Source organism: Klebsiella sp. JB_Kp031 (genome assembly GCF_040064295.1).
Taxonomy (GTDB): Bacteria; Pseudomonadota; Gammaproteobacteria; order Enterobacterales; family Enterobacteriaceae; genus Klebsiella; species Klebsiella quasipneumoniae.
In genome coordinates this window covers 56,574-113,121 of sequence record NZ_JBEAJW010000026.1, presented here as the reverse complement: position 1 = coordinate 113,121, position 56,548 = coordinate 56,574, and the positions used below count along the sequence as shown (strand labels likewise).

Below are 56,548 nucleotides of genomic sequence, written 5' to 3'. Positions count from 1 at the left end.
ACCGCGTTGCTAAATACAACCAGCTGATTCGTATCGAAGAAGCGCTGGGTGAGCAAGCGCCGTTCAATGGTCGTAAAGAGATCAAAGGCCAGGCTTAATCCTGTCCTGATGAAATAACCATGCCAGCCTTCGGGCTGGCATTTTTTTTATACCTGCGGCCATTATTTAAAGTCGACGGCCATTTGCTGAGGGATCGACAGCCCGCGGGTGGTTTCCACGCAGCGGTCGATGTAATCGGTAAAGCGCGGCGGTTTTGGCATCCCCATGCTCAGCAGCTTGTCGTTGCTAAAGCGCACGTTCAGCGTGGCGAACGCGCCATATAAGCGCATCGCTTTCAGCATCAGTCGCTCATTGCACGGCCCAAAAATTCCTTTCAGTTCGCGACGCATTTTGACCAGCGTTTCATAACTCACCTGGGCGTACTTATCTCCCACCGGCGCCTGCTCCAGCGCCAGGGCCATCGCCCGGTCGATGTCGGCAAACTTCACGCTGTTCTCCTCACCGGCAGAGATATGCACTACCTCGCCGTGGGCCAGCGGCTGGTTAAGCAGCATCAGCAGGGCGTCGGCGCAGTAGTCCACCGGGATAACATCGATTCGGTCCTCCATCGCGCACATAAATTTCTGCAGCATCAGTCCCATGCTGAATACCCAGAAAATACTGCTGGAAGGCCGGCAGCCGTGATGAGTATGGCCCACCACAATAGAAGGGCGGGCAATGACCAGCGGTAGCGTAGGGCAGTGCTGCTGCATCAGTTGCTCGATGGCCGATTTCGAGTGGGTATATTCCACCAGATGCTCGGCGCGCTGCCGAAACTCCGCGCTCTCGGCGACCAGCGAATCCGGCTCCGGTGAGCAGGACATTGCGGTGCCGACGTGGAGAAAACGCTGCAGACCCGCCACCTGCGCCATCCGTTGCGCCAGACGCAGCGTACCCGTAACGTTAACCTTCCAGATGAGCGGGTTGCTGCCAAACGAGGCGACAGCGGCGCAGTTGAGAACATGGGTGACTTGCTCAAGCCGCGGATCGTTAAGAAAATGCTCCGGAGAGGCGAGATCGCCCAGCAGGATCTGCTGCGGTCGCAGCATCGCCAGTTTCTCCTCGGCGATGTTGAACTTACGCATGTTTTCCTTGACCCGTTCCAGGCCTGCTTCGGGGCTGTTGGCACGCACCAGTAGCAGCAGATCTAATTGGCTATCCTGATGGAGTATTTTCTCTAACGCCGCGCCGCCCAGAAAACCGGTGACGCCGGTAATGAATAATGTGGTCATAAACGCTATCTCATTATGGTTGGTCTGCGGGATTCTAGGAGGGCCAAAGTAAACGACGATTAAATAAAAAATGGCGGGCAGCAGGACTTTATTAAGAGGGGCTTAAGCTTATTTTCGGCGGCGGATTGGATTCGACTCTCAGACCAGGTAAATAATTCACTCTTTCATGTATCAATTTGTACATGCATGTATTTAAACATGTTTTTATTTTTCCGCTGACGTTTTTTATGTTCTGGTATATAACACGAAAAACATCTTCTGTTACATCTTTCTTCGCTGCAGTACGCTCCGCTGTTTATTTAAATCCTTACCACACTAATGAAATAAACGAAAACAGATGCATACTTTTAATTAACAATGAATAACGTCCGGGGTGAGAAAGCGACCCCGTGAGGGAAAAACGATCGCAGCGCAGGACAAGACCTGGACAGTGAAATCTGCGATAATAAGCGTTTATCACCCTAAACAGAGATGACTATGCAGTACCCGATTAACGAGATGTTCCAGACCCTGCAAGGCGAGGGTTACTTCACCGGCGTGCCTGCCATTTTTATTCGTCTGCAGGGATGCCCGGTAGGATGCGCGTGGTGTGACACCAAGCATACCTGGGACAAACTGGCCGATCGGGAAGTGTCGTTGTTCAGCATCCTGGCGAAAACCAAAGAGAGCGATAAGTGGGGGCCGGCAAGCAGTGAAGATCTGCTGGCGATTATCGGTCGTCAGGGGTGGACTGCCCGCCACGTGGTCATTACCGGTGGTGAGCCCTGCATTCACGACTTAACGCCGTTAACCTCGCTTCTGGAACAAAACGGCTTTAGCTGTCAGATTGAAACCAGCGGCACCCATGAAGTGCTTTGCAGCCACAACACCTGGGTGACGGTTTCCCCGAAGGTCAACATGCGCGGCGGGTATGACGTGCTGTCTCAGGCCCTGCAGCGGGCGGATGAGATCAAGCATCCGGTAGGGCGCGTCCGCGACATCGAAGCGCTGGACGAACTGCTGGAAACGCTGAGCGATGACAAACCGCGGATCATCGCCCTGCAGCCGATCAGTCAGAAAGAAGACGCGACGCGCCTGTGTATCGACACCTGCATCGCCCGCAACTGGCGCCTGTCCATGCAGACGCACAAATATCTGAATATCGCCTGATAAAAAAGCCCGGTAGCATACTGACCGGGCTTTTTTTTCGCTTACTCGCCGCGATAGACGCAGCCGGCGGTGCAGGTCTCTTTCACCATCACCGCGCTCAGCAGCGGGACTCGCGGTTTCATCTCATCCCAGATCCATTTGGCCAGCACTTCGCTGGTAGGGTTTTCCAGACCGGGGATATCGTTCAGATAATAGTGGTCCAGGCGATCGTAGGTCGGCTTGAAGGCGGCCTTCAGCTCGGCGAAATCCATGATCCACCCGGTATGGGGATCGACTTCACCGGTTATCTCCAGACGCACCATAAAGGAGTGGCCATGCAGGCGACCGCATTTGTGTCCTTCCGGGACGTGCGGCAGGTGGTGGGCGGCTTCGAAGGTGAAATCTTTAAACAGCGTGGTGGACATCATTGACTCTCAACAGGACGAAAAAAACCGCCGTAGGGTACCGGAAAGTACATTTTTTCGCATTAACTAAAACGGCCTTGAACAGAAAATCGACACATTTATCTGGGTTAAGTCCATAAAGTTTCGATATTTCAGATGGTTATTTAATCGATTTTGTTGTTAATAACTACAACTAAAACCGGTTAGTCCATTTGGTTATTTATTATTTCCATCCCTTCTTTAATTGTTACTATGCCCGCCGTTAACCTTCTATTCTCTTCTGTTTTTGTCGCGCTGACAGGGTGCGAATAACAGCTTTGCTTACTGGAACAAACGACGCATGACGACACAGGCCCCACCTTCCAACTTGCTGCCGCTCAACCCGGAGCAACTGGCGCGCCTTCAGGCGGCCACCACTGACTTCACGCCCACTCAGCTCGCCTGGGTGTCTGGCTATTTCTGGGGCGTGCTGAATCAGCACTCTGGCGCAGCGGCAGCCGCTCCCGCCCCGGCCGCCGAGGTCCCGACGATCACGCTGATTTCCGCCTCGCAAACCGGCAACGCTCGCCGCGTCGCCGAAGCGCTGCGTGACGATCTGCTGGCGGCGAAGCTGAACGTGAAGCTGGTGAATGCAGGTGATTATAAATTCAAACAAATTGCTGCTGAAAAACTGCTGGTGGTCGTGACCTCCACCCAGGGGGAAGGTGAGCCGCCGGAAGAAGCGGTCGCATTGCATAAGTTTCTGTTCTCTAAAAAAGCGCCGAAGCTGGACGGAACCGCATTCGCCGTCTTTGGCCTCGGCGATACCTCTTATGAATTCTTCTGCCAGTCCGGCAAAGATTTCGACAGCAAGCTGGCCGAACTTGGCGCGGAACGCCTGCTCGATCGCGTCGACGCTGACGTTGAATATCAGGCTGCGGCCGCTGAATGGCGCGCGCGCGTCGTTGAGGTGCTGAAGGCTCGTGCGCCGGTCGCCGCGCCCGCTCAGCTGGCCGCCAGCGGCGCAGTGAACGACATTCATACCAGCCCATACACCAAAGAGGCTCCGCTAACGGCGACCCTGTCGGTCAACCAGAAAATCACCGGCCGCGATTCAGAAAAAGATGTACGCCATATCGAAATTGACCTCGGTGATTCCGGTCTGCGCTATCAGCCGGGTGACGCGCTGGGCGTCTGGTATCAAAACGATCCTCAGCTGGTGAAAGAGCTGGTGGAGCTGCTGTGGCTGAAAGGCGACGAGCCGGTAACCGTCGAGGGCAAAACCATGCCGCTGGCGGAAGCCCTGCAGTGGCATTTTGAGCTGACGGTCAACACCGCCGCTATCGTTGAGAACTACGCCACCCTGACCCGCAGCGAATCGCTGCTGCCGCTGGTGGGCGATAAAGCTCAGCTGCAGCAGTATGCCGCCGCGACGCCGATCGTCGATATGGTCCGTTTCTCACCCGCGCAGCTGGACGCTGAGGCGTTAATCGGTCTGCTGCGCCCGCTGACGCCGCGTCTGTACTCCATTGCCTCCTCGCAGGCGGAAGTGGAGAGCGAAGTGCATGTCACCGTGGGCGTGGTGCGCTATGACATTGAAGGCCGCGCCCGGGCTGGCGGCGCCTCCAGCTTCCTCGCCGACCGCGTGGAAGAGGATGGCGAAGTCCGCGTCTTCATCGAGCACAATGACAACTTCCGTCTGCCGGCTAACCCGGAGACGCCGGTGATCATGATTGGCCCGGGCACCGGTATTGCGCCGTTCCGCGCCTTCATGCAGCAGCGCGCAGCGGACGGGGCGCCAGGTAAGAACTGGCTGTTCTTCGGCAACCCGCACTTCACTGAAGATTTCCTCTATCAGGTGGAGTGGCAGAGCTATGTAAAAGAGGGGCTGCTGACCCGTATCGATCTGGCCTGGTCCCGCGATCAACAACAAAAAATCTATGTGCAGGACAAACTGCGTGAGCAGGGGGCCGAGCTGTGGCGCTGGATCAATGATGGCGCCCACATTTATGTCTGCGGCGACGCCAATCGTATGGCGAAAGACGTGGAACAGACTTTACTGGAAGTGATTGCCGAATACGGCGCGATGGACGCCGAAGCGGCGGACGAATTTTTAAGTGAGCTGCGCGTTGAGCGCCGTTATCAGCGAGATGTCTACTAATGAGCGAAAAACATCCGGGGCCTTTAGTGGTCGAAGGTAAACTGACCGATGCCGAGCGTATGAAGCTCGAGAGCAACTACCTGCGCGGCACCATTGCGGAAGATTTAAACGACGGTCTGACCGGCGGTTTTAAAGGCGATAACTTCCTGCTGATCCGTTTCCACGGTATGTACCAGCAGGACGATCGCGATATCCGCGCGGAACGCGCCGCTCAGAAGCTGGAGCCGCGCCATGCAATGCTCCTGCGCTGCCGTCTGCCGGGCGGGGTGATCACCACCACCCAGTGGAAGGCGATCGATAAGTTTGCCGCCGAGAACACCATTTACGGCAGTATTCGCCTGACCAACCGGCAGACTTTCCAGTTCCACGGCATTTTGAAAAAGAACGTCAAGCCGGTGCATCAGATGCTGCACTCGGTGGGGCTGGACGCGCTGGCCACCGCCAACGATATGAACCGTAACGTGCTGTGCACCTCCAACCCGTACGAGTCGCAGCTGCACGCCGAGGCCTACGAGTGGGCGAAAAAGATCTCCGAGCATCTGCTGCCGCGCACCCGCGCCTATGCCGAAATCTGGCTGGATCAGAAAAAGGTCGCCACCACTGACGAAGAGCCGATCCTCGGTCAGACCTATCTGCCGCGTAAGTTTAAAACCACGGTGGTGATCCCGCCGCAGAACGATATCGATCTGCACGCCAACGACATGAACTTCGTAGCGATCGCCGAAAACGGCAAGCTGGTGGGCTTTAACCTGTTGGTGGGCGGCGGTCTGTCTATCGAACACGGTAACAAAAAAACCTACGCCCGCACGGCGAGCGAATTCGGTTATCTGCCGCTGGAGCATACTCTGGCGGTGGCGGAAGCGGTCGTGACCACCCAGCGCGACTGGGGTAACCGTACCGACCGTAAGAATGCGAAAACCAAGTACACCCTTGAGCGCGTTGGCGTCGAAACCTTCAAGGCGGAAGTGGAGCGCCGGGCAGGTATTAAGTTTGAGCCGATCCGCCCGTACGAATTCACCGGCCGCGGCGACCGCATCGGCTGGGTGAAGGGGATTGATGATAAATGGCACCTGACGCTGTTTATTGAAAACGGCCGCATTCTGGATTATCCGGGGCGCCCGCTGAAAACCGGTCTGCTGGAGATTGCTAAGATCCATCAAGGTGAATTCCGCATCACCGCCAACCAGAACCTGATCGTCGCCAGCGTACCGGAAGATCAGAAGGCGCGGATCGAGAAGCTGGCGCGGGATCATGGCCTGATGAATGCCGTCACCCCGCAGCGCGAAAACTCGATGGCCTGCGTCTCCTTCCCGACCTGCCCGCTGGCGATGGCGGAAGCCGAGCGTTTCCTGCCGTCGTTTATCGACAAGGTGGAAGGGGTGATGAGCAAGCACGGCGTGAGCGATGAGCATATCGTCACCCGCGTCACCGGCTGCCCGAACGGCTGCGGTCGCGCGATGCTGGCGGAAGTGGGGCTGGTGGGGAAAGCGCCAGGTCGCTATAACCTGCACATCGGCGGTAACCGCAGCGGCACCCGCATCCCGCGGATGTACCGGGAGAACATTACCGAGTCGGAAATTCTCGACTCGCTAGACCAACTGGTAGGGCGCTGGGCGAAAGAGCGCGAAGCGGGTGAAGGCTTCGGCGACTTTACGGTGCGTGCGGGCATCATTCGCCCGGTGCTCGATCCAGCCCGCGATTTCTGGGAGTAACATCCTGGTGCCCGGTGGCGCGTAGCGATCCGGGCCTGTAAAACCCGTAGGCCGGGCAAACGCAGTGCCGCCCGGCAAAACAGGCAAACGAGGTTCTTATGTCCGTACTCGATCTAAACGCGCTTAATGCATTGCCGAAAGTGGAACGCATTCTGGCACTCGCGGAAACCAACGCCCAGCTGGAAAAGCTCGACGCCGAAGGGCGTGTGGCCTGGGCGCTGGAAAACCTGCCGGGAGACTATGTGCTGTCGTCAAGCTTTGGCATTCAGGCGGCGGTGAGTTTGCACCTGGTGAACCAGATCCGCCCGGACATTCCGGTGATCCTTACCGATACCGGTTACCTGTTCCCGGAAACCTACCAGTTTATTGATGAGCTGACGGACAAACTCAAGCTGAACCTGAAGGTCTACCGCGCGGCTGAAAGCGCGGCCTGGCAGGAGGCGCGCTACGGCAAGCTGTGGGAGCAGGGCGTTGAGGGCATTGAGAAATACAATGAGATCAACAAGGTTGAACCGATGAACCGGGCGCTGAAAGAGCTCAACGCGCAGACGTGGTTTGCCGGTCTGCGCCGCGAGCAGTCGGGCAGTCGGGCTACGCTTCCGGTGCTGGCGGTCCAGCGCGGGGTGTTCAAGGTGTTGCCGATTATCGACTGGGATAACCGGACGGTGTATCAGTACCTGCAAAAGCACGGGCTGAAATACCATCCGCTGTGGGATCAGGGCTATCTGTCGGTAGGCGATACCCACACCACCCGCAAATGGGAGCCGGGCATGGCAGAAGAAGAGACCCGGTTCTTCGGGCTTAAACGCGAGTGCGGATTGCACGAGGGTTAATAGCGCCTCCTGAGGGAAAGGTGTGCAAGAGAACACGCGGGTGATGCCGCGTGTTCATTTGCAGCCGTCAGCTTTTCTTCTCCACCTTCGCCAGCTCTTTCACCAGCGGCAGCATCACTTTCACGACATCGCGCCCGCGATGCTCGATCCGTCCCGGCAGCGCGTGGTCGATATACTGCTGATTATCCAGCTGCACGTCATGCCAGCTGATGCCCTGCGGGAAGCTGCGCGATTTGCTCCGCTGCTGATAGCCATCTTTCTTGCCTAATGACCAGTTGGTCGCTTCCACCGACAGCACCGGGATCCCCGCGTTGTCGAAGACGCTGGCGTCATTACAGCAGCTGGTGCCTTTCGGGTAAGCCGGATTGAGTCCCGGATTGGTGTAGGCGGCAATGCCTTTGCTGCGGGCGATAGCCAACGCGCGATCGCGGGTCAGCTTGCGTACCGAGGCCGGCGTGCGGCGGCCGCTGTTGAAGTAAAGCTTATCGCCTACCACCAGGTTATCGAGATTGATCACCAGCAGGGTATTTTTCTTTTCCGCCTCGCTCATCCGCTGCAGCAGGTTTTGCGCGCCGAGACGACCTTCCTCTTCGCCGCTGGTGGCGATAAAGCGAATGCCATAGCGGGTGGGGACGTTCTTTAAATGCTCCGCCAGCTCCAGCATCACCCCGAGCCCCATTGCGTTGTCGTCAATTCCCTGCAGCGTCAGGCCGCCGAGGTTGTTTTCGACGTCTTTATCGCTCTGCGGCGCGTAGGTATCAAGGTGGGCCATGATGATGATTTGCTGGCGAGACTGGCCTTCATGGGCGGCGATCACCGTACTGCCGGTGGCGTTATGCCAGTTTTTACGCTGGTTGCTGTCGGTATAGATGTAGCGGGTATTGAAGCTCCGCACGTCGCTCTGATAGCCCATCCGGGCGAACTGCTGGCGCAGATAGTCAGCTGAGAGCATTTCCGGGGGCGTTCCGGTCATACGTCCCGGGAAGACGGTGGCGATATGGCGAGCCTGACTACTGGCGGTGTCGCCCAGCGCGCAGAAGGCGGGGGCGGCGGCGAAAACAAAACCGGTGCCGAGCGCCAGCGGAAGCAGACGGCGGCACAACGCGGAAAACATAAGGGGTCCTTACACGAACGAGACAATTTGACGCGTACAGTATGAAACTGTGACCGCGGTTAAACAATTTCAATTGCTCTTAAATAGCGGAAAAATAGCGTGTTAAGCACTTTTTGATATTTGGATTTCCATCGCGTTATTCCTTTGTGTCACAACTCATTCCATTTCGTAATTTCATTTGCTCTAAGGCGCACCCTATAGTCGCAGTATCGCTGATTGTAAGAGAGTTGTTACCCCGTGGATTACTTGCCCCTTTTTGCCGAACTGAAACAAAGGCCCGTACTGGTGATCGGCGGCGGTGAGATTGCCGAGCGCAAGATCAAGTTCCTGCTGCGAGCCCAGGCGCAGGTGCAGGTGGTCGCCGGGACGTTGTCTCCGGCGCTGGCCGATCTGGCGGCGCGCCAGGCGCTTAGCTGGCGGGCGACGGAATTTAGCGACGCTCTGGTGGACGATGTCTTTCTGGTGATTGCCGCCACGGAGGACGAGGCGCTTAACCAGCGGGTGTTTGCGGCGGCTAACGCGCGCTACCGACTGGTCAACGTAGTGGATAACCAGGCGCTGTGCTCGTTTGTTTTCCCTTCTATCGTCGACCGTTCGCCGCTGCTGGTGGCGATCTCCTCCAGCGGGAAAGCGCCGGTGCTGTCGCGCATTCTGCGCGAAAAAATCGAAGCGCTGTTGCCGACGAACCTCGGGCGTCTGGCGGAATCGGCGAGCTACTGGCGCAACCATCTGAAAACCCGTCTGACGACCACCGAAGCGCGTCGCCGCTTTTGGGAGCGGGTCTTTACCGGTCGCTTCGCCAGCCTGATGGTGGCGGGCAACGCTGCGGAGGCGGAAAAGGCGCTGCAGGATGAGCTGGATAAGCCCGAACGCGAAACGGGTGAAATTATTCTGGTAGGGGCTGGACCGGGCGATGCCGGGCTGCTGACCCTGCGTGGCTTGCAGGCGATCCAGCAGGCGGACGTGGTTTTCCACGATCATCTGGTGACCCAGCCGGTTCTCGAGCTGGTGCGCCGCGATGCCGAGCTGGTTTGCGTCGGCAAACGCGCCGGCGAGCACTCGGTGCCGCAGCATGAAACCAATCAGCTGCTGGTGGAGGCGGCGAAGGCGGGGAAAACCGTCGTGCGCCTGAAGGGCGGCGATCCGTTTATTTTTGGCCGCGGCGCAGAAGAGCTGCAGGCTGCCGCCGAGGCGGGGATCCCGTTCCAGGTGGTGCCTGGCGTCACCGCAGCCGCCGGCGCGACGGCCTACGCCGGTATTCCGCTGACCCATCGCGATTATGCGCAAAGCGCCGTCTTTGTCACCGGCCACTATAAGCCGGACAGCGCCCCCTTCGACTGGTCGCTGCTGGCGAAGAGCCAACAAACGCTGGCGATTTACATGGGCACCATGAAGGCGGCGGAAATCAGCGCCCAGCTGATCGCCCACGGTCGCGACAGCGACACGCCGGTGGCGGTGATTTCCCGTGGCACCCGTGACGATCAGCAGACGATAACCGGCACATTGCAACAACTCGAACACCTGGCGAAAGACGCCCCGATGCCCGCCCTGCTGGTGGTCGGCGAAGTGGTGCAGCTGCATCAGCAGCTCGCCTGGTTTCAACATACATCATCCGCCGAGGGGTTTAATTCTTCGGTGGTCAATCTGGCTTAAGGAACGGTTATGGACCAAAAACGACTCACTCACCTGCGGCAACTGGAGGCGGAAAGCATCCATATTATTCGTGAGGTGGCCGCCGAATTTTCTAACCCGGTGATGATGTACTCCATCGGGAAAGATTCCAGCGTAATGCTGCATCTGGCGCGCAAAGCGTTTTATCCGGGAACCCTGCCGTTCCCGCTGCTGCACGTCGATACCGGCTGGAAATTCCGTGAGATGTATGAGTTCCGCGACCGTACCGCCAAAGCCTATGGCTGCGAGCTGCTGGTGCATAAAAACCCGGAAGGGGTGGCGATGGGCATTAACCCGTTCGTCCACGGCAGCGCCAAGCATACCGATATCATGAAAACCGAAGGGCTGAAGCAGGCGCTGAACAAATACGGCTTTGACGCCGCATTCGGCGGCGCGCGCCGTGATGAGGAGAAATCCCGCGCCAAAGAGCGCATCTACTCCTTCCGCGACCGCTTCCACCGCTGGGACCCGAAAAACCAGCGTCCGGAGCTGTGGCACAACTACAACGGCCAGATTAACAAAGGCGAAAGCATCCGCGTCTTCCCGCTCTCCAACTGGACCGAGCTGGATATCTGGCAGTACATCTATCTGGAAAACATCGAAATCGTGCCGCTGTATCTGGCCGCTGAGCGCCCGGTGCTGGAGCGCGACGGCATGCTGATGATGATCGATGACGACCGTATCGATCTGCAGCCGGGCGAAGTGATTGAAAAGCGGATGGTGCGTTTCCGTACCCTCGGCTGCTGGCCGCTGACCGGCGCAGTGGAGTCTGAAGCGCAAACGCTGCCGGAAATTATTGAAGAGATGCTGGTATCCACCACCAGCGAACGTCAGGGGCGCGTCATTGACCGCGACCAGGCCGGCTCGATGGAGCTGAAGAAACGTCAGGGGTATTTCTAAGGAGCCGCCATGAACACGACCATTGCCCAACAAATTGCTAATGAAGGCGGCGTAGAAGCTTATCTGCACGCGCAACAGCACAAGAGCCTGCTGCGTTTTCTGACCTGCGGCAGCGTCGATGACGGTAAAAGCACCCTGATTGGCCGTCTGCTGCACGATACCCGCCAGATCTATGAAGATCAGCTCTCTTCGCTGCATAACGACAGCAAGCGCCACGGCACCCAGGGCGAAAAACTGGACCTGGCGCTGCTGGTGGATGGCCTGCAGGCCGAGCGCGAGCAGGGCATCACCATCGACGTGGCCTATCGCTATTTCTCCACCGAGAAGCGCAAATTTATCATCGCTGACACCCCGGGGCACGAGCAGTACACCCGCAATATGGCCACCGGCGCGTCCACCTGCGATCTGGCGATCCTGCTGATCGACGCGCGCAAAGGCGTGCTGGATCAGACCCGCCGTCACAGCTTTATCTCCACCCTGCTGGGCATTAAACACCTGGTGGTGGCGGTCAACAAAATGGATCTCGTCGAGTTTAGCGAAGCGCGCTTCAACGAGATCCGTGAAGCTTACCTGACCTTTGCCGAGCAGCTGCCGGGCAACCTCGATATCCGCTTTGTACCGCTGTCGGCGCTGGAGGGCGATAACGTCGCCAGTCAGAGCGCGAACATGCCGTGGTACAGCGGCCCGACCCTGCTGGAAGTCCTCGAAACCGTGGAGATCCAACGGGTAGTAGAGAGCCAGCCGCTGCGCTTCCCGGTGCAGTATGTTAACCGTCCGAACCTCGATTTCCGCGGCTTCTCCGGTACGGTCGCCTCCGGCACCGTGCAGGTCGGCCAGCGCCTGAAGGTGCTGCCGTCGGGCGTCGAATCGAGCGTAGCGCGGATCGTCACCTTCGACGGCGATCTGCAGGAAGCCGCCGCCGGGGAAGCCATTACCATTGTGCTGAAAGATGAAATCGACATCAGCCGCGGCGACCTGCTGGTTGACGCGCAAGCCACGCTGCCGGCGGTGCAAAGCGCCAGCATCGACGTAGTATGGATGGCCGAGCAGGCGTTGACCCCGGGGCAGAGCTACGACATCAAAATCGCCGGTAAGAAGACCCGCGCCCGCGTGGACGCTATCCGTTACCAGGTGGATATTAACAACCTGACCCAGCGTGAAGTCGAGTCTCTGCCGCTGAACGGCATCGGGCTGGTGGAGCTGACCTTTGACGAACCTTTAGTGCTGGATCCGTATCAGCAAAACCCGGTGACCGGCGGGCTTATCTTTATCGATCGTCTGACCAACGTCACCGTCGGCGCCGGGATGGTCAACGAGCCGCACCTGCAGGCGTCGACGTCGGCATCGCAGTACAGCGCTTTCGAGCTGGAACTGAACCAGCTGATCCGCAAACACTTCCCGCACTGGGACGCCCGCGACCTGCTGGGAGGCAAATAATGGCCCAGCATGACGAAAACGTCGTCTGGCATGCCCACCCTGTGACCCAGCAGCAGCGGGAACAGCATCACGGCCATCGCGGCGTGGTGCTGTGGTTTACCGGCCTTTCGGGGTCGGGTAAATCCACCGTTGCCGGGGCGCTGGAGGAAGCCTTGCATGAGCGCGGCGTCAGCACCTATCTGCTGGACGGCGATAACGTGCGTCATGGCCTGTGCAGCGACCTGGGATTCAGCGATGAGGATCGCAAAGAGAACATTCGCCGCGTCGGTGAAGTGGCCAGGCTGATGGTCGATGCCGGGCTGGTTGTATTGACGGCATTTATATCTCCGCACCGCGCGGAGCGACAGATGGTGCGCGAGCGCCTGGGGGAGGGACGCTTTATCGAAGTGTTCGTCGATACCCCGCTGGCCATTTGCGAGGCGCGGGATCCGAAAGGATTGTATAAGAAGGCGCGGGCAGGGGAATTACGCAATTTTACCGGCATAGACTCGGTCTATGAGGCACCGGAAAAGGCGGAAATTCATCTGGATGGTGAACAATTGGTAACAAATTTGGTGCACCAACTATTAGACCTGCTGCAACAGAGCGATATTATCAGATCCTGAAACGGCAGCGGCATCGAGGGGTGCCGGTTGCCCGGTCTACAGGATTCGATATGCGCAATACCCAGAACCTCAGTATTATTCGTTCAGAACCGCCTCCGGCGACCGGCGACGAGACCACCTGGTCTTTGTCGGGCGCTGCCGTGGGCTTTATTTCATGGCTGCTGGCGCTGGGTATTCCCTTCCTTCTCTATGGCAGTAATACACTTTTCTTCCTCCTCTACACCTGGCCATTCTTCCTTGCGTTGATGCCAGTGGCGGTGGTGGTCGGTATTGCGCTGCACTCTCTGCTCAATGGCAAACTGCTCTATAGCGCCAGCGCGACCATCCTGACCGTCGGGCTGATGTTTGCGCTACTCTTCCTCTGGCTGTTGGGATAACCCGTTTCTGGTATGAATCAAGCATGGGTATCAGCGGCAAAAATATGGTACAGTCCCCGCGTTACGCGGCATCGTCCGCGCGCCCCGGTAGCGTACCCGGGCGAGTTTTGGGATGATGATGCCGTTTTTCAGGGGGCAGGATGGGTAAACTAACGCTGCTATTATTAGCTTTGCTGGTCTGGCTACAGTATTCGCTGTGGTTCGGTAAAAACGGCCTGCATGACTACACGCGGGTTAACGACGACGTCACCGCCCAGCAGGCGACTAACGCCAAATTAAAAGCACGCAACGATCAGCTGTTTGCCGAAATTGACGACCTCAACGGCGGTCAGGAAGCGATCGAGGAGCGTGCGCGCAATGAACTCAGCATGACCCGCCCGGGCGAAACCTTCTATCGTCTGGTACCGGATGCGTCTAAACGCAACCAGGCATCGGGGCAACAGCAGAACAATCGATAACCAGGCCCAGGATTACGACATGGCAGCCACTTTTCCGGGCATTTGCGCCGTGGTGCCGGCAGCCGGTTTTGGCCGCCGCATGCAAACGGAATGCCCGAAACAATATCTCTCAATCGGTAACAAAACGATTCTCGAACACGCGGTCGCCGCGCTGCTGGCGGATCCGCGCGTCCAGCGCGTGGTGATTGCCGTCAGCCCCGGCGATCGGCGCTTCAGCCAGCTGCCGCTGGCCCAGCACCCGCAAATTACCGTCGTGGATGGCGGCGCCGAGCGCGCCGATTCGGTACTCGCCGGCCTGCAGGCGTTACCGGAAGCGCAATGGGTGCTGGTGCATGACGCCGCGCGCCCCTGCCTGCATCAGGATGACCTCAGCCGCCTGCTGGCACTCTGTGAAACCAGCCGCGTCGGCGGGATCCTCGCGGCCCCGGTGCGCGACACCATGAAGCGCGCCGAGCCGGGCAAAACCGCCGTCGCCCATACCGTCGATCGTAATGACCTGTGGCACGCGCTCACCCCGCAATTTTTCCCTCGCGAGCTGCTGGTGGATTGCCTCACCCGGGCGCTGAACGAGGGGGCCACCATCACCGATGAAGCCTCGGCGCTGGAGTATTGCGGCTTCCATCCGCAGCTGGTCGCCGGACGCGCTGATAATATTAAAGTGACGCGCCCGGAAGATCTGGCGCTGGCGGAATTTTACCTCACCCGTTCCCGACACCAGGAGAAAGCTTAATGCGAATTGGACATGGTTTTGACGTACACGCTTTTGGCGGTGAAGGCCCAATCATCATTGGCGGGGTACGCATTCCTTATGAAAAAGGGCTGCTGGCCCACTCCGACGGCGACGTCGCGCTGCATGCGCTGACCGACGCGCTGCTGGGCGCTGCGGCGCTCGGCGATATTGGCAAGCTGTTCCCGGATACCGATCCGGCGTTTAAAGGCGCCGACAGCCGCGAACTGCTGCGCGAAGCGTGGCGCCGCATTCAGGCCAAAGGCTATACGCTCGGCAACGTCGACGTCACCATTATCGCCCAGGCACCGAAAATGCTGCCGCATATCCCGCAAATGCGTGTCTTTATCGCTGAAGATCTCGGCTGCCATATGGACGACGTCAACGTGAAAGCGACCACCACCGAGAAGCTGGGCTTCACCGGCCGCGGGGAAGGGATCGCCTGCGAAGCGGTCGCGCTGCTGCGTAAGGCCGACAAATGATCGCCTTTGACCAACTGACCTGGCTGCACGGCAAGCCGCAGAGCAGCGGGCTGCTGAAAGCCAATCCGGAAGATTTTCTGGTAGTGGAAGACCTGGGCTTTGCCCCGGACGGCGAAGGCGAGCACGTGCTGGTGCGGATCCTTAAAAACGGCTGCAATACGCGCTTTGTCGCCGACGCGCTGGCGAAATTCCTCAAAATCCATGCCCGTGAAGTGAGCTTCGCCGGGCAAAAAGATAAGCACGCCGTCACCGAGCAGTGGCTGTGCGCTCGGGTGCCTGGCAAAGAGATGCCGGATCTGAGCAAATTTCAGCTTGAGGGCTGCCAGGTACTGGAATATGCCCGCCATAAGCGTAAGCTGCGATTAGGCGCGCTGAAGGGCAACCAGTTTACCCTGATCCTGCGCGAGATTAGCGATCGCCAGGAAGTGGAGACGCGTCTGCAGGCCATCGCTGAACGGGGCGTGCCGAACTATTTCGGCGCTCAGCGCTTCGGCATTGGCGGCAGTAACCTGCAGGGCGCGCTGCGCTGGGCGGAGAGCGGTGCGCCGGTGCGCGATCGCAATAAGCGCAGTTTTTGGTTGTCGGCGGCCCGCAGCGCGTTGTTTAATCAGCAAGTCAGTATTAGATTAAAAAAAACGGAATTTAATCAGGTTGTTGATGGCGATGCGCTACAATTAGCGGGGCGTGGGAGCTGGTTTGTCGTCACACCGGAAGAACTCGAGGTTTCGCAGGCGCGGGTGCACAACCGCGAACTGATGATCACGGCTGCGCTACCGGGCAGCGGCGACTGGGGAAGCCAGCGCGACGCCCTGGCCGCCGAGCAGGCCGCCATCGCCGAGGAAACCTCGCTGCAGACACTGTTGGTGCGGGAGAAAGTCGAGGCGGCGCGCCGGGCGATGCTCCTCTATCCGCAGCAGTTGAGCTGGAACTGGTGGGATGATGTAACCGTTGAACTGCGTTTCTGGCTGCCGGCGGGCAGCTTCGCCACCAGCGTGGTCAGGGAGCTTATCAATACAACGGGTGACTATGCGAATATTGCTGAGTAACGATGACGGGATCCATGCGCCGGGGATACAGACCCTGGCGAAGGCCTTAAGGGAGTTTGCCGAGGTCCAGGTGGTTGCACCCGATCGTAACCGCAGCGGGGCTTCGAATTCGCTGACGCTGGAATCGTCATTGCGCACCTTTACCTATGAAAATGGCGATATCGCCGTCCAGATGGGGACGCCGACGGACTGCGTCTACCTTGGCGTGAACGCGCTGATGCGCCCGCGCCCGGACATCGTCGTTTCCGGCATCAACGCCGGACCCAACCTGGGCGATGACGTCATTTACTCCGGCACCGTGGCGGCGGCGATGGAAGGCCGCCATCTGGGGTTCCCCGCGCTGGCCGTGTCGCTCAATGGCTATCAACACTACGACACCGCCGCGGCGGTGACCTGTACTCTCCTGCGCGGACTCAGCCGTGAACCGCTGCGCACCGGGCGGATCCTCAACGTCAATGTCCCGGACCTGCCCCTTGACCAGATCAAAGGCATCCGCGTGACCCGCTGCGGCAACCGCCATCCTGCCGATCAGGTGATCCCGCAAAAGGATCCGCGCGGCAATACCCTGTACTGGATAGGCCCGCCGGGCGATAAGCGCGACGCCGGGCCGGGCACCGATTTTGCGGCAGTGGATGAAGGCTATGTTTCCGTTACGCCATTGCACGTCGATTTAACCGCCCATCAGGCGCATGAGGTGGTCACCGATTGGCTGGAACGTGTCGGGGTTGACAGGCAATGGTAAGTAAACGTGTTGAAAGTTTGTTGAATCAACTGCGCACGCAGGGCATCGTCGATGAACGTGTCCTCGAGGCGATCGCGCGCGTCCCGCGCGAAAAGTTTGTTGATGAAGCCTTTGAACATAAAGCGTGGGAAAACACCGCGCTGCCGATTGGCCAGGGGCAAACCATCTCCCAGCCGTACATGGTGGCGCGGATGACCGAGCTGCTGACGTTGACGCCGGAGTCGCGGGTGCTGGAGATCGGCACCGGTTCCGGTTACCAGACGGCCATCCTGGCGCATCTGGTGCATCACGTTTGCTCGGTAGAGCGAATTAAGAGTTTACAGTGGCAGGCGCGTCGTCGCCTGAAACAACTTGATTTACATAATGTTTCAACCCGTCATGGCGATGGGTGGCAAGGTTGGCAGGCGCGGGCGCCGTTTGATGCCATTATTGTGACGGCGGCGCCGCCGGAAATACCGACCGCGCTGCTGGCGCAGCTGGATGACGACGGCGTGCTGGTACTGCCGGTTGGCGAGGAGCATCAGTTTCTCAAACGGATCCGTCGCCGGGGCAACGAATTTATCATTGATACCGTCGAGGCCGTTCGCTTTGTTCCCCTGGTGAAAGGGGAGCTGGCCTGAGACCCGGATTATTCCAGGTTTTTTTTGCCTGACTTTAGGCGTAGGGTGGACACATTTTTCAGTGTCCTGGCCGGGCGTCGCCCGGTAAGCAAGATATTGGCAGTTAACATATTCCTGGGGGATAAATGAGCGCGGGAAGCACCAAATTTACCGTCAGCCGTATTGCGGCTCTTTCACTGGTTTCACTCTGGCTGGCCGGATGTACCAACACCAATAATCCGCCTGCGCCGGTCAGCTCTGCCGGCGGCGCCGCCTCTTCCAGCACCAACTCCGGCATGTTGATTACGCCGCCATCCTCCGGCGTCAAGTCTGCTCCTCAGGCGCAGCCGATCCAGCCGGTACAGACCCAGACCATTCAGCCGCAGCCAATGGCGCAGGAGCCGGTGCAGACGGTGAATGGCAAGATCGTTTACAACCGCAAATATGGCGATATTCCGAAAGGTAGCTATACCGGCGGCAGTACCTATACGGTCAAACGCGGCGACACGCTGTTCTATATCGCCTGGGTCACCGGCAACGATTTCCGTGACCTGGCGCAACGCAACAATGTCCCGGCCCCGTACGCCCTGAACGTCGGCCAGGTGCTGCAGGTCGGCAACGCTTCAGGCCAGCCGATCACCGGTGAAAATGCCGTTTCTCAGGCCAGCGCAAGGGCGAGCGGCGGTGCGACGGCCACCACAACTTCTGCACAAAAATCGACCGCGGTGGTTGCTTCACAACCGACTATTACGTATTCTGAATCCTCAGGTGAACAAAGTGCTACCAAGATGTTGCCTAATAATAAACCAGCGACCACGACCTCGACGGTCGTCGCGCCGGTGACGGCACCAACAACGGTGAGCACAACCCAGCCGACTGCAAGCAGTACGTCAACCAGTTCGCCGATCTCATCATGGCGCTGGCCGACTGATGGCAAAGTTATCGAGAACTTTAGTGGCGCGGAAGGCGGCAATAAAGGTATCGACATTGCAGGCAGTAAGGGACAGGCTATTGTCGCGACCGCCGATGGGCGCGTCGTCTATGCCGGTAACGCACTGCGCGGCTACGGTAATCTTATTATCATCAAACACAACGATGATTACCTGAGTGCCTACGCTCATAACGATACCATGCTGGTTCGGGAGCAACAGGAAGTCAAAGCGGGGCAGAAAATCGCTACCATGGGTAGCACCGGAACCAGCTCAACAAGATTACATTTTGAAATTCGTTACAAGGGGAAATCCGTCAACCCGCTGCAGTACTTACCGCAGCGATAATTTGGCAAAGTACGGATAAGCGAAGCATTAGCTAACAGGCGCCAGGGCGGTGTCTATGCGCCTCTCGCAGAGAGGAGTAGGGGAAATCGTCCTGGCGTCTTTTGTTGATGCGCCGTGGAAGGTGCTTTGCTCAGGGATCACGGGTAGGAGCCACCTTTATGAGTCAGAATACGCTGAAAGTTCATGATTTAAATGAAGACGCGGAATTTGATGAGAACGGAATTGAGGTTTTCGACGAGAAGGCCTTAGTAGAAGAGGAACCCAGTGATAGCGATCTGGCTGAGGAAGAGCTGCTGTCGCAAGGCGCAACGCAACGCGTGCTTGACGCCACTCAGCTTTATCTTGGAGAGATTGGTTATTCCCCACTGCTGACCGCGGAAGAGGAAGTCTATTTCGCGCGTCGCGCACTGCGTGGTGATGTCGCTTCACGCCGTCGCATGATTGAAAGCAACCTGCGTCTGGTGGTGAAGATTGCCCGTCGTTACAGCAATCGTGGTCTGGCGCTGCTGGATCTGATTGAAGAAGGTAACCTCGGCCTGATCCGCGCCGTTGAGAAGTTTGACCCGGAACGTGGGTTCCGTTTTTCGACCTATGCGACCTGGTGGATCCGCCAGACCATTGAACGGGCGATCATGAACCAAACCCGTACGATCCGTTTGCCGATCCACATTGTCAAAGAGCTGAACGTCTATCTGCGTACCGCGCGCGAGTTGTCCCATAAGCTGGACCACGAGCCGAGCGCGGAAGAGATTGCCGAACAGCTGGACAAACCGGTCGATGACGTCAGCCGTATGCTGCGTCTGAACGAGCGCATCACCTCGGTGGATACCCCGCTGGGTGGCGATTCAGAAAAAGCGCTGCTGGATATTCTGGCCGATGAGAAAGAGAACGGCCCGGAAGACACCACGCAGGACGATGATATGAAACAAAGCATCGTTAAATGGCTGTTCGAACTGAACGCCAAGCAGCGTGAGGTTCTGGCGCGTCGTTTCGGTCTGCTGGGTTATGAAGCCGCCACCCTGGAAGATGTGGGCCGTGAAATTGGCCTCACCCGCGAGCGTGTGCGTCAGATCCAGGTGGAAGGTCTGCGTCGTCTGCGGGAAATTCTGCAGGGGCAAGGACTGAATATCGAAGCGCTCTTCCGCGAATAAGATCTTTTCTCTCAAAAAGGCCCCCTCGAAAGTCGGGGCCTTTTTCTTTGCGCTAGCCGCGGCGGGTTTCCTGCAGATGGCGCCAGACAATTTTCCCTTCCGCTTGCTGAAAAATCGCCGTCGACCAGCGTACGTTCTCACTGCCATCCGCCAGCGTTTGGCGTTCACGGTATAGCACGGCGGCGCCGTCGTGCCACTCGCTGATGATTTTCGTCTGATCCACCACGATGTGTAATCCCGGACGGCTTGCGCCCGCCTGGTGGAAAAAACGGCTCACCGTCGGGTAGTCCATCTTCTCGCCGCTCAGAGGGATCATAGTGAATTCGGCGGCAAAACGGCTCATCAGCGCCTCAGCGCTCCCTTCCCCCTGGCTTAACCAGCGTTCGATAAGGACATGGGCGTCGAGGACTTCCTGCAGATACGGGTTCATGACTTCTCCAGAGTGGTGTGCAGGCGATGGATAATCGCCCGATTATTCAGCCGCAGGCAACACAGCAGCGGCAACAGGGTTATGGCGGCGGCGCAGCTAAACGCGCCTTGCCAGGCGTAGGCCGGCGGGAATATCCTCAGTAGCAGAGCGAGCAGCGCGCTGCCGGCAAAGAAGCTGAGCTGGCGGTTAAGGTTCCACAGCGCGCTGGCGTCAGGCATCTCTTCGCCAGGCGTATGCAGGAAAGCGCTGCTTTGCGCGGTGCTGCTGCATAAGCTGCCTCCGCCGCCCATCAGCGTAAAGGCCAGAATCAACAGCGCCAGCGGGCTGTGCGCATCGACCTGCAGCAGCAGCAGGATCCCTGCCGCCTGAAGCAGGCAGCCGACTATCACCAGAGGCCGCGGTCCGAAGCGGTTGAAATACCTGCCGGTAAAGGTGATGGCGACAAACGAGGCCAGCGACCAGGGCACCATCAGGGCGCCAATGGCCCCCGGCGCCATCCCGGTGACGCGTTGCAGGTAGAACATTCCCACGACGTTGACGCCAATAAACATTCCCGGTACGCAGAGATAAATAAGCATGGCGAAGCGCAGGAGAGGATCGGCCAGCAACGACAGCGGGAGCAAGCGGGCCGGCCGGACAGGGGCGGAGGTGTCGTTCAGCCATCGCGCCGCCAGCATAAAGGTAAGCAGGGCGACAGGCAGGCTGGCGAAAAAGACCCAGCGCCAGCTGAAGGCCTGGACTAGCAGACCGCCGATCGCCGGCGAGCAGGCGGGCGCCAGCAGGCCGACCAGCATCACCGCCGCCGATAGCTTCGCCCGCTCCTGCGGCTGAAACAGCGGCCAGGTCAGCGCCTGACCGAGGGGGATTAGCAGCCCGCCGCCCATCCCCTGCAACGTCCGCCAGAAAATCAGCGCACCCAGGCTGTGGGCCAGCCCTGATGCCAGCGCGCCGAGGCTGAACAGCCCCAGCGAGAGTAAAAACAGCCGTTTTGGTCCACAGCGCTGGCTGAGCCAGGCGCTGAACGGCACGACGATCGTCAGGCCAAGAATATAGGCATTGCTGACCCACGCCAGCTGCGAGACGGATACCGCCAGCGCGTGGCTGATAGCCGGGAAGGCGATGCTGGCGATAAACATATTGATTAAGTCGAGAAAAAAGCCGAACAGAAAAACGGTGGCAACGCGGTGGCGATAGGTCATGATTCACTCCCTCAGACAGGCGGCTACTGTAAACCCGGCGCCACGGGGGATAAACGGGGTGAATCGGGATATACTGTCTGAATATTTTTGACAATCATCCGGACGACGATGCTAAACCTTCAGCGCGTGACCATGTTTATCGCCGTGGTGGACGCCGGCAGCTTCACCCAGGCCGCCGCGGCGCTGGGGCAGACCAAAGCGGTGGTCAGCTTTAACGTAAGGCAACTGGAAAATGAGCTGGGGGTGACCCTGCTGCTGCGCTCGACGCGACGTCTGCGGCTCACTGACGCCGGGGCGCTGTTCTATCAGCGTGGGGTGGCGCTGCTGAAAGCGGCGGAAAATCTGCAGGATGAGGTTCGGGCCAGCCATAGCGGTTTAAGCGGAGAGCTGCGGATCACCACCACGCCGGAGTATGGCGCACAGGTTATCATCCCGGCGCTGGCGGCGTTTTCCCGTCATCATCCGGCGTTACGGGTGCGGCACGTCTCGTCCTCCCATCATGCGGATCTTATCTCCGAACGATTTGACGTGGCGATACGCCTCGGCACGTTGGCCGATTCCCGCTACCGGGCGACGCGGATTGCCAGTTTTGCGATCCTGCCCGTCGCCTCACCGGCCTGGCTGGCGAGCCATCCGCTGCAGACGCTGTCCGATCTGGCGCAAGCTGACTGGATTATTCACGAGCGTCTGCCGGCGCCGCTGCGCTGGCAGCTGCGAACGGATGAACAGGCAGAGGTGGATTTTACGATAGTCAACGCGCCACGGTTTTCAGCCGACAGCGCCACGGCGCTGATGAGCTTTGCTCTGGCCGGATGCGGCGTCGCTTTGCTGCCTGCCTGGCTGGTGGCCGGGAAACTGGCGCAGCGGGAGCTGGTGGCTGTCCTGCCGGAATACCATTTCCCGCCGCAGGGCGTTTATGCCCTTTTTCCCGATGCGCAGCATATGCCGACCCGGGTGCGGGCGTTTATCGACTTTCTGCGTGAGCAGCTCGACTAGGCGCTTGCTCAGGGAACCATCATCTTACGCACCAGCCGGGAGAACTGCTCGCGTTCATCATCGCTCAGGCGGCCGAGAAACTCGTCATCGACCTCATTGCCTTGCGGAATGGAACGGTTAAGCAGCGCCTCGCCTTCGTCGGTCAGAAAGACAAAACGGCGGCGTTTATCGGCCGGATCGTGCTCCCGGCGCACCAGGCCGCGCGCTTCCATCCGGCTGAGCATCTCCGCCAGCGTGGCCTTAGTACTGACCGCCGCTTCAATCAGCACCACCTGTTCGATCCCCGGCTGCTCGGCAACCGAGCGCATCACCGCATACTGAGGCTTAGTCAGGTCCGGTAACGCCTGCTGCCAGCGGGCGGTATGTTGTTGAAAAAGCTGGCGCAGCAGGTGGAATGCTTCGTTTCGTAACTCCATGAATACTCCGTAACAAAACTGTCACCTCTATGATAGCTGTTCGTACGCCTTTTTATACCTTTTCCCTGTTTGATTAAAAATGCGCACGTATACGAACGATCTTGTTATTTGAATCAGGAAGGGGTAATTTAAACATAAAGTTCGTGTACGAACAAAGTGAATGAGGTGTGGAATGAAACTGATTATTGGGATGACGGGGGCCACCGGGGCTCCGCTTGGGGTGGCATTGCTGCAGGCGCTGCGCGATATGCCGGAGGTGGAAACCCATCTGGTGATGTCGAAATGGGCCAAAACCACCATCGAGCTGGAAACGCCGTGGACGGCACGGGAAGTGGCCGCGCTGGCGGACTTTTCCCACAGCCCGGCCGACCAGGCCGCCACCATCTCATCAGGTTCATTTCGCACCGACGGCATGATCGTTATTCCCTGCAGTATGAAGACGCTGGCGGGCATTCGCGCGGGCTATGCCGAAGGGCTGGTGGGCCGCGCGGCGGACGTGGTGCTTAAAGAGGGGCGCAAGCTGGTGCTGGTCCCGCGGGAAATGCCGCTCAGCACGATCCATCTGGAGAACATGCTGGCGCTGTCCCGGATGGGCGTGGCGATGGTGCCGCCGATGCCGGCTTACTACAACCACCCGGAAACGGTTGACGATATCACCAACCATATTGTGACCCGGGTGTTGGATCAGTTTGGCCTCGACTACCACAAGGCGCGCCGCTGGAACGGCTTGCGTACGGCAGAACAATTTGCACAGGAGATCGAATAATGGCTTTTGATGATTTGCGCAGCTTTTTGCAGGCACTGGATGACCAGGGACAACTGCTGAAAATCAGTGAAGAGGTGAACGCTGAGCCAGACCTGGCGGCGGCGGCCAATGCCACCGGACGCATCGGCGACGGCGCCCCGGCGCTGTGGTTCGATAATATTCGCGGCTTTACCGACGCCCGGGTGACGATGAACACCATCGGCTCGTGGCAGAACCATGCCATCTCGCTGGGCCTGCCGCCCAACACGCCGGTGAAAAAGCAGATTGATGAATTCATCCGCCGTTGGGATAACTTCCCGGTGACGCCAGAGCGCCGCGCCAACCCGGCATGGGCGGAAAACACCGTGGATGGCGACGATATCAACCTGTTCGATATTCTGCCGCTGTTCCGCCTCAACGATGGCGATGGCGGGTTTTACCTCGACAAAGCCTGTGTCGTTTCGCGCGATCCGCTTGACCCTGACAACTTCGGTAAGCAAAACGTCGGTATCTACCGTATGGAAGTGAAAGGTAAGCGCAAGCTCGGCCTGCAGCCGGTGCCGATGCACGATATCGCCCTGCATCTGCATAAGGCGGAAGAGCGCGGGGAAGACCTGCCGATCGCCATTACCCTCGGTAACGACCCGATTATCACCCTGATGGGCGCCACGCCGCTGAAATACGATCAGTCAGAATATGAAATGGCCGGCGCGCTGCGCGAGAGCCCGTATCCCATCGCCACCGCGCCGCTGACCGGCTTTGACGTGCCCTGGGGTTCGGAAGTGATCCTCGAAGGGGTGATTGAAGGCCGCAAGCGTGAGATAGAGGGGCCGTTCGGTGAGTTTACCGGCCACTACTCCGGCGGTCGTAACATGACGGTAGTGCGCATCGACAAAGTCTCGTATCGCAGCAAACCGATTTTTGAATCGCTCTATCTCGGTATGCCATGGACCGAAATCGACTATCTGATGGGCCCGGCCACCTGCGTGCCGCTGTATCAGCAGCTGAAGGCAGAGTTTCCGGAAGTGCAGGCGGTCAACGCCATGTACACCCACGGTCTGCTGGCGATCATCTCCACCAAAAAACGCTACGGCGGCTTTGCCCGCGCGGTGGGACTGCGGGCGATGACCACTCCCCACGGCCTCGGCTATGTGAAGATGGTGATTATGGTTGATGAAGACGTCGACCCGTTCAACCTGCCGCAGGTGATGTGGGCGCTCTCCTCTAAGGTTAACCCGGCGGGAGACCTGGTGCAGTTGCCGAACATGTCGGTCCTTGAACTTGATCCAGGCTCCAGCCCGGCGGGCATCACCGACAAACTCATTATCGACGCCACCACCCCGGTTGCGCCGGACCTACGCGGCCACTACAGCCAGCCGGTGCAGGATCTGCCGGAAACCAAAGCCTGGGCTGAAAAACTGACCGCCATGCTGGCCAACCGTAAATAAGGAGAAGAAGATGATTTGTCCACGTTGCGCCGATGAAAAGATTGAAGTCATGGCAAAATCGCCGGTGAAAGGGGTCTGGACTGTGTATCAGTGCCAGCACTGCCTTTATACCTGGCGGGATACTGAGCCGCTGCGCCGCACCAGCCGCGAGCACTATCCGGAAGCGTTCCGGATGATGCAGAAAGATATTGATGAGGCGCCGCAGGTGCCGCACGTACCGCCGCTATTGCCGGAAGATAAGCGTTAATGAAAAGGGCCCGCTAAGGGCCTATTTCATTTGGGCTATTTTACCGGCCATATTAAAACTGGGCAGTGCGCAAACTGCCTGCGACAAATACGCCGACTGGGATAATCTCTCAGTCGGTTTTTTTATATTTCGCAGAATGATAAAAGTTATTTTATTCATTAAATCCAGAAATGGTGTAAAGGGATAATAGCGTGGGATGACTTTGCGAGCCTGCTTCCAGATTATTATAAAATCCGTCTGATTAATTCCTTGCAGATAAATTTCACGCCCTGACGAGTATAGAATAGCGGCGGGTGCTTGAGGCTGTCTGGCCTTGAGCAAGACCAGGACCCCAGACAGACGAAAGCCCCAGGAGATATTTCTATCAACTGAGGCTAGCGAATGAACATAGACAATTCAGATGTTAGTCTCTTCTTTGCAGGGAGGCAAGATATGCTGACAAAATATGCCCTTGTAGCAATCATCGTACTGTGTATTACGGTACTGGGATTTACGCTGTTGGTGCACAGCTCGCTATGCGAGCTGAGTATTAAAGAGCGTAGTATTGAGTTTAAAGCTGTTCTCGCTTACGAATCGAAGAAGTAGCATCCGCGCGGGGGCAACCCCGCGTATTGGTTGTCAGGACGCATCCTCTTGCACCCATTTTTAGTTTGTTAAAACGGCAGCGCGGAGCGGCGCTGCCGTTTTTGACCTTAATAGGGCGATTGGGGTGCTAGACCAGACTTTTCAGACGATAAATCCACTCCAGCGCCTGACGCGGGGTCAGGGAGTCCGGATCAAGATTCTCCAGCGCCTCAACCGCAGGCGAGGTCTCTTCCGGGGCGGCGAGCAGCGACATCTGCGTGCCGTCGACCTGGGTCGCCGCCGCGTTGGGCGAAATACTCTCCAGCTCGCGCAGTTTCTGCCGCGCGCGCTTGATCACCTCTTTCGGCACCCCGGCCAGCGCGGCGACCGCCAGGCCGTAGCTCTTGCTGGCCGCGCCATCCTGCACGCTGTGCATAAAGGCGATGGTGTCGCCATGCTCCAGCGCGTCGAGATGGACGTTGGCGACGCCTTCCATTTTCTCCGGCAGCTGAGTGAGCTCGAAGTAGTGGGTGGCGAACAGCGTCAGCGCCTTGATTTTGTTGGCGAGATTTTCCGCACAGGCCCATGCCAGCGACAGACCGTCGTAGGTGGACGTGCCGCGGCCAATCTCATCCATCAGCACCAGGCTGTGTTCGGTGGCGTTGTGCAGGATATTGGCGGTTTCAGTCATCTCCACCATAAAGGTCGAGCGGCCGCTGGCCAGGTCATCCGCCGCGCCGACGCGGGTAAAGATGCGATCGATGGGGCCTATCTCCACCTTCTGCGCCGGGACGTAGCTGCCGATATAGGCCAGCAGCGCAATTAGCGCGGTCTGGCGCATATAGGTACTTTTACCGCCCATGTTCGGCCCGGTGATGATCAGCATCCGCCGCTGCGGCGCCAGCTGCAGCGGGTTGGCGATAAACGGCTCTTTCAGCACCTGCTCGACCACCGGATGGCGGCCTTCGCTGATGCGAATGCCCGGCTTATCGCTAAAGGTCGGGCAGCAGTAGTTCAGGGTTTCCGCGCGTTCCGCCAGGTTGACCAGCACGTCCAGCTCGGCCAGCGCGCTGGCGCTCGCCTGCAGGTCGGCAAGGTGCGGCAGCAGCAGGTCGAACAGTTCGTCATAAAGCTGCTTTTCCAGCGCCAGCGCTTTGCCCTTGGAGGTCAGCACCTTATCTTCGTATTCCTTCAGCTCAGGAATAATATAGCGTTCGGCGTTTTTCAGCGTCTGGCGTCGCACGTAGTGGATCGGCGCGAGGTGGCTCTGGCCGCGGCTGATCTGGATGTAGTAGCCGTGGACGGCGTTGTAGCCGACCTTCAGGGTGTCGAGGCCCAGCCGCTCGCGCTCGCGGATCTCCAGCTTATCGAGATAATCGGTGGCGCCATCGGCCAGCGCCCGCCACTCGTCCAGCTCTGCGCTGTAGCCTGGAGCGATGACCCCGCCGTCGCGGACCAGCACCGGCGGGGCGTCGATCACCGCGCGCTCCAGCAGTTCGCGCAGTTCGCTAAACTCGCCCATTTTTTCGCGCAATTTTTGCACCGGCTGACTGTCAACGTCAGCCAGCTGCTCGCGCAGCAGGGGCAACTGCTGCAGGGCATGACGCATGCGGGCTAAATCGCGTGGACGGGCGGTACGCAGCGCCAGACGCGCCAGAATACGTTCCAGATCGCCGACCTGGCGCAGCACCGGCTGCAGCTCGGTATAGCGCTCCTGCAGCGCGCCGATGGTCTGCTGGCGCTCCATCAGCACGGCGGTATCGCGGACCGGCATATGCAGCCAGCGCTTGAGCATCCGGCTGCCCATCGGCGTCACCGTGCAGTCGAGCACCGAGGCCAGCGTGTTATCGGTGCCGCCGGCGAGATTCTGGGTGATCTCCAGATTACGGCGGGTGGCGGCATCCATAATGATGCTGTCCTGCTGGCGTTCCATGGTGATGGAGCGAATATGCGGTAGCGAGGTGCGCTGGGTGTCTTTGACATACTGCAGCAGGCAGCCGGCGGCGCACAGGCCGCGGGGAGCGTTTTCCACGCCGAAGCCAACCAGATCGCGGGTGCCGAACTGCAGGTTAAGCTGCTGGCGCGCGGTGTCGATTTCAAATTCCCACAGCGGGCGACGGCGCAGACCGCGGCGGCCTTCGATCAGCGACGATTCGGCAAAATCTTCCGCATACAGCAGCTCCGCCGGATTAGTGCGCTGCAGCTCTGCCGCCATGGTTTCGCGGTCGGCCGGTTCGCTCAGGCGGAAGCGGCCGGAGCTGATGTCCAGCGTCGCGTAGCCAAAGCCTTTGCTGTCCTGCCAGATGGCGGCCAGCAGGTTGTCCTGACGCTCCTGCAGCAGCGCTTCATCGCTGATGGTGCCCGGCGTGACGATACGCACCACTTTACGCTCGACCGGCCCTTTGGTGGTGGCCGGGTCGCCTATCTGCTCGCAAATAGCTACCGACTCGCCCTGATTAACCAGTTTCGCAAGATAGTTTTCCACCGCGTGGTGGGGGATGCCGGCCATGGGAATGGGTTCGCCCGCGGAGGCGCCGCGTTTGGTCAGCGAGATATCGAGCAGCTGCGACGCGCGTTTCGCATCGTCATAAAACAGCTCGTAAAAATCCCCCATCCGGTAAAACAGCAGAATGTCAGGATGTTGCGCCTTCAGCTTGAGATACTGCTGCATCATTGGCGTATGGTCTGAGAGATCCTTGTCGATAGACTCTTTCATATTGATTTTACTCATTTTTTAAGTCTTGCGATTACCCATGTGGCCCCATGTGAAACCGCTTTAAACCCATATAAATCGATAAATTTGTATACCAGAAGTATACCGGTTAGTATCGGGTATACACTCTGACTTGCTGATATACATTTATGAAAATGACACTTACTCAGTCGATTATAATCAATAAGTTATCTATCGACGTGAAACCAGATCTCGACCAGCAAGGGCGAGTAGTATACTTACCCAATCCTGAACGAAAGCCGTATATTATCACTGACAACCACAGGGATTCACCCGTAGGTTTCGGTGTCAAAATCAGTGCCACCAAAAAAACCTATATCATTCAACGACGGGTGGCATCAGCAGACAAGCGACCCTCGACGGGTGGCAAGGCACCGAAACAGGTTATCAGATCTACGATTGGTAATGTTTCAGATTTTGCCAACATTGATCAGGCACGCGATTCTGCTCGCAAATTCGTTGAAACTATGAAGTTGACCAGACGAAATCCGAATGCAGTAAAGCGAGAAGCAGAGGCTTCTGAGCTAACGATCAGTGAAGTTTTTGCGCAATACAGAAGTCATCTTATGGGCAGATCGAAACCGGCAAAGCCCAACACATTAAATGTGCTGAACAAAGCCGAAAACCGCCTGAAAGAGTGGGAAAATCTTAGAGTAAAAGATCTGACAGGCAACGAGATATTGCGCAAGTTTGATGAGATCGCTTCAAGAGCCAGAACTGCGGCAGAGCAGACTTTTCGCTGGGTGAATGTGGCGGTAAGACATGCGATTGAGATCGAAGCGGGAAATGCTCAGACACAACAACGACAACCGACACTAAGCTACAACCCTTTCTCAATTCTGACGATACAGAAAAAATTCAGAACCCGTTCACAGCTTGAAGAAAGCTATCGCGCAAAAGGTGTACGAAACCCACTGTCGCCAAAAGACACCTTGGGGCGATTTTTAACGGCATTGCACAACAAGAGAAGCTTCAACCGCCTGGGATGCGATTATCTTTTGCTGACTGTTCTGACAGGAGCCAGGAAAGAAGAAACAGCTTCATTGTGCTGGCGAGAAGCTCTGACAGAAGAAGAAGCCAGAACGACCAGCTATGTTGATCTTGAAAATAGGATAATTCGATTTTACGACACTAAAAACCGCAACGACCATGAACTTCCAATTTGTGATGCTACGAAGCGAATTCTTGAAGACCGAAGAGATTTAGTCAACGAGACTGAAAAGCGAGCAGATAAACGCAAATGGGTTTTTCCTGCCCGGTCGTCGCGAAGCAAAGTTGGGCACTATTCAGACAGCAAAAGCCTACGCGAGTATATCTGCCAGGAAGCAGGAATATCGAAGCTGGGGATGCACGACCTGCGAAGAACCTTTGGTCGTGTTGCAGAAGGGCTCACTTCATATTCTGTGGTGAAAAGGTTGCTCAACCATCGCAATACCACTGATCCTACTGAACGGTATGCAATGCCTGATAATGATCGAATTTATGAGGCACTTCAAAGTATTGAGCTCCATATGCTTATGACTGCACCAGAGTTGTATAATACACTTCTGGCTTCGGCGAAATATCAACCATTGCCAACAAATTAGGGGAACAGGGAATGAGTGCAATCGATACTTTAAGGGAGCATGCCGAAGTATGGCGGCTATTTGGTAGTATGCCAGATGATGCAACCCTGAGTGCTGAGGTTTCGGCTCTTTATCTTGGTGTAAGTGTCAAAACATTGGCTCGTTATCGCCAGACTGGTAATGGCCCTGCTTATATCCAATATCAGGCAGAAGACAGCAAAGCAAGGAATCAACGAGTAAATTATCTTTTAGGTGATTTAAGAACATGGCGTGATCGTCATAAGGTCAGCAGCACAATGGAGGCTGCACAGGTCCGTGGACTGGCTTTTACTTCGTTGGTTGACTTTATCGAACCGGAACCTTTCTGGACTATTGATAATAAAATTTATTCACATGTTCTTACTGTTTCTGACGAAATATTCAAGGAACTATTAAATACAAGCCGTGCAGAAGTTATCTGGATCTCTGTGGAAAAAGTTTTGTCTGAGGACTGGCATACTGCGAGAGAACGGCAGAGATGGAATGATCTGTTTGTTGGGGTTATGACAGGATTGGTAGATGCTTGTGTGGCTGAGCAGGAGAGGCATGTATTGTATGAAGAATTTTTGCAATCATAATTTAATTTCTATTTTTTTGTTATTTTGAATAAGTTTATTATTGGTTATGCTCAGTGTAATAATATTCAGTTAATTATGGATTACAAAGAGTAAATAATTTGAAAATTCAATATCGTAGCACATATATCTTTTAATCTTTTATCATTCCGGAGTTAACTATGAGTATTGACTCACGATTTGAAAAATTCATGCTTTCATTACCTTCAATAGAAAGCATAGATTCAATAGAATTGAGTGAGGAACTCAGAAAAGAGAAAAAGGCTGATTATTTGGGAATGGGAAGGAAGATCATTTTTGAACAAAAATGTATAACACAAGAGCAATCTCAAAAAATCGAACTTGAGTTAGAGCAATATGTCAATGACGAAAACTATCCTGTTTTCTATGGTGAAAGGGATTTCAATTTAGTCATAAAAGATCTTCCTAATAGTGAAGATATCAAAAACAGAGTATTTGTTCGAATTACAAAATTACTTGAGTCATATTTGAGTCAGGCATGTAAACAAATAGAATCATCTAAAAATATTTTTAATTTAGATAATTCAGTTGGTGTGCTTGTCATTTTAAATGAGAAAATAAAAATATTATCACCAGATTTAGTTGTTTACCGATTACAACAAAGAATGAAAGAAAAAAAAGATGGAGAGTATAGATTTAACTCTATTGACTATATAATATTTATATCTGAAACACATGAGATAAACGGTAATCCAGTTGTGATTATTTTAGAAGGTTCTAATGCGGCTAAGAACCCTGCAGAAATTAATGAATATTTGAATTATATTGCTAATGGGTGGTCTCAATTTAATGGTCGTAATACTATGAAAATTGACAATGCCAGAGATTTATTCATTAATTTAGAAGAGAAAGAAGAGCCTAAATCAAATAGTTTAACTCGCACTGATGAAAGAAAACTATGGTATCGTAAAAACCGATATATGAAAGATTGGTCAGATGATAAAGTTTTAAAGGCGGCGGTTGATCATATGAACAAAATAATGCCATTTATTTTGAAAAATGGACCAAAATTACCAGTGGATAAGTTAGGTGAGCTAATGTTGGCATTTGGTGATTTTATTGAAGAGTCCAACATGCGTGGCTTAGATCTAAAAGGACTTAATAACCTTTTCACGGATAAGTGATTTTTAAAGATATCAAATATAATATATTATAATTGTTGCCATTTTTTGTAACTAATTAAAAATGGCAACCTTTTTAGTATTGTTTTTATCATTCTAGATATATATATTTTAGTACTGTGAGATTTATTCACGATTGTTTTTTTCTAACACTATAAAAACTAAATGAGTTATCAAAGTCCTCTGTTTCTGCTTTGGATCTCTTGAATTTACCCATTTGCTCCTCATTAAATTTATGAGGAATCCCTTTTACACATAAATTAGAGTTCAAATAAACATGATCGTCTTCTGCATTTCGAATCAATATTTTCTTTTCGAATAATTCTTTGAATGCTCTTGAAACATTAGATTTTTGTAGTCCTAAATCTTTTGCTACCCTTGATTGAGAGAAATTAACAAGAATATTACCATAATCAATGATTGAAAAAAGATAAATAATTATCCGAAAAGAAGTTGGTGTTAGCTTCATTTTTGCCAGAGTGCCGATATTTGTTTTAAAGATCATGGAAAAATCATCCTTAAAGGAGGTTTTCCTTTTATTACTGGCTTTAATTCTAAGTTCTTCTAAATCGTCTAATGATACGTCTAATGCTTCTGCAATCGCGGATTTTTGTTCTCTGGTTAGAATAACATTTGTATTTATCATATTATCTCCTTTTGTTGTTTATCTGATAATATATATTGCATATTTTATTTAATTGTCAAATTTTTATTCACAAAAACACAAATTATTTTATCAATATTGATATATGGAGTATTAAAATAAATACTATGGGTGGTAGATTTAATGTTTCAGGTTATAAAATAAATAAATTTACTTCATGGAAGTCATTACCGCTCATCTGATGTAATATTATGATTTACTTAGTTTTATTTTGTTTGTCTTTCGCAAGATAAAAGATAAATAAAGAAATAAGAAACCATAGCATTACAATACTAATTGGATCTGCCATATTGTCTTGCTTGATTCAATATCGAATATATCCATTATGCTTATGTGTATAAATGTAATGAAGTCTGCGCAACTTCAGTGTTGCGCCATTGGACTTCGGTCATCATTATTTTTTTTTGGACTAAATGTAAATAATCACGCTATATACAGATATCTGGAGTTAAATGAATGAGCAAGGTTGTCGCAGAAGAGCTTAGATATCAGAATAACTGAAAATCATTGTATTACATGATTATAAAAACCGGCTTTCGCCGAAAACCTCTGGAAAATTATTTCTACTTCAGCGAGTGAGTGCTTTGTGCACTCAGCGGTGCTGCAAGAAAGTCCGTAGAGAAGTATAAACCAATATCTTCGTATCAGTATACGGGGCGTAAGCCAGTGCGAAGCACTTTGTCATAAATATCCGTCGAAGGTTTTTTATTAATTGGTTTTAAATTCGATTAAAGGAGCATCGTTTTTAACTTAAATATATTATTCTTTTGTTTTCCATAAGCGAGATAAAAATCATTTCTCATTAGTAATGACATAAAAATATTTTGTTTTAGATGTTGACTTTTTATGTTGGCATGATAGTACTTGATTATAAAACTAAAAAAGGATCAAGCTATGTGCAATAATATTACTCTTTCTCAGGAAGAAAAATTTATCAAGTTGATTGATAAATATATCACTCAGCATCGTGATCATACTATAAATGCTGTTTTTTACCGAAAGCTGTATGTGCTTTTCGTCGGATATCATCTTAAATATTATTACTCAAGTAAGCAATACTGCAACTCGTGTTTTCATGTGGATAATATTATGCAGATGTTCACAGGTGTAGTTTCTTCACTCAAGGCTAATGTGCTAACAAAGCTCAACAATAGTCATACAATGCTTCATTGCTTGAACGGGCTTGTGGATTACATTTCCGCTAACCTCATGGAGGTTGAACAACTCTATGCAGATTTACTGGCGCAATATGAAAGGAAAAGTATTTCTCATTCGTTGGATTTTATACCACCACCTATGGGTGGCAGAAAAAGACTGTGAGAATACGGGAATAAGAGTTATTCGGAACTTTCAGTTCAAATTAATTAGCGGGTAAGAAAAGCAGGAGTTGGTTATCCAAGCTCCTGCCTGAATGAAGAATTTGCTGAAATTTTACTTATTATGGGATTTATTTTATTGAATAAACAGAACCCTGTCTGCATAGATTTTTTTAAGTATACATATAAGAACAATACAGCTTACGAAAAACGTAATGACTGAGACTGGAGTGTTTCCGGTCAATGAAAATGCTAACCATGCGAGACCGAACGCCACGAATTGAAATAGAAATGCCACTATGACCGGGCTTTCGCCATAGACCACTTTTGCATGGCATCCAATGCATATTTTTACACCGTGGGGACTTTCCTTAAAGCAGAAGGGGCATCGAACTGTCTGGTTACTCATTGTGACTCCGTGGCCTAAATTAAGTTGATGTCTTTTTGACCATTCTCGATGAATAATTCTCTTTAGTAAAATTGCTTGTACCGATCGATGATTATCATGTGATAGATTTTAACTATCATAATCAAAATAATGATCTGTATAAACGATCAATAATTTATTGACTAAATTACATTTGTGAACTAAAGGTGGTGTGGCTTGTAGCTGTGAAATTTCCTAACTGATTGTTCTGAAAGCTGTTTGTCAAAAGACTCAAGGTTTTGTGCAAGTAAGTGAAGATGATAAATTTGTCTAAAGGGACGAGCGGTCGCATACAACAGAGAACTATCCAACTGTCTGAGCAGTTGTATGAGCTTGCTAAGAAATGGAAGCCACATCTGGAAGTGGGATTGGTGTTGTCTGGATATCTGATGGGCCGTAAAGCGTAGTTTTTGGTTCAACTGGATGGTTTGGGAAAGTTCATTCTCCCTTTCATTTCTGACTTGCTCGTCGAGTTGTAGTAGTTTATCGAGAATAGTTTCTCTGCTGGGATGTTGTGCTTCTGGCTGTTTACAAGGAGCTGGAGCAAATTTAGATCTTGTATTAAGTAGTTTTACATGTCCAGGCGAGTAATCAATAAGTGTCTGAATATTTGACCAGGCATACCTTTTCCCAAGCTGCGAAGCCTTGAAGGCAATTCCCTGAAATTCAAATGAAAAACCATTCATTTTGCCCGTCGAAGCAATGTTGGGCTGGCAGGTTACACCCACTTGTTCCAGTTGCTGAATGAACGATAACAAATCTGGGTGATTGGCTAACACATTATCGATGCAAGTTTGCAAAGCGGCTTTTGGGCAGGGAGTTGCCGTTCGTTCAGAGAGCATCTTTTCGTTGCGCGAAAGCTTCTTTATGCTCTGAGATCGTCGGTTTGAAGTAGTCGCTGTTTCTGTGAGACCATGTATTCTTTCAAGCTCACTGATAATTCGAGTGCTGGCAAGGTTCTCATTTTTTCCCAGATACAACTTTCCGTCAGTAATATCGATACGACTGGCAATAATGTAAATATGCTGTCCCGCCTCATCATTATGAAGAACATAGCAACGAAGATGTGTATCATTAAAACCCATACGGGACATATAGTCGTCGGCTACGGTTGCCCATTGTGCTTCTGACAATTTTTCTCCATCCGGTAAGCGAAGAGAGTTGTGCCATACCGGTTTTTTGATATCAGGTCGTAAAAGTTTTGTTTGTCCAAACTCGCGAATAAGGTCAACGATATGGTTGCCAGCCATATTGCCACCAATAACCCTGGGATCAGTTTTATGGTGTGAAGCGGGTTCAAGTGCATAGACAACTACTCCTGTAAATTGCTTACCTCTCTTGATTTTCTGCATACCTTTCATTTGTATTACTCCAAAAAGTTGAGGGAAGTAGAAGAGTGCGAAGTGTCTGCACCTGCCGTTTGATTACATGCATTTCTGTCAGGGTTGGATCGCTGTCTGGACTTTTACCATCGAGGTATGTCAGCAGGCGATTTAAATCTTGTGAAAGGCGACCAAGCTCTACCCATGCACTTTTATTAATCTCTGGTAATACCAAAGGAAGTTTATTCAGCGAAGCCATCCTGAGCCATTCTCCTTTTTTATAGGAACCTCTTTTTTCTTCCAGAATAGATAATTCATTTTCATTTAATCTGACACTTACACAGTATGATCTGATTTCATTCTCTGGTAACCGTTCAGTATGAAATTTCCCCCTTCTCGATGTTTTTGTTAAATCAGGCTGTTGTTTTTGAGGATTATAATGCATATAAATACCTAAATTTTAATCGTGTCATGAACCATATATAAAAGATAATAATAAAACGTCAAGTGTATAATCGTGAAAAAATAAACACCGGATAAAGGAGTGTCTTAAAATAGTTTAAGACTTACCCGGTTTAGATTTAGATATATAGTCTTGAGTCTGTTATTGATATTTCACATTGAATTCATATTTCTAATATACCTCTATTATCTATACTGTATCCTTTTGAACCGTTTAGGTAACCTGGATTTAGTTGTAATGATCTTTATTGTTTTTCTTATTGATTTAGTTTTTTTCATTGTTGCTTATTCCCCATTATGCTATTTTTCTATAAATATTGTTATTAAATTGATGTTCTTTTATTCCTAATACTTCGTCATAGATTCGTGAAAAGGTAAACCATGATATTTCTTTTTGTTCTCGCTTTTTATCCAAATAAATAACATTGCAACCACGGAAGGAGAATGATTTCCAGAAAACAACTGAGTTAATATTTTTAAGAAACAGTATGAAATCTTTGATCGTTTCTTTCTTGGTCATGCCATAAGAGAAGTGTGCGTAAATTGAGAATATAGTTAGAATGTTTCTCTCTGTAATCATATGACGAGAGAAATAGGTAAGATAGAAATCATGGTCATAAGTGTAGCTTTTGCAGAAGCTTGAAAAATGTGGGTTGTACAATCTATAAAGATCTACATTTTTGTGCGTTTTAGAAAGATAACTTGTGAAGGTTGAGTAGTTTTGTTTTTTCATTTTTATTCTCCTTTATTGTTTTTGTTAAAGAGAATATATATTAAGAAATAAATAAAATTCAAATTTATTTTGTCATGATGAAAACATATAAGAGTTTTTATTCTATTTTTAAAGAAATAATGCATTGTTTAATAACATGAAATTTTATTTTATCAAAAAGTGCTATTTAATATTTGAATGCCAATTATTGGGTGGTGTTTATATTTTTCATGTAATATATAACTTTTAATTATCACTGAGGCCAAGAAGGAAACATTCGGCGTGAAATCTTTTTTTTATATGGTTGGGGAGAGGGGGAAGTTCCTTCCCCCTAAACTCATTAGAGGTAACTTTCGTCCTCTTCATAACGACAGTCAACGTAATATTTCCCATCTTCACGCTGGGACCATCTCTTGATCAAGCCTGCTTGCTGTAGGGCAGAAAGGAATCTGTCTGAGTTTAAGTTTTTACTTGGATTCAATGTCGCACTTTTTTGATTGAATATTTTTGAAAACTCTCTTTCGGTAAGCTCGTTAGTCAAATGTGCAATCTCAGTTCTTTCTCTAAAACCTAATTTTAATAGTCTGACAATCTGGTCTATTGTAAAGCTATCATCCGTAGACAAAGCAATTAAATCGATTAAGGTTTCATGAGGCATTGTTAACTCATTCAGGAAAGATTCATCATAGCTTTCATGATAGCTATATAATAGAGAAGCTTTTTCCTTAACTGTGAATTGCTGTGAGGAATTAATTGCAGTTAGCATTTTCTCAAGTAAGGTGTTGTCACTATCTTCACACAGGTAATAATCCGTCTTAGCAAAAAATATTTCTTTAAATTTTGAGAACCAAAGAACGAAAGTATTAATTGTTTCTGTTTCTAATGATTTTACTTCAGTATTGGAAATGAAACATTGTGCAGCCAGTTTAAAAGATTCATCATTTAACTCTACTTTGTTATTTTTTATCAAACGAGAGAAGTTGGCTATACTTAATCGGTCGTCCCAGTAATGGACATTGATATAGATTGGAGCCAACACAGCTGCGTAAGTTATGTCTTTAAGTTGATCATTACAAATAACTTTCATGTAAAGGCAGTTATAACTATCACCGTCGGTCAAATTTAGTTCTTGTTGGCTCAAGGTCTGTGCGTGAGTCTCAAGATACTCAGTTAGAACTTTAAGATCGCAGTCTTCACAGATATAATCTATTAAGACTTCCCATTCAGGAGAAACATGCTCGTAGCTAAAGAAAAGATCATGATAGGAAATTTTATTGCCATCAATATCAAGACGTTCTGGGAATACGTCTAAGTTTGTTACCGTAAACTGCATTTTTTTCAAGATCTCGACTTTAAGTCTATTGCTTAAATCTGAATGAGTGAGTACCACAATAATAGCCTCAGTGTTCTCTTTTGAATATATGAAAATATCTTGAACAAATTTATCAATGTTATCATTTACATATGATTTTAAACTGGATAATTGATATCTTTCAATTATTGACCACGGTAATTCATCTACCTGTTCACAAGTTATATTTTCATGCTGTAGTAACCCAGCTACGACCACTCTATAATTGATTCTATCTAAGCTATACATTTGGTTGTCAGCAATAAAGAGTAATGCTTGATTTTCAGATGGAGTTACTGGCATGGAAATATCTTTATAGACAACACCAAGTTGTTTGATATTGTTAAGGAATGATGGAAGATCATCGTCTTCGACGAAAGCGATTAAATTAAATCCTTGCTTTACAATATATTGTTGGTAATTTTTCTGATCGATAGAAATACTTGGAGAAACTAAGGCTATCATTTTAGTAGTAATAGACGTAATGATATCGTTATTGTCCTGCTCTTCAAGCACTGTAAGCATTTTATCCAAATAGCGATTTTCACCTAAAGCAAAGGCTACTAACCGGTTAAAATAACTGGGGTCGTAAAATCGTGATTCTAATATATTAAATATGGAGATAATATCTGTTGAGGATTCACGGAAAATCATTGCAATCATTTCTGATAAGGTCTTATTGTTACTGCTATTAACATTATCAAATAAATACGATACTATTTGATAGTGGATGGCACCATTGCGATATTGATAATGTTGTTCAATTAGTTCAGTTAAAACATCTCCAGGGTTATCCAGCGAGAAATTTCGATTTACTTCTTCACAACTCATATATCGACCGACTGCTTTTATATAGTCATTGTCATTAACAGAGATACTTCCTTGATGAAATATTGACCGAAACATCATGTAATCCTGCATAATGTAGCCATTGGTCAGTAAATAATAAAGAACTTCGAACCCGCCAAAACGAAATCCATCACGGATTGATTCTATTTGTTCAGCATCAATGATTGAACGGTCGTCACATTTTTCAATATAGTTTTCGGCAATCGTTTTGAATTTTTCCCAACCAATTAACTTTATTAATTCCGATAAAGTAATTGCATTTCGGGTACGAATATTTTCTTTGATTTCCTCAAGGCTTTTGATGGCAATCTGATATTCATTATTTTTATCTTCTGCAACTACGTTAACTCTTTGGTTATATTCATCCATTATATGAGTCGTGTCTATTTCTACAAAATATGGCTCTCTATTATTATTATAACCTATGAAGGATTGTGCTGAGTTATTAAAAAAACTTACAAACTCACTTTCATTTTGGTAAAAGCTCTCAGGGGAGTATTTGTCGTAATTTAAGCTATAGTGCCTGTTCTTTTTGGCAAAGGATATCAACGACCATAATTGAGGTGATATGAATCTACTAATAATCTGTTTACGGAGGTCAGCATCTGAATTTACAGATTCTTTTTTTAATAATGCTACTTTGATATTTAGTTCTTGAAGTTTGCTGTCCAAAGAATTGAAATAACTTTCATGTAATTTACGTAGACGGTAATCATTAATAAAGTTATAAAGAACACCTGTTTTTTTATCTGTTAAATTATAATCTTGGGCATAGGTATTTTTATAAAATATTAAAGAGAAAATCTTTGCATGATTCTTGTTATCATCAACAACTTTTCTGAATAGATTGAATTCATTAACTATATTTTGCAGGGAACGCATATCACTAATATAAAGTGACATCTGTTTAAGAAGGGCTTTCTCATTTGATGGGAAATCAATTAATTTATTATTTAAATGAGTGTAGGCATTTCGAGTATCCATGACTGGTATCACAGGTAAGATGAAATCAAAAAATTTAGTTCTTATGTCTACTCCAAGAAAAATATCATCCCGGCAAGCATAAACAAATCTCACAGGTGAATTATATAGGTTATTATTTACTATCTGATTAATTTCTCTTAGTTTTATAAATACCTCTGTATTACCTAATCGGTCCAAATCTTCAAACACAACAATTTTATATTGAGATTGAGAAAAAAAGTAAACTATTTCGTCCAAGCAATTATTTAGCAGAGAGGATGGTTCTTGAGTGGACATATCGGCACTTGCTTGGAGAAATGCGATTTTGCTTAACTTTATCTTTTTATCGAAGATCCCTGCTTTAGATGCAACTCGTACTATAAAAAATAATGATATTATACTTAAAATAATGCTGATTATTAACCTTTCCGGATAAGCATTTATGATTGTGTTAAGTACTCCATTTTCAAGTGAAAATAATGAAAGGATCTTTCTTGGGAATACGACGGTAGTCAATAATATTAGTGGAGCTACAACTGATAACACTGTAAAAAAAAGAGATGTTACATGTTTCTTATTTCTATTCTGAATTCGATCTATACGTGAGTCTGGTAACTTATCTTTATTTTCTTTATACAAAATCTGTTGGAGTATACTCATTTCAATTTCAGAGTTATCCAGCAGATTTTTATCGCTTTTACCTGATAGCGAAAAATCAGCCAGCGAAACAGTAATGAAGTCCTTTTTAAGTCGACTTTGCAGATAAGATAATATTACAGTACTTTTTCCTGCGCCATAAGGGCCTGTGATAGCGATGTTTTTTACATCTTGTTTTGTAAATGCAAAATCCAGTGCATCGAAGTAGGGTTTAACACTGTCATCGGTAATTATTTTTGGAGTTAATGTATCATAACCTACTTGCTGATCAGTGTGTGCATCAATTACTTTTTTTGATAAGCAATGTCTTTTGATTTTTTCCAGCAGAGCCATGTCCATTCCTTAAGTTTCTGCAAAAAGAGGGCTCACGAGCCTAAGTAACTATAAAATAGCACCTAATTATACTTTATTTCCACAGATTTAAAGGAAAATGAATGCAACACAACGGGATCTTGTCAGTCAGCCTTAAGTTAGGATTGTGTAAATTTTTGTATGCACTGAGAGATTAGCTTGCACTCCTGTTCTTGATTATTAATTTTTAAAATTGGCAAAAATCAGTAAGGTTTGAAGCCAAGCAAGTCGAAGCAATGGCACACATGTGGACTCGCTTTTCTTTTCCAACCAAAGGGCGGAAAAGCAAGGTCAACCCGAAGAAGCATACGCAGTAGCTTCGTAGGGTTAGCCCTTGCTTATCTTATAATTGGCATTAGTCATTAAAGAACAATAAGATCTTCGCTTGCACAAGCGAAGCTATAATATAGATCTGGCGATTAATTATTATAAAAATATTTAACCAAAACCTATTGACATAAATAAAAAATAAGTTATTTATTAAGTATGCCATAAATAAAAGAGTTTTTATGCCATACGTCTCCTGCACCATGTGCAGTTAATATACTACTTGCCCCATATATGGGGATATTGGAAAGGTTACTTTGTTTTTGAAGTAGCCTTTCGTCCTTCAAGGCTCACCATCGCTTTTTGCTCCTACCGAAGCCAACCGAATTGAAGAACCTTTTCTATCTGAAACGACTTCGAACACCCGGTTAAGGTCCAAAAATTGTATCCCATACGTAGACCAAAGAAAAATATACTATAATTACTGTATATTTTTCATTATCTTAGGTTTGATACTCAGATACTGCTGCATCATCGGCGTGTGGGCGTCGAGATTGTCAATTGTGCTCATGGGGTGTTATCCAGATCCCTGATTTGAAATGGCTGCGATTTTGTTGTTTTCGTCGTTATCACATGGATGAGACATGATAACGGAGATGGGCAGGCGAGGGAAACTGACGAACGCGCGCGGCGCGATCCGGATTCCGGTTGCGCCGCGCGGGGGTTACGGCGCCAGATAGACCTGGGGGGCCGCGTTGTCCGGATGCTGGCCGAGGCGGACATCCGCCCCGTACCAGCGATGGATAACTGGCTGCTGGATCACCTCCTGCGGCGTGCCCTGGGCGACCAGATGGCCCTGGTGAAGCAGCAGGATGCGGTCGGCCCACAGGGCGGCGAGGTTAAGGTCATGCAGCACCACGCACACGTGCAGTTGCCCGCCGGCGGTGAGCCGTTTGAGCAAGCGCAGCAGATACTGTTGATAGTAAAGGTCCAGCGCCGAGGTGGGTTCATCAAGAAACAGCCAGCCCTGCGGCGCGCCGTCGCGCCACAGCTGCGCCAGACAGCGGGCGAGCTGTACCCGCTGCTGCTCGCCACCGGAGAGGCCGGGATAGCGGCGGCCGGCAAGGTCATCGCAGCCGGTGACGGCCATTACCGCCGCCAGCACCGCCGGGTCCGCGGTCGGACCCCACGGCGAGCGCCCCATGGCGATGACCGTTTCCACCGTCCAGTCAGCCTGCAGGGCCGTGCGCTGCAGCATGACCGCCCGCCAGCGCGCCAGCGCCTCGGGTGACCATTCCTCCAGCGGCGTGCCCGCCAGATGGCGAGTGCCGCTATCCGGAGTCAGGTACCCGGTAAGCAGCCGCAGCAGGGTGGATTTGCCTGCGCCGTTCGGCCCGATAAGCGCCGTCATCTCGCCGCCGCGCAGCGCGACGGAGACGTTGTCGATAATCTGCCGCTGGCCGAGGCGAAGCGCCAGCCCCTGCGCGCAGTATTCATTAGCCATGTTTGAGATTCTCCCGACGAAAGACCAGCCACAGAAACCAGGGGGCGCCCAGCAGGCTGGTGAGCAGACCGACCGGCATCTCCGCTGGCGCCGCTACGGTGCGGGCCAGGGTATCGGCCAGCAGAAGCAGGATGGCGCCGGCCAGCAGCGAGCCGGGGATCAGCCCGCGATGGTCCGGTCCCAGCCACAGGCGCATCAGATGCGGCACCACCAGGCCAATAAAGCCGATGACTCCGCTGATGGCCACCGCCGCGGCCACCAGCACCGCGCTGCACAGCAGCAGCCAGCGCTGCAGCGCCCGCACGTTGACCCCGAGATAGTGCGCCTCTTCATCGCCGAGCTGCAGCAGATTCAGGCGGGAGGCCATCCACCACACCGCCAGCGCCGCCGGGATGATCAGGGTCGTAGCCACCAGCAGGGTCGGCCACTCGGCCTGGCCCAGGCTGCCCATGCCCCACAGCGACAGCTGGCGCAGCTGGGCGTCGTTGCTCAGCCAGGCCAGCACGCCGACCAGCGCCCCGCACAGCGCGTTGATGGCGATCCCTACCAGCAGCAGGCGCGACAGCGAACCCTCCTCCGCCCGGCTGAGGATAAAAATCACCACCATCACTGCCAGGCTACCAATAAACGCCGCCAGCATCGGCATATACAGGGCGATCAGCCCCGATGCGGAAAGCGGGAGCACCAGCCAGCAGGCCACCGCCAGCGCGGCGCCGCTGCTGATGCCCAGCAGGCCCGGGTCGGCAAGCGGGTTGCGAAACAACCCCTGCATCACGCAGCCGGAGAGGGCCAGCGCCGCGCCCACCAGCAGGGCCAGCAGCACCCGCGGCAGACGGATGGTCAGCCAGATGTGGCGCAGCATCTCATCCCCGGCGGGCAGCATGCTGGCCAGCGGCAAACGCATCGCGCCAAGGGTGGTGGCGAACAGCGTCAGCGAAACCAGCAGTAGCGTCATCATCAGCAAACGGCGGGTGAGTGCAGGGCGCATCAGGGCAGTTGCTCCGCTTTTTCACGCAGCGCGATAATTGCCTGCGGGGTGCGCGGCCCAAAGCCGAGCAGGGCCATGTCGTCGATCGTCAGCAGCTGTTTATGGCGACCCGCCGGGGTCTGCGCCAGGCCGGGCAGGCTCCACAGCCCGGCTTCGCCGCCCATCCCTTTGAGACCATCGGCGGAGATCACCACCAGATCCGCCTGGCTGGCGGCCACTCCCTCCTGCGACATCGCCCGATAGTGGTCGAAGCCCTGCATCGCGTTCTGCAGACCGGCGGCGCGAATGGCTCCATCGGCCGCGGTGTGTTGCCCGGCCACCAGGGTATTCATTCCGCCGTGGCTGAGAATAAACAGCACCCGCCTGGCAATCGGCTGCGTTGGAATGGCGGCGATCTGCTGCTGAAGCTGCTGGCGCAGCGCGTCGCCTGCCGGGGTTTTGCCTAATGCTTCGGCAATGACGGCCACTTTTTTATCGATCGCGGCCAGGTTTTCGCCGCCAGGCACGTTAACCACCTTCACGCCGCTCGCCTGCACCTTTTGTAAGACCAGCGAGGGCTGCGCCTGGGCGCTCGCTAACACCAGCTGCGGACGTAATGCGAGGATCCCCTCAGCGTTCAGCTGCCGCAGGTAGCCGACATCCGGCAGTTTTTGCGCCGCCGGGGGCCAGCTGCTGGTGCTGTCCCGGGCGACCAGGCTCTGTTGCGCGCCAAGGGCATAGACGATCTCAGTGACATCTCCGCCGAGGGTGACGAGCCGCTCCACAGCGGCGTGGCTCAGCAGCGGGAAGGCGATGAGAAGCAGTAACCAGCGCATCATGCGGGCAGTCCTTCGCGGGTCAGACGATCCACCTGCTGGCGCCATTGCCCCTGCTCGGGGTGGCCCTCGCTGCGCTGGCCATAGAGCTGGGCAATCTGGGTGCCGTCTTTGGCGAACAGCTCGACGCTGGTGACGTGTCCGTCTGAGGTCGGCTTACGGGTCACCCACACTTCATCGATGCTCTCTTCGCGCAGATGGAGGGTAAAGGTGGGATTGAAGATATTCAGCCAGCCGCGCATCGGCGCCAGCTTTTCCAGGGCACCGGTGAAAATCTGCACGCAGCCGCGATTGCCGACGAAGATCATGATTTCATTGCCCTCCTGGCGCACCGTCTCCAGTAACGCTGGCAGCGCATGGCGATCAACGCGGCAGGCGAGGTCGTCGCTCACCAGACGGAAGGCCTGCTGGCGGGAAAGCTGATATTTACGCAGCAGACCGAAGAACTGGTGTACGTCGGTCATCGCGCGCCAGTCGTTCTCCAGCGCGGCTCCATCGGCGCTCTCGGCATATTTCACCGGCTCCAGTGGGCGCAGGGTCAGCGGTGCCGGGGCCGCCACCCGATACTCCGCGATCAGGGTGTCCCAGGCCGCCATGTCGGTCTGCGTGGTCGCATAGACTTTCAGCAGGGCGTCACCGTGGTGGTCGAAAAACTGAATGCTCTGGCGACCGTTATCGTTCAGATGGAAGGCGCTGGCCCACTGGCTGAGGAACAGACGCAGGTCGAGCGCGCGCGGGTTGAGCACCAGCCCGGCGTGGCCGCTGAGGTGCTGGTGCGTGAACTGGCCGACCTGCTCATGCACGGCATACTCGTTGCGGCAGATGCATTTGGTTTCACCGACGCGCTCCAGGGCGGCAATCAGCGCCCGGGCGTCATCGCTCAGGCGCACGGCATCATGGCCGAGGCGGGCGGCGGTCAGTTCGGCTTCGCTGATCCCCATTTCCGCGGCGATATCGCGGGCATATTTCGCGGCGCTGGCCGCTTTGGTGGCCTGGTAGCGCTGCCACAAATCGGGGTGGGCATTGGGCATAATTATATCCTTCTCGATGATCAATATCCCCGGCCGGTGGGCCGGGGCAGGTGAGTGGTTATTCGGGCAATCAGAAGTCGACGTTGACTCCGAGCTGCCAGGTGCGGCCCGGCATCACCGCCAGCGCTTTATCGTTGGCGTCCTGGTTGGTGCCGGTCTCGATATTGCGGCTGCTCAGGTAATCCCAGTATTTACGATCGGTGAGGTTGTAGACCCCGCCATTGAGGCGCACGTTTTTCGCTACCTGCCAGTACGCGGTCCAGTCCAGCATGCCGTAGCCCGGCACGCGCATATAGTCGCTGCTGGCATCGGTGATGGCGGATCCGCTGTTGCTGTAGCTTTCGCGATTGGTGGCGGTCGCCTGTTTCCCTTTGACGAAGGTCGCCGTCAGGGCGGTGCCGTAGCGTTTCGCCGGATCGTCCCACGCCACGCCGACGATGGCTTTCATCGGCGCCACGCTGTCGAGGTCGACGTATTTATCGCCGCTGTAGCTGGATTTCGATTTCCCTTCGCTATAGCCGAGGGCGAGGGTGGCGCTCAGGCCGTCCACCTGCTCATACCAGGTGCCAAAGTTAAATTTAGTGCTGATTTCACCGCCGTAGATATAGGCTTTATCGCGGTTTTCCGCCTGATAAATGGTGTAGATATTCGACGGCACGTTGGTGAACTGGCCCGGATTATTCGCCCGGGTATAGCGGGTATAGGCGATAAAGTTCTTATAGCTGTTGTAGAACAGCGCCGTGCGCAGAGTGATGCCTTCGGTAACTTCCCCCTTCAGTCCCCACTCAAGATTATCGCTGGTTTCCGTCTTCAGATCGGTATTGCCGATCAGGGCATACTGCTGGCTGCCGGCGTAGCTGGAGCCAAGGTTCCAGGAGCCATACAGCTGGCTGGCGTTGGGGAACTGCGCCCCGCGCTGGTACTGCAGGTAGGTCATCAGACGCGGGGTGAGGTCGTACTGGAAGGTCAACGACGGCAGAACCTGGGTATCGCTGTTTTTACCATACAGCCTGGCCACTGACGATTCGGTCAGCGCGCTGCTGTTGGCGGCGAGGTCGGACAGATTTTCCGGCTTCGTCGATTGATGCACCACACGCACGCCGGGAATAATGGCGAAATTGTGGCTATCGAGATCGAAGTTGATCTTATCCTGAACAAAACCGCCGAGGGTGTAGCTGCGGCTATCCGCCTCCGGCTGCATGATCTCGCTGTAAACGCTGGGGATTGGCGACTGGCTGAACGGCCGCTGGGTTTTGCTGGTGCTGGCGTTAAAGCCGGCGCTCAGATCGTGGCGGCCCAGGGTTTTCGCCAGTGCGGTCTGCAGGCCCCAGGTGTCGGTGTCGTAGTTGGAGTTCACCGTCTGCATTCTGCGGGTGACGCTGTCCGGCATATACGTCCAGTCATGGGCTTCGGTATGCTGGTAATAGATTTTACTGGAGACGCTGTCGAGGTAGTCATTCATCGGCGTCCAGTCATCCTTCAGGCTCAGGCCCCAGCGCCGGGTCTGGCTGGTCTGGTTGGCGGTGCCGATGGTGCTGTTGCCGCTGGAGTCCCAGGTATCGTAGTGGGTGTGGTTGGTTTTATGGTAATAGTCGAAGGTGCTGGTTAGCTTGTGCTCGTCGTTGGGCTGCCAGATCCCGGAGGCCAGAAAGGCATCGGAGTGCCAGTTCGCCGGGTAGGCATCGACGGTGCCGCTGTTATTTTCGGTTTCCTGACCATCGCGGCGGCTGTAGACCAAAATGCCGCGCAGGAACTCATCGCCGCCGGCGACGGTCACCCCGTTGTGCCAGCTGCGAGCCGCGGAGTCGTAGCCGCTGCGATAGCCGAAGGCGCTGGTTTTGCCCGGGCGCAGGTAATCATCCGCCGATTTCGGGCGGAAGGAGACATTCCCCCCGATGGCGCTGTTGGCCGTTTCCGTCGAGGTGGCGCCGGACTGGATATCCACGCTGCCGTACATATAGGGGTCGATATAATCGCGGCCGATGCCGAAGGTGTTGAGCCCGGCGCGACCGACGTAGCCGCGGCCGGTGGCGTTGGGCTGGGCGATACCGTCCACGTCGATGCCGACGCGGTTGCTCTCCATACCGCGAATGTTGTAGCCGGTGTAGCCCCCGTGGTCGAAGCCGCTTTTGCCGTTGCCGGAGCCGCCGCTGGCCCCGGTGGCGCTGATGAGCGGCTCATAGCGCATGATTGAGCCGAAATCGTTAGCGCCTTTATCCTCCAGCTCCCGGGCGCTGATGCTGTGCTCGTTACCGGCTTTTTGCGCCGGCGCGGGAGCGGTGACGGTCATTTGTTCCGAGGTGTCATCCACCGCCTCGCCGCCGATGGCGGAAGTGCCTGCTGCGACGGCAGAAGTTTGATAAATTGCTGCAAGCAAAGAGGTCACCAGCAGGCGTTTTTTACACCCTGCTGCTGACGGAGTCGATTTGTACATAGTCGCCACGCCTTGATCGTTATTAGTATCGGCTCACGCGTTACTTCCAGAGTTGCAGGTTGCTCCGTCTTTTCCGTTGCGGATAGGGTCTAACTCCATTTGTTGATTGCGAATGGTAATGATAGGTATTATCGTTTGCAACAAAATATTGATGTATTCCTCATTTAAACTGCACATTGTTTACACTGTGCCCTTTCAGCCTGAGCGAGATGACGATGAATTCAAAAGCGGCTATCACCATCACCTATTGTTCCCAGTGCAACTGGATGCTGCGCGCCAGCTGGATGGCGCAGGAGTTGTTACACACCTTCAGCACCGATATCGCCTCGGTGACGCTGGTGCCGGGCACCGGCGGGATCTTCACTATCGATATCGACGGCCAGCAGATCTGGGAGCGCAAGCAGGATGGCGGCTTTCCGGATGCGGCAGAGCTGAAACGCCGGGTGCGCGATGTCTGCTTCCCGGAAAAAGCATTGGGGCATGTTGATAAACCCGCTAACCCGACCTGATCGTTAGGAAAGCGGCTGCGTGGCCGGCCTAAAAGGTGTATTATTGATGCATCTTTTTGTGGGGAGGGAAATTGACGGTGGGCAAACGCATCGAACGTGAAAAGCAGACGATCGGTCGGATGATTGGGCTTTATCAGCGCCGCTGTCCGGAGGCCCGCGACGACGCCGAACACTATCAGGCGCTGAACGCCTACGCCGATAAGCGCCTTGATAAGTGCGTGTTTGGCGACAATAAACCGGCCTGCAAGCAGTGTCCGGTGCATTGCTACCAGCCGGCGAAGCGCGAAGAGATGAAGCAGATTATGCGCTGGGCCGGGCCGCGAATGCTCTGGCGTCACCCGATCCTGACCCTTCGCCATCTGCTGGATGACAGGCGGCCGGTGCCGCCGCTGCCGGAAAAATACCGACCGAAAAAATAGCGGCCTTCCCCGGCCTGCGCGGCGCGCAGCCGGCGGACAACTCGCGTTTTTTGTAGCCCCGGTAAGGCGTTAGCCGCCGCCGGGGATGGTTGCTGAAGTTTTCTGTTTCCGGCTATCCCGGATCGTGCTTGCCACAAAGGCGACCACAAACAGCGCGGTGAACAGCACCACGATAGTCGGCGCCGGCGCGCTATCGAGATAAAACGCCAGCCACACCCCTCCCGCCGAGCAGCAGACCGCCACTGCCACCGCCAGCAGCAGGGCGTGGATAAAGCGCCGTACCAGCAGGAGCGCGATCGCCCCGGGGGCAATCAGCAGCGAAATCGACAGAATAATCCCTACCGACTGCAGCGTCGCGACGATGGTCAGGGCGATCATGCACAGCAGGCCGTAGTGCAGCAGCCCGCCGCGCAGGCCGCTGGCTTTGGCCTGCGTCGGATCGAAGGCGTGCAGCAAAAAATCCCGCCATTTCAGCCCGATAATCAGCGCTATCACCAGCGCGATAGCCGCCGTTTGTCCAATATCGCTGAGGGAGATCCCCAGCATGTCGCCGAACAGAATATGGTCGAGATGGACGTCGGACTGGATCGCTACGTACAGCACCAGCCCGGCGCCAAACATGCCGGAGAAGACAATTCCCATAATGGTATCGCGTTTGAGGCGGCTGTTATCGTCAAGAAAACCGGTCGTTACGGCGCACAGCAGCCCGGCGATAAACGCGCCGATGGCAAAGGGGATGCCGATAATGTAGGCCAGCACCACGCCGGGAAAGACCGCGTGGCTCATGGCGTCGCCCATCAGCGCCCAGCCTTTAAGCACCAGAAAGACCGACAGCAGCGCGCAGGGCACGGCGACGACCATCGATACCGTTATCGCGTTGACCATAAATGGAAACTGAAACGGAGCCAGGAACAGATTCAGCATGCGGCCTCCCTGGCGCGGCGGCGGTTGGCCAGCAGGCCATGCTTCGGCGCAAAGATAAAGGTGATGAGGAACAGCAGCGTTTGCGCCACCACGATAATGCCGCCGGTGGCGCCGTCGAGATAGTAGCTGAGCCAGGCGCCGAAGAAGCTGGTCAGGCTGCCGATGGCGACGGCGATGGCCAGCAGGCGCGGGAAGCGGTCGGTTAACAGCCAGGCGGTGGCCCCGGGAGTGACCACCAGGCAGATGACCAGAAAGGCGCCGACGGTCTGCAGCGCCGCTACGGTGCAGGCCGCCAGCAGGGTAAAGAACAGCAGCTTCAGGCCGCGGGTGTTCAGACCAATCGAGCGGGCGTGGTTTTCATCGAAGAAGGTCACCATCAGATCTTTCCACTTCAGCAGCAGGATCGCCATCGAGATAAAGCCGATCGCCGCCAGCTGGATAATATCCTCCGGGGCGATGGCCAGAATATTGCCGAGGATAATGGTCTGGATATTCACCGACGTCGGGTTCAGCGACACCATAAACAGCCCGATACCGAAGAAGGAGGAGAAGATCAGGCCGATAATCGCATCCTCTTTCAGCCGCGATCGCTGCTGCAAAAACAGCATACTGCCCGCCGCCAGGCCGCCGGAGAGAAACGCGCCGAGGGCAAACGGCAGGCCGAGCATATAGGCCCCGGCGACGCCGGGCACAATCGAGTGGGAAAGGGCGTCGCCAATCAGCGACCAGCCTTTGAGCATCAGGTAGCAGGAGAGAAAGGCGCAAACGCCGCCCACCAGCGCCGATACCCACATCGCATTGAGCATATAGTGATAGCCAAACGGCTCCAGCAGCCAGCTCATCGTGGTCCTCCCGCCGCGCGCCGGCTGATAAACGGCCGCTCGTCATCGGTGATAATCTGCGCTTCCGCGCCGGTGAGGGCGACGTGGCGCAGCACGCCGCTGAAAGCCCGCTCCAGATTCTCGGCGGTGAAGGTGGTTTCTGTCGGGCCGCTGGCCAGCACGGTGCCTTTTACCATCACCGTATAATCGCAAAACTCACTTACGGACCCGAGGTTATGGGTGGAGACCAGCATGGTGCAGCCCTCATCGCGTAGCTCGCGCAGCAGGCTGATGATCCGCGCTTCGGTCTGCACATCGACGCCGGTAAAAGGCTCATCCAGCAGGATCACCTGACCCTGCTGAGCGATGGCGCGGGCGAGGAAGACGCGCTTTTTCTGCCCACCGGAGAGCTCGCCAATTTGCCGATGGCGGTACTCGCTCATGCCCACGCGGGCCAGCGCGGCATCGACGATTTCGCGATCGCGCGGCTTTGCCCGCCGCAGCCAGCCCATATGGCCGTAGCGGCCCATCATCACCACATCCTCTACCAGCACCGGGAAGGACCAGTCCACCTCTTCCGACTGCGGGACATAGGCGACCAGATTCTGGCGCAGCGCGCGATTGACCGGCTGGCCGAGTATGGCGATCTCGCCGTGACCGATGCGCACAAAGCCCATCAGCGCTTTAAACAGCGTGGATTTACCCGAGCCGTTAACCCCCACCAGCGCGGCAATGGCGCCGCGTGGTACGCTGAACGAGGCGTCGCGCAGGGCGGTGTGGCCGTTGCGCCAGGTAACGGTGAGCTGGTCGACATACAGACCCGCTTGCGCTGTATTCATGGCTGTTTCCTCATCCCGTCCTGGATACCGTTGACGATGGTTTCGGTGGTGACGCGCAGCAGGTCGAGCCAGGTCGGCACCGGGCCGTCGGCGGCGCTCAGCGAATCGACATACAGCACGCCGCCGTAGTGGGCGCCGGCTTCGCGCGCCACCTGACGCGCCGGTTTATCGGAGATGGTGCTTTCGCTGAAAATGGTCGGGATCTGTTCTTTCTTCATGGTGTCGATAACCTTGCGCACCTGTTGCGGGGTACCCTGCTGGTCGGCGTTAATCGGCCACAGATACAGTTCGCGCAGGCCATAGTCGCGGGCCAGATAGGAGAAGGCTCCCTCGCTGGTGACCAGCCAGCGCTTATCCTCCGGCAGCTGCGCCAGTCTGGCCTGTAGTGGCGCCATCGTCTGGCGGATCTTCTCTTTGTAGGCCTCGGCGTTGCGGCGATAGGTGTCGGCGTGAGGCGGATCGTATTTCACCAGCGCGTCGCGAATATTATCGACATAGATCAGGGCGTTATCTGCCGACATCCAGGCATGGGGATTGGGCTTCCCGCTATAGGGGCCCGCGCTGATGCCCATCGGCTGGATCCCCTCGCTGACCACCACCTCCGGGACGCCCTGCAAGTGCTGATAAAAGCGGGCAAACCACCGTTCGAGATTGAGACCATTGCTGAGGATCAGCTGCGCCCCCTGCGCGCGTTTGATATCGCCGGGGGTGGGCTGGTAGTCGTGGATCTCCGCGCCCGGTTTGGTGATGGAGCTGACGACGGCGGCATCGCCGGCCACGTTCTGCGCCATATCGGCGATAACCGTGAAGGTGGTGATAACCCTGAATTTCTCCTGCGCCGAGGCCGGCGCCGCGGCCAGCAGGGCCAGCGCGCTGGCCAGCAGCAATGATTTCAGCGGTGTCAGATGCAGCATAGGATCCCTCGCAATGGTGTGGTTAATTTCTCAGCGTTTATAGCAATTGCTATGTTATATAGCACAAGCTATTTATAAATGAAAATAATTCTTATTTGCGTGCGGGGATAATAATGAGCCGGGAAACGAAAGCGCGAGAAAGGGGAGGCAAGGTTGGCCCGGCGCGAACCGGGCGGAGATCAAGAGATATCGGCGACCGACTGGCGCGGGATCAGGCGGCCGGCCAGCGAGCGGCCCTCGGCGGTGAACGTTGGCCGGTCGTCTATCAGGCTGCGAATACGCTGAATACAGTTATCCAGCAGCGCCTCCAGTGGCCATGAGATGCAGGTCAGCGGCGGATAGAGCAGCGAGGCGAGGGGGGAATCCTCAAGGCTCAGCAGGGAGACCTCCTGCGGGACGGCGATGGTGAATTCGCGCAGCAGGCGCATTGCTTCAGCCGCGTAGCGGTCGCGTTTAACGATAATGACTGAGTATTTACTGAAGCTGTTAATTAAGGTCAGCAGCGCCTGCTCGACATCATCGTTGGCCGTCAGCACCAGCTGGCGGTTAAAAGGAATGGAGTAGTTCTGCAGGACGTTGCGGTAGCCTTCCAGCATCTGGCGGCTGGCATCGTCGCTATCGCTGTCCACCAGCAGGGCGATGTTGCGGTGTCCCTTGCCAATCACATAGCGGCAGGCGCTTTCGGTGGCGAAGGCGAAGTCATAGCCCTGGCTGTTGCTTCCAGCGACGCCGAAGCGGTCAAAGGCGATAACGTTGCGCGGTGCGTCGGCGGCAACGGCGCCCAGCACCACCACCGCCACGCACTGGCGCTGCAGATCGTCGATCGCCGCCGCCTGCTCTACCGGGTCGCTGACGTACTGGACCAGCAGGCTTTTATTCAGCCCTTTCAGCGCCTGCGAGAGGAGCGGCAACAGACGCGCGCCGTGGCTCTCGTCCTGCGCGGAAATCACCAGGCCAACGTGGCTGGATGTCTGACTGGCGAGGTTTTGCGCGGCAAAGCTCGGGCGATAGTTGAGTTCTTCAACGGCCCGCAGCACAGCTTCCCGGCTCTCTTCGCGCACGCCCCGGGTGCCGGTCAGCACGCGGGAAACCGTCGCTCTTGAGACATTCGCTAATCTTGAAACATCATCAATCGTTGGCATGGCTTTTTCTGTCTGGACATTTTCGCCTAGCTTAACATACCTGCTGAAAAAAGTGTCTACCGAGGCCCGTCCGCGGCGCCGGGCAACCGGGGCAGCCAGGCCGCGCCGCGCACGCCGCTGGCGTCGCCGAAGCGGGCCGGTTTGATCTGCGTGCGGCAGCTGTCGGAGAAGATCCACGGCACGATGGCGGCAGGCAGATCGCGATAGATCTGGCTGACGTTGGACAAACCGCCGCCCAGCACAATCACCTGCGGGTCGAGAATGTTGATCACTGACGCCAGGCTGCGGGCAAAGGCGTCGATAAAATGACGCCAGTGGGCCAGCGCGCGCGGATCGCCGTTTTGCGCTGCGGCGACAATGGCTTCCGCACGCGCTTGTTCCCCGTAGCGGCGGGCGAAGCCGGTGCCGGAAACAAAGCTTTCGATGCAGTTCGTTTTGCCGCAGTAGCAGGGCTGCGGCGGGCCATCGCGCTCAGGAGTATAGCCCGGCAGCGGATTATGTCCCCACTCTCCGGCGATAGCGTTGGGGCCGCTGAGCAGCTGTTGATGAACGGCGATCCCGCCGCCGCAGCCGGTACCGATAATCACCCCGAAGACGGTGGTGGCGCCGGCGCCGGCGCCATCGACCGCCTCGGAAAGGGTGAAGCAGTCGGCATCGTTTGCCATCCACACGGGTTGGCCAAGCTGCTGCATGATATCCCGGCGCAGATCGTGGCCGTTGAGCACCAGGCAGTTGCAGTTTTTAATGCGTCCGCTTTGCGGATCGATAGCCCCGGGAAGGCCGATCCCCAGAGTGAACGGCTGCGGGCTGACCGCGCGCATATCGGCAATCAGGGTCAGCAGTTGACGCATAAAGGCGTCATAGCTCTCTTTGTGAGTTGGCCGACGCAGGCGCTGGACGCATTCGCCTGAGGGATCCAGCAGTACGGCCTCCATTTTGGTGCCGCCAATATCTATTCCAAGATATAACATAGTGACCTCGGGGAATCAGACCCGGCCAGCACGTCTGGCCGGGCAAGGCGCTAGGCGTGAAGCGGTTGCGCGCGGTAAATCGCAATCAGTTCGGCAATCAGCTCTTTCGCCAGAATGGAGGTCATCAGGTGATCCTGAGCATGGACCATCACCAGCGTCATTTTGGTTTTTCCCTCGCCTTCGTCAGCTTCGATAAGCTGGGTCTGCACAAGGTGAGCTTCGCGGGAATAGTGCGCCGCTTCCTGCATTTTGGCGTCGGCGGTGGCGAAATCACCCGCTTTAGCGGCGTGCAGCGCTTCGTAGCACAGGCTACGGGACTGGCCGGCGTTGATGATGATCCCCATCACCTGTTCTTCTAATTCCATGATTATCCTCTGAATCGTTAGCGTTAAGCGGTTTGCGCCGCGTTGTCAGCCTGGTCGACGGCGTTTTCACGCTCCTGGGCCAGCAGCTGTTTTTCGTAAGCTTTGAGAAATGGCAGGTACATCACCATGGCGGTGGCCATACAAATAAGGCACAGGATCACCGGGCTAAAGCTCCAGTTCGCCGCCCACGAGGCGCCGATAGGGGCCGGCGTCGTCCACGGCGTCATCGACACTACGCGGCTGACCAGGTCCAGCTTCAGCGCAAAGTACGCCAGGGTCGCGTTGACCATCGGCACCAGCACGAACGGCAGGAAGAACAGCGGGTTCATGATGATCGGCGCGCCGAACAGAATCGGTTCGTTGATGTTAAATACGCCCGGCACCACGCCCATCCGGCCAATCGTCCGCAGATGCACGGCCTTGCTGCGCAGCAGCATCAGCGCCAGCGGCAGGGTTGAGCCGACGCCGCCGATCAGCAGATAGTGATCCCAGAAGCCCTGGACATAGATGTGCGGGATAGCGGTGCCAGCGGCCATCGCCGCCTGATTGACCGACAGGTTGGCCATCCAGAACGGGTTCATGATCCCGGTGACGATCAGCGCGCCGTGGATCCCGGCGAACCACAGTACCTGACAGACCAGCACTGACAGCAGGATCGCCGGCAGCGTATCGGAAGCTGCGACCAGCGGTTTCACCAGCGACATGATCGCTTCCGGAATGATCATCCCCAGCTGGGCCTCGATAAACAGGTTCAACGGATGTAGCGTCAGGATGATCGCCAGCACCGGGATCAGGATCTCGAACGAGCGCGCTACCCCGGCAGGCACTTCCGGCGGCAGGCGAATGGTGATGTTATGCCGCTTGAGGAAGGCGTACAGCTCGGTGGAATAGATAGCCACCAGAATGGCGGTAAAGATCCCCTGGCCGGAGAAGTAGGCGGTAGAGATCTGGCCATCTTTCAGCGGCGCGGCGACCAGCAGAAACGACATCAGCGACAGCATCCCGGCGGTCAATGAGTCCAGGTGATGGTGCTTGGCGAGGCTGGCGGCGATCCCGACGGCAATGAACAGGGTCATCACCCCCATGCTGAAGTTGAACGGCAGCATCAGCGCATCGCGATGATCGAGCGAAAATTGCAGCCAGGCGCGGGCAAAGCCCCACGTCGTATCCGGAGAAAACGGCGGAAAGATAAATACCAGCAAAAACGAGCCTACGATCATAAAGGGCAGGGCGGTAATAAAACCGTCGCGGATCGAGGTGACGTATTTTTGCTGGCCGATCGCCCCCGCCATAGGCGTGATCTGCCGTTCGATCACATCGATCAGTTTAGCGTACAGAGAGCTCATGTTCTTTCCTT

Annotated in this window: 57 protein-coding genes (2 of these 57 only partly in view); 29 read left to right on the top strand and 28 right to left on the bottom strand. The window is 53.9% G+C overall.

Annotation, left to right across the window (positions count from 1 at the left end; genetic code table 11):
- Window positions 1-98, top strand: the 3' portion of a protein-coding gene (gene eno, locus ABLV64_RS11520) for a phosphopyruvate hydratase (RefSeq protein WP_002915213.1). It extends 1,201 nt beyond the left edge of the window; the window shows 98 of its 1,299 coding nt (coding positions 1,202-1,299); the start codon falls outside the window, past its left edge; its stop codon occupies window positions 96-98.
- Between the two features lie 63 nt (window positions 99-161).
- On the opposite strand, the gene ABLV64_RS11515 is transcribed toward eno, so the two are convergent.
- Window positions 162-1,271 carry an SDR family oxidoreductase gene (locus ABLV64_RS11515; RefSeq protein WP_004205581.1) on the bottom strand — a complete coding sequence of 370 codons (1,110 nt, stop codon included), beginning with the start codon at window positions 1,269-1,271 and terminating at the stop codon, window positions 162-164.
- Between the two features lie 477 nt (window positions 1,272-1,748).
- Here ABLV64_RS11515 and queE point away from each other — a divergent pair, with 477 nt between their 5' ends.
- Entirely contained in the window at window positions 1,749-2,420 is a 672-nt protein-coding gene (queE, locus tag ABLV64_RS11510; RefSeq protein ID WP_004205582.1) for a 7-carboxy-7-deazaguanine synthase QueE, read from the top strand.
- A gap of 41 nt (window positions 2,421-2,461) precedes the next feature.
- Here queE and queD read toward each other — a convergent pair whose 3' ends face one another.
- Window positions 2,462-2,827 (bottom strand): 6-carboxytetrahydropterin synthase QueD, encoded by a 366-nt coding sequence (queD, locus tag ABLV64_RS11505; RefSeq protein ID WP_004174641.1) that lies wholly within the window; start codon window positions 2,825-2,827, stop codon window positions 2,462-2,464.
- A gap of 316 nt (window positions 2,828-3,143) precedes the next feature.
- Between queD and cysJ the strand changes: the two genes are divergently transcribed.
- The 3 genes from cysJ (at window position 3,144) to cysH (ending at window position 7,488) form a co-directional block, all read left to right on the top strand.
- On the top strand, window positions 3,144-4,943 hold the full coding sequence (gene cysJ, locus ABLV64_RS11500; protein ID WP_032456527.1) for an NADPH-dependent assimilatory sulfite reductase flavoprotein subunit: 1,800 nt from the start codon (window positions 3,144-3,146) through the stop codon (window positions 4,941-4,943).
- Entirely contained in the window at window positions 4,943-6,655 is a 1,713-nt protein-coding gene (gene cysI / locus ABLV64_RS11495) for an assimilatory sulfite reductase (NADPH) hemoprotein subunit (protein WP_004205585.1), read from the top strand. The genes cysJ and cysI overlap by 1 nt, the downstream gene beginning before the upstream one ends.
- Before the next feature lie 98 nt (window positions 6,656-6,753).
- Window positions 6,754-7,488, top strand: coding sequence for a phosphoadenosine phosphosulfate reductase (cysH, locus tag ABLV64_RS11490; protein ID WP_004205586.1), 735 nt, complete (start codon window positions 6,754-6,756; stop codon window positions 7,486-7,488).
- Between the two features lie 67 nt (window positions 7,489-7,555).
- Here cysH and ABLV64_RS11485 read toward each other — a convergent pair whose 3' ends face one another.
- Window positions 7,556-8,602, bottom strand: a complete 1,047-nt coding sequence (locus ABLV64_RS11485; protein ID WP_017899183.1) for an aminopeptidase — start codon at window positions 8,600-8,602, stop codon at window positions 7,556-7,558.
- A gap of 246 nt (window positions 8,603-8,848) precedes the next feature.
- Here ABLV64_RS11485 and cysG point away from each other — a divergent pair, with 246 nt between their 5' ends.
- From cysG to ABLV64_RS11430, 11 genes are all read left to right on the top strand, one after another.
- Window positions 8,849-10,255: a siroheme synthase CysG gene (cysG, locus tag ABLV64_RS11480; protein ID WP_074194134.1), complete on the top strand. Its 1,407-nt coding sequence runs from the start codon at window positions 8,849-8,851 to the stop codon at window positions 10,253-10,255.
- Window positions 10,256-10,264: 9 nt separating this feature from the next.
- Entirely contained in the window at window positions 10,265-11,173 is a 909-nt protein-coding gene (cysD, locus tag ABLV64_RS11475) for a sulfate adenylyltransferase subunit CysD (RefSeq protein ID WP_002915160.1), read from the top strand.
- A 9-nt stretch (window positions 11,174-11,182) separates the two neighbouring features.
- The gene (gene cysN / locus ABLV64_RS11470) at window positions 11,183-12,610 is read left to right on the top strand and encodes a sulfate adenylyltransferase subunit CysN (protein ID WP_004205589.1); all 1,428 of its coding nucleotides are present in this window, start codon (window positions 11,183-11,185) and stop codon (window positions 12,608-12,610) included.
- Window positions 12,610-13,215 carry an adenylyl-sulfate kinase gene (gene cysC, locus ABLV64_RS11465; RefSeq protein WP_002915158.1) on the top strand — a complete coding sequence of 202 codons (606 nt, stop codon included), beginning with the start codon at window positions 12,610-12,612 and terminating at the stop codon, window positions 13,213-13,215. The genes cysN and cysC overlap by 1 nt, the downstream gene beginning before the upstream one ends.
- 50 nt (window positions 13,216-13,265) lie before the next feature.
- Window positions 13,266-13,592 (top strand): DUF3561 family protein, encoded by a 327-nt coding sequence (locus ABLV64_RS11460; protein ID WP_004205590.1) that lies wholly within the window; start codon window positions 13,266-13,268, stop codon window positions 13,590-13,592.
- A gap of 140 nt (window positions 13,593-13,732) precedes the next feature.
- Window positions 13,733-14,050, top strand: a complete 318-nt coding sequence (gene ftsB, locus ABLV64_RS11455) for a cell division protein FtsB (protein ID WP_002915156.1) — start codon at window positions 13,733-13,735, stop codon at window positions 14,048-14,050.
- Window positions 14,051-14,069: 19 nt separating this feature from the next.
- The gene (ispD, locus tag ABLV64_RS11450) at window positions 14,070-14,780 is read left to right on the top strand and encodes a 2-C-methyl-D-erythritol 4-phosphate cytidylyltransferase (RefSeq protein WP_017899180.1); all 711 of its coding nucleotides are present in this window, start codon (window positions 14,070-14,072) and stop codon (window positions 14,778-14,780) included.
- Window positions 14,780-15,259, top strand: coding sequence for a 2-C-methyl-D-erythritol 2,4-cyclodiphosphate synthase (gene ispF / locus ABLV64_RS11445; protein WP_004181093.1), 480 nt, complete (start codon window positions 14,780-14,782; stop codon window positions 15,257-15,259). The genes ispD and ispF overlap by 1 nt, the downstream gene beginning before the upstream one ends.
- Window positions 15,256-16,305, top strand: coding sequence for a tRNA pseudouridine(13) synthase TruD (truD, locus tag ABLV64_RS11440; RefSeq protein ID WP_004205599.1), 1,050 nt, complete (start codon window positions 15,256-15,258; stop codon window positions 16,303-16,305). Before ispF ends, truD begins: the two co-directional genes overlap by 4 nt.
- Window positions 16,286-17,047 (top strand): 5'/3'-nucleotidase SurE, encoded by a 762-nt coding sequence (surE, locus tag ABLV64_RS11435; RefSeq protein ID WP_004205600.1) that lies wholly within the window; start codon window positions 16,286-16,288, stop codon window positions 17,045-17,047. Before truD ends, surE begins: the two co-directional genes overlap by 20 nt.
- Window positions 17,041-17,667 (top strand): protein-L-isoaspartate(D-aspartate) O-methyltransferase, encoded by a 627-nt coding sequence (locus tag ABLV64_RS11430; RefSeq protein ID WP_004205602.1) that lies wholly within the window; start codon window positions 17,041-17,043, stop codon window positions 17,665-17,667. The genes surE and ABLV64_RS11430 overlap by 7 nt, the downstream gene beginning before the upstream one ends.
- Window positions 17,668-17,770: 103 nt before the next feature.
- Here ABLV64_RS11430 and ABLV64_RS11425 read toward each other — a convergent pair whose 3' ends face one another.
- Complete coding sequence (locus ABLV64_RS11425; protein WP_224052236.1) at window positions 17,771-17,902, bottom strand: peptidase; 132 nt, start codon at window positions 17,900-17,902, stop codon at window positions 17,771-17,773.
- On the opposite strand from ABLV64_RS11425, the gene nlpD reads away from it, so the two are divergent.
- Window positions 17,844-18,923 (top strand): murein hydrolase activator NlpD, encoded by a 1,080-nt coding sequence (gene nlpD, locus ABLV64_RS11420; protein ID WP_224052234.1) that lies wholly within the window; start codon window positions 17,844-17,846, stop codon window positions 18,921-18,923. The genes ABLV64_RS11425 and nlpD overlap by 59 nt on opposite strands.
- 158 nt (window positions 18,924-19,081) lie before the next feature.
- Entirely contained in the window at window positions 19,082-20,074 is a 993-nt protein-coding gene (gene rpoS, locus ABLV64_RS11415; RefSeq protein WP_002915106.1) for an RNA polymerase sigma factor RpoS, read from the top strand.
- A gap of 52 nt (window positions 20,075-20,126) precedes the next feature.
- Here the strand turns inward: rpoS and ABLV64_RS11410 are convergent, their stop codons facing one another.
- Window positions 20,127-20,504 carry a hypothetical protein gene (locus ABLV64_RS11410; protein WP_017899177.1) on the bottom strand — a complete coding sequence of 126 codons (378 nt, stop codon included), beginning with the start codon at window positions 20,502-20,504 and terminating at the stop codon, window positions 20,127-20,129.
- A complete protein-coding gene (locus ABLV64_RS11405) occupies window positions 20,501-21,703 on the bottom strand; it encodes an MFS transporter (RefSeq protein ID WP_080847555.1) in 1,203 nt (400 codons plus the stop codon). Before ABLV64_RS11405 ends, ABLV64_RS11410 begins: the two co-directional genes overlap by 4 nt.
- Window positions 21,704-21,811: 108 nt before the next feature.
- On the opposite strand from ABLV64_RS11405, the gene ABLV64_RS11400 reads away from it, so the two are divergent.
- Complete coding sequence (locus tag ABLV64_RS11400; protein ID WP_004205610.1) at window positions 21,812-22,699, top strand: LysR family transcriptional regulator; 888 nt, start codon at window positions 21,812-21,814, stop codon at window positions 22,697-22,699.
- An 8-nt stretch (window positions 22,700-22,707) separates the two neighbouring features.
- Here the strand turns inward: ABLV64_RS11400 and ABLV64_RS11395 are convergent, their stop codons facing one another.
- The gene (locus ABLV64_RS11395) at window positions 22,708-23,115 is read right to left on the bottom strand and encodes a MarR family transcriptional regulator (protein ID WP_004205611.1); all 408 of its coding nucleotides are present in this window, start codon (window positions 23,113-23,115) and stop codon (window positions 22,708-22,710) included.
- A 172-nt stretch (window positions 23,116-23,287) separates the two neighbouring features.
- On the opposite strand from ABLV64_RS11395, the gene ABLV64_RS11390 reads away from it, so the two are divergent.
- The 4 genes from ABLV64_RS11390 (at window position 23,288) to ABLV64_RS11375 (ending at window position 26,140) form a co-directional block, all read left to right on the top strand.
- Entirely contained in the window at window positions 23,288-23,881 is a 594-nt protein-coding gene (locus ABLV64_RS11390) for a non-oxidative hydroxyarylic acid decarboxylases subunit B (protein WP_002915099.1), read from the top strand.
- A complete protein-coding gene (locus ABLV64_RS11385; protein WP_004205612.1) occupies window positions 23,881-25,308 on the top strand; it encodes a non-oxidative hydroxyarylic acid decarboxylases subunit C in 1,428 nt (475 codons plus the stop codon). The genes ABLV64_RS11390 and ABLV64_RS11385 overlap by 1 nt, the downstream gene beginning before the upstream one ends.
- Window positions 25,309-25,318: 10 nt before the next feature.
- Window positions 25,319-25,555, top strand: a complete 237-nt coding sequence (locus ABLV64_RS11380; protein ID WP_096833467.1) for a non-oxidative hydroxyarylic acid decarboxylases subunit D — start codon at window positions 25,319-25,321, stop codon at window positions 25,553-25,555.
- Window positions 25,556-25,987: 432 nt separating this feature from the next.
- Window positions 25,988-26,140 carry a Hok/Gef family protein gene (locus ABLV64_RS11375; protein ID WP_025999150.1) on the top strand — a complete coding sequence of 51 codons (153 nt, stop codon included), beginning with the start codon at window positions 25,988-25,990 and terminating at the stop codon, window positions 26,138-26,140.
- Between the two features lie 127 nt (window positions 26,141-26,267).
- On the opposite strand, the gene mutS is transcribed toward ABLV64_RS11375, so the two are convergent.
- Window positions 26,268-28,835 (bottom strand): DNA mismatch repair protein MutS, encoded by a 2,568-nt coding sequence (gene mutS, locus ABLV64_RS11370; RefSeq protein ID WP_348843273.1) that lies wholly within the window; start codon window positions 28,833-28,835, stop codon window positions 26,268-26,270.
- A gap of 146 nt (window positions 28,836-28,981) precedes the next feature.
- Here mutS and ABLV64_RS11365 point away from each other — a divergent pair, with 146 nt between their 5' ends.
- From ABLV64_RS11365 to ABLV64_RS11355, 3 genes are all read left to right on the top strand, one after another.
- Entirely contained in the window at window positions 28,982-30,439 is a 1,458-nt protein-coding gene (locus ABLV64_RS11365) for a tyrosine-type recombinase/integrase (protein WP_004174653.1), read from the top strand.
- Between the two features lie 11 nt (window positions 30,440-30,450).
- The gene (locus ABLV64_RS11360; RefSeq protein WP_004174654.1) at window positions 30,451-31,035 is read left to right on the top strand and encodes a hypothetical protein; all 585 of its coding nucleotides are present in this window, start codon (window positions 30,451-30,453) and stop codon (window positions 31,033-31,035) included.
- Window positions 31,036-31,193: 158 nt separating this feature from the next.
- Window positions 31,194-32,177, top strand: coding sequence for a hypothetical protein (locus tag ABLV64_RS11355; RefSeq protein WP_004174655.1), 984 nt, complete (start codon window positions 31,194-31,196; stop codon window positions 32,175-32,177).
- A gap of 127 nt (window positions 32,178-32,304) precedes the next feature.
- On the opposite strand, the gene ABLV64_RS11350 is transcribed toward ABLV64_RS11355, so the two are convergent.
- The gene (locus ABLV64_RS11350; protein ID WP_000611155.1) at window positions 32,305-32,820 is read right to left on the bottom strand and encodes a helix-turn-helix domain-containing protein; all 516 of its coding nucleotides are present in this window, start codon (window positions 32,818-32,820) and stop codon (window positions 32,305-32,307) included.
- 912 nt (window positions 32,821-33,732) lie between these two features.
- Between ABLV64_RS11350 and ABLV64_RS11345 the strand changes: the two genes are divergently transcribed.
- A complete protein-coding gene (locus ABLV64_RS11345; protein ID WP_032434695.1) occupies window positions 33,733-34,158 on the top strand; it encodes a hypothetical protein in 426 nt (141 codons plus the stop codon).
- Between the two features lie 132 nt (window positions 34,159-34,290).
- Here ABLV64_RS11345 and ABLV64_RS11340 read toward each other — a convergent pair whose 3' ends face one another.
- The 10 genes from ABLV64_RS11340 to ABLV64_RS11295 form a co-directional block, all read right to left on the bottom strand.
- Complete coding sequence (locus ABLV64_RS11340; protein WP_071994636.1) at window positions 34,291-34,563, bottom strand: hypothetical protein; 273 nt, start codon at window positions 34,561-34,563, stop codon at window positions 34,291-34,293.
- 179 nt (window positions 34,564-34,742) lie between these two features.
- Window positions 34,743-35,942: a relaxase/mobilization nuclease domain-containing protein gene (locus ABLV64_RS11335; RefSeq protein ID WP_217324718.1), complete on the bottom strand. Its 1,200-nt coding sequence runs from the start codon at window positions 35,940-35,942 to the stop codon at window positions 34,743-34,745.
- Window positions 35,911-36,348, bottom strand: a complete 438-nt coding sequence (locus ABLV64_RS11330; RefSeq protein WP_001525466.1) for a hypothetical protein — start codon at window positions 36,346-36,348, stop codon at window positions 35,911-35,913. The genes ABLV64_RS11335 and ABLV64_RS11330 overlap by 32 nt, the downstream gene beginning before the upstream one ends.
- Window positions 36,349-36,660: 312 nt before the next feature.
- Window positions 36,661-37,098: a hypothetical protein gene (locus ABLV64_RS11325; protein ID WP_000744626.1), complete on the bottom strand. Its 438-nt coding sequence runs from the start codon at window positions 37,096-37,098 to the stop codon at window positions 36,661-36,663.
- Window positions 37,099-37,417: 319 nt separating this feature from the next.
- Window positions 37,418-41,230, bottom strand: a complete 3,813-nt coding sequence (locus ABLV64_RS11320) for a DNA-binding protein (RefSeq protein ID WP_032434699.1) — start codon at window positions 41,228-41,230, stop codon at window positions 37,418-37,420.
- A 1,009-nt stretch (window positions 41,231-42,239) separates the two neighbouring features.
- Window positions 42,240-43,019 (bottom strand): heme ABC transporter ATP-binding protein, encoded by a 780-nt coding sequence (locus ABLV64_RS11315; RefSeq protein ID WP_032456519.1) that lies wholly within the window; start codon window positions 43,017-43,019, stop codon window positions 42,240-42,242.
- The gene (locus ABLV64_RS11310; protein ID WP_348843264.1) at window positions 43,012-44,007 is read right to left on the bottom strand and encodes an iron ABC transporter permease; all 996 of its coding nucleotides are present in this window, start codon (window positions 44,005-44,007) and stop codon (window positions 43,012-43,014) included. Before ABLV64_RS11310 ends, ABLV64_RS11315 begins: the two co-directional genes overlap by 8 nt.
- Window positions 44,007-44,825: an ABC transporter substrate-binding protein gene (locus tag ABLV64_RS11305; protein WP_023319005.1), complete on the bottom strand. Its 819-nt coding sequence runs from the start codon at window positions 44,823-44,825 to the stop codon at window positions 44,007-44,009. Before ABLV64_RS11305 ends, ABLV64_RS11310 begins: the two co-directional genes overlap by 1 nt.
- Window positions 44,822-45,853: a ChuX/HutX family heme-like substrate-binding protein gene (locus ABLV64_RS11300; protein ID WP_080841374.1), complete on the bottom strand. Its 1,032-nt coding sequence runs from the start codon at window positions 45,851-45,853 to the stop codon at window positions 44,822-44,824. Before ABLV64_RS11300 ends, ABLV64_RS11305 begins: the two co-directional genes overlap by 4 nt.
- A gap of 70 nt (window positions 45,854-45,923) precedes the next feature.
- Window positions 45,924-48,287: a TonB-dependent receptor gene (locus ABLV64_RS11295; RefSeq protein ID WP_348843263.1), complete on the bottom strand. Its 2,364-nt coding sequence runs from the start codon at window positions 48,285-48,287 to the stop codon at window positions 45,924-45,926.
- 215 nt (window positions 48,288-48,502) lie between these two features.
- Here ABLV64_RS11295 and ABLV64_RS11290 point away from each other — a divergent pair, with 215 nt between their 5' ends.
- Both ABLV64_RS11290 and ABLV64_RS11285 read left to right on the top strand, forming a co-directional pair.
- Window positions 48,503-48,796 (top strand): SelT/SelW/SelH family protein, encoded by a 294-nt coding sequence (locus ABLV64_RS11290; RefSeq protein WP_004205627.1) that lies wholly within the window; start codon window positions 48,503-48,505, stop codon window positions 48,794-48,796.
- Between the two features lie 77 nt (window positions 48,797-48,873).
- Entirely contained in the window at window positions 48,874-49,215 is a 342-nt protein-coding gene (locus ABLV64_RS11285) for a nitrous oxide-stimulated promoter family protein (RefSeq protein WP_017899162.1), read from the top strand.
- 69 nt (window positions 49,216-49,284) lie between these two features.
- Here the strand turns inward: ABLV64_RS11285 and ABLV64_RS11280 are convergent, their stop codons facing one another.
- The 9 genes from ABLV64_RS11280 to ABLV64_RS11240 all read right to left on the bottom strand — a co-directional run.
- Window positions 49,285-50,139, bottom strand: a complete 855-nt coding sequence (locus tag ABLV64_RS11280; protein WP_023319001.1) for a metal ABC transporter permease — start codon at window positions 50,137-50,139, stop codon at window positions 49,285-49,287.
- A complete protein-coding gene (gene sitC / locus ABLV64_RS11275; protein ID WP_023319000.1) occupies window positions 50,133-50,981 on the bottom strand; it encodes an iron/manganese ABC transporter permease subunit SitC in 849 nt (282 codons plus the stop codon). The genes ABLV64_RS11280 and sitC overlap by 7 nt, the downstream gene beginning before the upstream one ends.
- The gene (locus ABLV64_RS11270; protein ID WP_023318999.1) at window positions 50,978-51,799 is read right to left on the bottom strand and encodes a manganese/iron ABC transporter ATP-binding protein; all 822 of its coding nucleotides are present in this window, start codon (window positions 51,797-51,799) and stop codon (window positions 50,978-50,980) included. Before ABLV64_RS11270 ends, sitC begins: the two co-directional genes overlap by 4 nt.
- On the bottom strand, window positions 51,796-52,713 hold the full coding sequence (locus ABLV64_RS11265) for a metal ABC transporter substrate-binding protein (protein WP_048335112.1): 918 nt from the start codon (window positions 52,711-52,713) through the stop codon (window positions 51,796-51,798). Before ABLV64_RS11265 ends, ABLV64_RS11270 begins: the two co-directional genes overlap by 4 nt.
- 179 nt (window positions 52,714-52,892) lie before the next feature.
- A complete protein-coding gene (locus ABLV64_RS11260) occupies window positions 52,893-53,855 on the bottom strand; it encodes a LacI family DNA-binding transcriptional regulator (RefSeq protein WP_004205633.1) in 963 nt (320 codons plus the stop codon).
- A gap of 56 nt (window positions 53,856-53,911) precedes the next feature.
- Entirely contained in the window at window positions 53,912-54,826 is a 915-nt protein-coding gene (locus tag ABLV64_RS11255; RefSeq protein WP_348843262.1) for an ROK family protein, read from the bottom strand.
- 50 nt (window positions 54,827-54,876) lie between these two features.
- On the bottom strand, window positions 54,877-55,191 hold the full coding sequence (locus ABLV64_RS11250; RefSeq protein WP_002914983.1) for a PTS lactose/cellobiose transporter subunit IIA: 315 nt from the start codon (window positions 55,189-55,191) through the stop codon (window positions 54,877-54,879).
- 23 nt (window positions 55,192-55,214) lie between these two features.
- Window positions 55,215-56,537 carry a PTS sugar transporter subunit IIC gene (locus ABLV64_RS11245; protein WP_348843261.1) on the bottom strand — a complete coding sequence of 441 codons (1,323 nt, stop codon included), beginning with the start codon at window positions 56,535-56,537 and terminating at the stop codon, window positions 55,215-55,217.
- Window positions 56,538-56,546: 9 nt separating this feature from the next.
- Window positions 56,547-56,548, bottom strand: a 2-nt sliver of a protein-coding gene (locus ABLV64_RS11240; RefSeq protein ID WP_002914979.1) for a PTS sugar transporter subunit IIB. It continues 313 nt past the right edge of the window; just 2 of its 315 coding nucleotides fall inside the window; the start codon falls outside the window, past its right edge; the stop codon is cut by the window's right edge — 2 of its three bases fall inside, at window positions 56,547-56,548.

Coding starts and splice junctions, on each gene's coding strand:
- ABLV64_RS11515 (WP_004205581.1), bottom strand. CDS start 1,271: ATGACCACATTATTCATTACCGGCGTCACCGGTTTTCTGGGCGGCGCG.
- queE (WP_004205582.1), top strand. CDS start 1,749: ATGCAGTACCCGATTAACGAGATGTTCCAGACCCTGCAAGGCGAGGGT.
- queD (WP_004174641.1), bottom strand. CDS start 2,827: ATGATGTCCACCACGCTGTTTAAAGATTTCACCTTCGAAGCCGCCCAC.
- cysJ (WP_032456527.1), top strand. CDS start 3,144: ATGACGACACAGGCCCCACCTTCCAACTTGCTGCCGCTCAACCCGGAG.
- cysI (WP_004205585.1), top strand. CDS start 4,943: ATGAGCGAAAAACATCCGGGGCCTTTAGTGGTCGAAGGTAAACTGACC.
- cysH (WP_004205586.1), top strand. CDS start 6,754: ATGTCCGTACTCGATCTAAACGCGCTTAATGCATTGCCGAAAGTGGAA.
- ABLV64_RS11485 (WP_017899183.1), bottom strand. CDS start 8,602: ATGTTTTCCGCGTTGTGCCGCCGTCTGCTTCCGCTGGCGCTCGGCACC.
- cysD (WP_002915160.1), top strand. CDS start 10,265: ATGGACCAAAAACGACTCACTCACCTGCGGCAACTGGAGGCGGAAAGC.
- cysN (WP_004205589.1), top strand. CDS start 11,183: ATGAACACGACCATTGCCCAACAAATTGCTAATGAAGGCGGCGTAGAA.
- cysC (WP_002915158.1), top strand. CDS start 12,610: ATGGCCCAGCATGACGAAAACGTCGTCTGGCATGCCCACCCTGTGACC.
- ABLV64_RS11460 (WP_004205590.1), top strand. CDS start 13,266: ATGCGCAATACCCAGAACCTCAGTATTATTCGTTCAGAACCGCCTCCG.
- ftsB (WP_002915156.1), top strand. CDS start 13,733: ATGGGTAAACTAACGCTGCTATTATTAGCTTTGCTGGTCTGGCTACAG.
- ispD (WP_017899180.1), top strand. CDS start 14,070: ATGGCAGCCACTTTTCCGGGCATTTGCGCCGTGGTGCCGGCAGCCGGT.
- ispF (WP_004181093.1), top strand. CDS start 14,780: ATGCGAATTGGACATGGTTTTGACGTACACGCTTTTGGCGGTGAAGGC.
- truD (WP_004205599.1), top strand. CDS start 15,256: ATGATCGCCTTTGACCAACTGACCTGGCTGCACGGCAAGCCGCAGAGC.
- surE (WP_004205600.1), top strand. CDS start 16,286: ATGCGAATATTGCTGAGTAACGATGACGGGATCCATGCGCCGGGGATA.
- ABLV64_RS11430 (WP_004205602.1), top strand. CDS start 17,041: ATGGTAAGTAAACGTGTTGAAAGTTTGTTGAATCAACTGCGCACGCAG.
- rpoS (WP_002915106.1), top strand. CDS start 19,082: ATGAGTCAGAATACGCTGAAAGTTCATGATTTAAATGAAGACGCGGAA.
- ABLV64_RS11410 (WP_017899177.1), bottom strand. CDS start 20,504: ATGAACCCGTATCTGCAGGAAGTCCTCGACGCCCATGTCCTTATCGAA.
- ABLV64_RS11405 (WP_080847555.1), bottom strand. CDS start 21,703: ATGACCTATCGCCACCGCGTTGCCACCGTTTTTCTGTTCGGCTTTTTT.
- ABLV64_RS11400 (WP_004205610.1), top strand. CDS start 21,812: ATGCTAAACCTTCAGCGCGTGACCATGTTTATCGCCGTGGTGGACGCC.
- ABLV64_RS11395 (WP_004205611.1), bottom strand. CDS start 23,115: ATGGAGTTACGAAACGAAGCATTCCACCTGCTGCGCCAGCTTTTTCAA.
- ABLV64_RS11390 (WP_002915099.1), top strand. CDS start 23,288: ATGAAACTGATTATTGGGATGACGGGGGCCACCGGGGCTCCGCTTGGG.
- ABLV64_RS11385 (WP_004205612.1), top strand. CDS start 23,881: ATGGCTTTTGATGATTTGCGCAGCTTTTTGCAGGCACTGGATGACCAG.
- ABLV64_RS11380 (WP_096833467.1), top strand. CDS start 25,319: ATGATTTGTCCACGTTGCGCCGATGAAAAGATTGAAGTCATGGCAAAA.
- ABLV64_RS11375 (WP_025999150.1), top strand. CDS start 25,988: ATGCTGACAAAATATGCCCTTGTAGCAATCATCGTACTGTGTATTACG.
- mutS (WP_348843273.1), bottom strand. CDS start 28,835: ATGAAAGAGTCTATCGACAAGGATCTCTCAGACCATACGCCAATGATG.
- ABLV64_RS11365 (WP_004174653.1), top strand. CDS start 28,982: ATGAAAATGACACTTACTCAGTCGATTATAATCAATAAGTTATCTATC.
- ABLV64_RS11360 (WP_004174654.1), top strand. CDS start 30,451: ATGAGTGCAATCGATACTTTAAGGGAGCATGCCGAAGTATGGCGGCTA.
- ABLV64_RS11355 (WP_004174655.1), top strand. CDS start 31,194: ATGAGTATTGACTCACGATTTGAAAAATTCATGCTTTCATTACCTTCA.
- ABLV64_RS11350 (WP_000611155.1), bottom strand. CDS start 32,820: ATGATAAATACAAATGTTATTCTAACCAGAGAACAAAAATCCGCGATT.
- ABLV64_RS11345 (WP_032434695.1), top strand. CDS start 33,733: ATGTGCAATAATATTACTCTTTCTCAGGAAGAAAAATTTATCAAGTTG.
- ABLV64_RS11340 (WP_071994636.1), bottom strand. CDS start 34,563: ATGAGTAACCAGACAGTTCGATGCCCCTTCTGCTTTAAGGAAAGTCCC.
- ABLV64_RS11335 (WP_217324718.1), bottom strand. CDS start 35,942: ATGAAAGGTATGCAGAAAATCAAGAGAGGTAAGCAATTTACAGGAGTA.
- ABLV64_RS11330 (WP_001525466.1), bottom strand. CDS start 36,348: ATGCATTATAATCCTCAAAAACAACAGCCTGATTTAACAAAAACATCG.
- ABLV64_RS11325 (WP_000744626.1), bottom strand. CDS start 37,098: ATGAAAAAACAAAACTACTCAACCTTCACAAGTTATCTTTCTAAAACG.
- ABLV64_RS11320 (WP_032434699.1), bottom strand. CDS start 41,230: ATGGCTCTGCTGGAAAAAATCAAAAGACATTGCTTATCAAAAAAAGTA.
- ABLV64_RS11315 (WP_032456519.1), bottom strand. CDS start 43,019: ATGGCTAATGAATACTGCGCGCAGGGGCTGGCGCTTCGCCTCGGCCAG.
- ABLV64_RS11310 (WP_348843264.1), bottom strand. CDS start 44,007: ATGCGCCCTGCACTCACCCGCCGTTTGCTGATGATGACGCTACTGCTG.
- ABLV64_RS11305 (WP_023319005.1), bottom strand. CDS start 44,825: ATGATGCGCTGGTTACTGCTTCTCATCGCCTTCCCGCTGCTGAGCCAC.
- ABLV64_RS11300 (WP_080841374.1), bottom strand. CDS start 45,853: ATGCCCAATGCCCACCCCGATTTGTGGCAGCGCTACCAGGCCACCAAA.
- ABLV64_RS11295 (WP_348843263.1), bottom strand. CDS start 48,287: ATGTACAAATCGACTCCGTCAGCAGCAGGGTGTAAAAAACGCCTGCTG.
- ABLV64_RS11290 (WP_004205627.1), top strand. CDS start 48,503: ATGAATTCAAAAGCGGCTATCACCATCACCTATTGTTCCCAGTGCAAC.
- ABLV64_RS11280 (WP_023319001.1), bottom strand. CDS start 50,139: ATGCTGAATCTGTTCCTGGCTCCGTTTCAGTTTCCATTTATGGTCAAC.
- sitC (WP_023319000.1), bottom strand. CDS start 50,981: ATGAGCTGGCTGCTGGAGCCGTTTGGCTATCACTATATGCTCAATGCG.
- ABLV64_RS11270 (WP_023318999.1), bottom strand. CDS start 51,799: ATGAATACAGCGCAAGCGGGTCTGTATGTCGACCAGCTCACCGTTACC.
- ABLV64_RS11265 (WP_048335112.1), bottom strand. CDS start 52,713: ATGCTGCATCTGACACCGCTGAAATCATTGCTGCTGGCCAGCGCGCTG.
- ABLV64_RS11260 (WP_004205633.1), bottom strand. CDS start 53,855: ATGCCAACGATTGATGATGTTTCAAGATTAGCGAATGTCTCAAGAGCG.
- ABLV64_RS11255 (WP_348843262.1), bottom strand. CDS start 54,826: ATGTTATATCTTGGAATAGATATTGGCGGCACCAAAATGGAGGCCGTA.
- ABLV64_RS11250 (WP_002914983.1), bottom strand. CDS start 55,191: ATGGAATTAGAAGAACAGGTGATGGGGATCATCATCAACGCCGGCCAG.
- ABLV64_RS11245 (WP_348843261.1), bottom strand. CDS start 56,537: ATGAGCTCTCTGTACGCTAAACTGATCGATGTGATCGAACGGCAGATC.